We start from the raw sequence: 57,671 nt of genomic DNA on the forward strand, positions 1-57,671 counted from the left end.
AACGCGAGCCCAGGTCTCGCCGCCGTCGGTGGACTTGAACACGCCGCTGCCGGGACCGCCGCCGTTCATGCAGCACTGCGAACGGCGCCGCTGATACATGGTGGCGAACATGATATTGGGATTGGCATCGGCGATGACCAGGTCGTTGGCGCCGGTGTCGGCATCACCTTTGAGCACGAGCTTCCACGTGGCGCCACCATCGGTGGTCTTGTAGACGCCGCGGTCACCGCCGGGGCCCCAGAGCGAGCCCGTGGCCGCCACGAACACGACGTTGTCGTTGGTGGGGTGCATCACGATGCGGTTGATGTGGTACGAGGTGGGCAGGCCCATGTGCTTCCAGGTCTGGCCACCGTCGATGGACTTGTAGACGCCGTTGCCCCACGACGTGCTCTGGCGGTTGTTCGACTCGCCGGTGCCAATCCAGACCAGATCCGGATTCGACTGCGAAACCGCGACGTCTCCGATGGACATCAGGCCCTGATCCTGGAACTGGGCTTCGTAGGTGGCACCATTGCTGGTGGTTTTCCACACGCCGCCATGGGCCGTGGCGACGTAGTAGATCGCCGGATTCTTTTCGTACACCGCCAGATCCGAAATGCGGCCCGACATGGTGGCCGGTCCAATCGACCTGAAGTGCAGGCTGTCGAGCGGGTCAGCCGGGGCGGACTGCGCCGTCAACTGCCCACCAATGGAACCCGAAAACGCCACGCCGAGAACCAGCGCGGACAACCCAACGAATCGAAGATGCCTCAACATTCAACCTCCAGAACCGGGAGCACGAAAGAGTCAGGATTATAGCCCGGCAGGTATGATCGGGGGACCATGACCACCGCCGCCGTGAAGAGCCGCAATCGGGCCGACATCCCAGTGGAATACACCTGGAACCTGGCCGACATTTACCCCGATTGGCAGGCTTGGGAAGCCGACCGTGGCCAACTTGAGCTCAAGATCGATGAATATGCGGCGCTCAAGGGCACGCTTGGGCAGGGGCCTGAGCAACTGTTGACGGCCTTCAGGCAAAGTGACGCGCTGGGCAAGCTGGCGCACACGGTGTATTACTTTCCATCGCTCAAGTACGACGAGGACCAGCGCGACAACGACATCAACGCCAGGCGCCAGACTATCGAGGCGCTGTTTGCCCGGTGGCAGCAGGTCACGTCGTGGTTCAGCCCCGAACTGCTCACCATCCCCCTCGCCACCGTTCGCGGCTGGATGGAAGCGAATCCGGATCTGGCCCTGTACCGCTTCGCGATAGAAGAGGTGTACCGGCAGCAGGAGCATGTACTGGACGAGGCCGGCGAACGCCTGTTGTCACTGGCCACTCGGGTGAACGCCGCGCCGAATGAGGCATACAGCGCGTTGTCCACAGCGGACGCGAAGTTCCCGGACGTGACCCTGAGCACGGGCGAGACGGTCAAGATGTCGTACGGCCAATACCGTGCGGTGCTGGCGGGCAACCGCAATCAGGCCGACCGGCGCCTGGCGTTTCTCGCGCACTACGGCACCTACGCGGCCAACATCAACACATACGCCTCGCTGTATCACAGCGTCTGCCAGCGCAACTGGTTCCAGGCGCGCGCCCGGGGCTACGCCAGCAGCCTGGACGCCGCACTGCACGGCAATGCCATTCCCGCCGCCGTGGTGGAGAACCTCATCGCGGCCGCACGCGCGGGTGTGGAGCCGATGCGCCGGTATCACCGGCTGCGGCGCGAACGCCTGAAGCTCGAACGTTATTACCCTTACGACTTCTCGATCCCGGTCGTGGAGTGGGATCAGCGCTACGACTACTCCACCGTGGCCTCTCCTATCGTGGAGGCGGTGGCGCCGCTTGGCGCCGACTACCAGGCGCGCATGCGCCGCGGATTCTCAGAACGCTGGATCGACGTCTTCGAAAACGACGGCAAACGCAGCGGCGCCTACTCCGCGAGCGTCTACGGCAAACACCCGTACATGCTGATGAACTGGAACGAAACGCTGGACGACGTGTTCACGATGGCGCATGAGATGGGCCATTCGATGCACACGATGCTTTCGCACGAAACCCAGCCGTTTGTGTATGCCGACTACACCATCTTCGTGGCCGAAGTGGCGTCCACACTGAACGAAGCCTTGCTCCTCGATCACATGCTGGAGCGGACCGGAAGTGACGCCGAGCGGTCGGTGCTGCTCCAGCACGCCATCGACAACATCACGAGCACTTTTTACACCCAGGTCATGTTCGCGGACTTCGAATTGCAGGTCCATCGACGGGTGGAACGCGACGAGCCCGTGACGGCTGACGTGCTCAACGCCGTGTACAAGGAATTGTGCGAGGCCTACTACGGCGATGCCGTGAGCCTTGAGGAACTGACCCCGATCACCTGGGCCCGGATTCCGCACTTTTACAACTCGCCCTTTTACGTCTACCAATACGCCACGTGTTTCGCCTCGGCGGCGAAGTTGTCCAAAACGCTGATGGCCGGCGCCCCTGGTGACCGGGAGGCGGCGCGGACGAGATACATCGAATTGCTCTCTTCTGGGGGTAATGACCATCCGATGAAGCAGCTCGCCAAGGCCGGAATCGACCTGTCGGAACCGGACACCGTGGCCGCCGTTGTTGAGCAACTCGACCGATTGGTGACCCAACTCGAGGGCATCTGATCCAAGCCAGCTGCCCTGAGCCTGTCGGAGGTCCACTCTGTTGGATCGCCGGATTCAGGCACCCGGATTAACGGGTCGTAGGCCGTTTGCGATGTCCCCCCGAGTACCTGCCGTAACTGGTTGAATCGAAACGGACACGGCGCCTGTACGGGATCGACCGAGTGAGCGGCCCCAGTACGGCACGGCCTTTCCTTATAGGGAAGGCGTGGGCATCCTCGATAAACTCAAGCCGCAACCCCGTTGGAAACACGCTGACCCCGCCATCAGGCTCGAGGCGCTTCGCGAACTGACCGACGCCGTTGAGTTGGCGGCCATCGCGGAAGGCGACCCGGACGCCAAAGTCCGGCGCGCGGCCATTGACCTCGTGACCGACCCGGCTGTTCTTGGGCGTGTGACCACAACTGATGCAGACCAGGCCATCAAGGATGCCGCAGCGGATCGCCTGCTGGGAATTGCTACCGACCCTGCTGATCCCACCATTTCGACGGCAGCAGCCCGTCTGCTGACCGACAACAGGCGCCTGTCAACGTTGGCCAAGAGCGCGGCGGCCGACGCCGTTCGCGAAGTGGCCCTGAGCCGGCTGTCCGACGAACGATCGCTCGGCGGCGTGGCCCGCCAGGCCAAGGTTGAAAGCACGGCCCTTGCGGCCTGCGCGCGGCTGACCTCGACCGACGAATTGCTCGACACCACGCTCAACAGTGCCCACAAGGATGTGGCGCTGGCGGCATTTGATCGCCTGGCCGCCACGGCCTCCACACCACTGGCCGAAGACGCGGCCCTGCTCAAGACGATTGAATCCCGGTCGCAGCAGAAAGCCGTGGCGCGTCGCGCAAAGACGATGCTGCAGGCGATTGAAGAGGCAGAAAACGCACGCCGGGCGGCCGAAGAAGAGCTGCGGCGCCAGGAGGCGCTGCTCTGCGACACCGTCGAAAGCCTGACAGACATTTCAGATCCCGACCGCGCGGACGCCGACCTGACGCGTATCAGCGCAGCGTGGCAGGCCCTGTCGGGGCCCGATGCGGCCGCAGCGCGGCGATTCACGGCCGGCGAAGAAGCCGCACGCGCGCGCATCACGCAGCGCCGCAATGAAATTGAAGCCGCGGAAGAGAAGGCCCGCCGGCGCGGTGAGGCGCTCGCCAGCCGCGAAGCGCTCTGCCAGCGTGTGGAAACGATCGAAGGCGACGACATCATCGAACAGCTCGTCCCGATCGAAGAAGAGTGGGCGCAGCTCACGCCGCTGGTGGGGAATGGCCGCGAGGCGGATCAGCTGGCCTCACGATTTGCGCAGGCCGTCGGCGCCTGCCGCAAGCGGCACGCCCTCGGCGCCGCCCTGCAAGAGACCCGTGCCTCGCTCGAGACGCTCGTAGTTGAGGCTGAAGCCCTGCCCGCACAGGGAGATGAGGCAGCTGACGGCCGTTGGCAGGCCCTGTCGCGCGACGCTCGCGCGATGGTGGCCACACTTGCCGACGCGTCGCGCCCTGCCACTGACCTGGCGGATCGCCTGGCCGTCGTCTCACGCGCGTTCGAAGCGCGTGAGGCGGCGGTACGCGAAGCGGCGGAGAAGTCGAAGCTCGATCTGGCCGTGAAGCTCCAGCGCCTGGCCGAACGCGCGAAGCGCACAGCCGAATCCGAAACGATCACGTTGCGCGAGGGTGAACGCGTATTGCGCGATGTGATGACCGCGCTTGAAGAAGCGGGTTCGGGCGATCACACGAAGGAAGTGACCGAGGCCATTGCCGCGCTGCGCGTGCAACAGGAAACGGTTGCGCCGCGCGTGAAGCATCTGCGCGACATGGACGACTGGCGCCGCTTCGCCAACGCGCAGCAGCAGGAGCAGCTCATCGCGATGGCCGAAGCCATCGTGGCGTCGCTCAAGGCCGAAGAAGAGGCCGGCAAAACTGCGGAGCTGGCCGCCACGGCGAAAGCACTGCGCGAGTTCCACCTGCGCTGGCAGGAAGTGGCCGACGCGCCGCGCCACTCGGCGCAGCGGCTGTGGGATCGCTTCAAGACCGCCACCGACTTCATTCGCAGCCGGTGCGAAATCTACTTCGCCAAGTTGCGCGAGGAACGCGGGGCCAATGTGGCGGCCAAGGCCGCGCTTGTGGAGCAGGCCGAGGCACTCGCCACATCAACCGACTGGGCCAAGACCGCCGCGAAGTTCCAGGAACTTCAGAAGGCGTGGCAGGATACGGGCCCCGTTCCGCGCGATGCCGCCCGCGATCTGGCGCAGCGATTCCGTGCCGCGTGCAACACGTTCTTCACGCAACGGCGCGACGACCTGATGTCCAAGAAGAAGGAGTGGGCCGAAAACCTCGCGCGCAAAGAGGCGCTGTGCGTACGCGCAGAGGAATTGGCTGAGTCCACCGAGTGGGATGCCGCGTCTTCCGAGATGAAGAAGCTGCAGGCCGACTGGAAGACCATCGGCCCCGTGCGCCACAACAAGAGCGAAGTGATCTGGACCCGTTTCCGGTCTGCGGCCGACAAGTTCTTTGAGCGGTACCACAACCGGCACCAGATCGCCGCGGCGGAGAAGATCGCCGAACACGTGGCGCTCGTCGTGGCGCTCGAGACGTTGGCGGCCGTCGAAGAGGCGCCTGAAGACCTGGCAGCCCAGGTGCAGACACTGCGCACCACCATTTCGAAGGCGCCAGTTGTGGTCAGCCCCGAGATGAAGGATCTGCACGGACGCTGGAAGGCAGCACTGGCCACACTCGTCGCCAAGTGGCCGGCCGCGTTTGCGGGCACCGATCTTGACCCGGCGGCCATCCATGAACGCATGGAGAAACTCATCGCCAAGGTTGAGGCGCTCATCAAGGAAGAGAAGCCGGCCGTGGCATCCAACAAGTCGGCCACGGAACTGCTGGCCGAGCGGTTGCGCTCAGCGCTGGCCAGTAACGCCATGGGCCACCGCGCCGACGATTCGAAGTGGCGCGCCGCGGGCGAAACGGTTGAGGAAGCTCAGGATGCGTGGCAGCGGATTGCTCCGGTGCCAAGCGAAGACACACACGCGCTCGAAGCCAGGTTCAAGGCAGCCTGCAAGCGCGTCATGGAACAGGTGAAGCTGCACGTCAGCGCGCCTGTGGGTGGCCCCGGCGGCGGTTTCGGAGGAGGCCGCCCCGGAGGCCGGCCCGGTTCTTCAGGCGTCCAGGGTCCAGGGTCCAGGGGGTCCCGGGGTCGTGATGGCGGTCGGGGTCCAGGGGTCCAGGCGCGGGTCCGGCCCGAACGCCCGGAAGAACGACGCGCAACCCGTCGGAGCCTGAAGAGACTGACTGAACTGGCGGAACTGAGGAAATGGCGGAACTGACTCCGCAGTTCCGTCACTTCCGCCAGTTCCGCCAGTTCCGCCAGTTCCGCCAGTTCCGCCAGTTCCGCCAGTTCCTAACTATCTGTATACGACTCTGCCTCCCACGATCGTATACACGACTTTCGCTTGGCGGATTTCGTCGTCTGGAACAGTAGTGATGTCTTTCGAGAGCACCACGATGTCCGCGAGTTTGCCTGGCGTCAGTGACCCCTTGGTGTTTTCTTCGAACGCGCCGTAGGCGGCCCAGAGTGTGTAGGACTTGAGTCCTTCAATACGCGACATCCGCTGATCGGGGAAGAACACCGAACCATCCGCCACCTTGCGGGTGACCGTGGCGTAATAACTCGCGATCGGATCCACGTCCTCCACCGGCGCGTCGGTGCCGTTGATCACCATGCCGCCTGACTTCATCAGCTTCTGCCACACGTAGGCGCCTTCTTCCGCGCGCTCGGCGCCCAGGCGCGCCGTCACGTATGGCGCGTCGGACGTGGCGTGAATGCCCTGCATCGCGGCGATAACGCCGAGTTGGCCGAACCGCGGAATGTCATTGCGATGGATGTGCTGCGCATGCTCCACGCGCCAGCGCAGGTCTTTGCCATTGCGGTTGTTCTTGCGGAACGCCTCTTCATAGATGTTGAGCACTTCGCGATTGGCGCGGTCGCCGATCGCATGCAGGCACAACTGATAGCCGTGGTCGATCGCGAGTTGCGCCGTGGTCCGCACATTCTCGAGGTCGCGGCCGAGGCCGGAACTGGTGACTGAATCCGAATACGGCGCGAGCAGCCAGGCACCGCGCGACCCCAGCGCGCCGTCCACCGAGATCTTGATGGCGCGCACCGTCAGGTGTTTGTTGCCGTAGTCGATCACACGTCCCCGCGATAACTGCTCGGGACTGCCACCGCCGCGAATCATCACCCACAGCCGCGCCTGCAGCCGTCCGGCATCAATCATCCGCTTGAAGCGCTCGACCTCAGTAAAGCTCGAGCCGGCATCCTGGAAACTGGTCACGCCCTTCGACAGAATCTCGCGGTTCGCGAGTTCGATGACCTGTTCGCCTTCCGCTTCGCGCTCCTCGGCCGTGGGCACCGGCTGACCGGCGCCGCGTCGAATCAGGCCCGATGCGGTTTCGCGAAGAAGTCCCGTCGGATTCCCCGCTTTGTCTTTCAGAATTTCGCCGCCGGCCGGATTCGGGGTCTTCGCCGTCAGGTTCGACAGCTCCATGGCCTTGGCATTCGCAAACGACGCGTGACCGCTGGCATGGGTCAGGTACACGGGATTGTTTGGCGAGACCTTGTCGAGCGACTCATGCGTGGGAAACCCTTCCACGCTTGGCTGCGGTACTGACGACCACTTCTCCTGATGCCAGCCGCGCCCGATGATCCATTGTCCGGGCCGAGCCTTGGCGGCCGCATCGCCCACCATCTTGACGATCTCATCCCAGCTCTTGACGTTCATCAGTTCCAGGCCCAGCTTCGCCTGGCCAATGCCGGTGAAGTGGCCGTGCCCTTCGATGAATCCGGGAATCGCCGTCTGTCCCGCCAGATTGATGACCTGCGTTGCCGGCCCGATGTAGCGGCCAATCTCGGCGTTGGTGCCCAGCGCCACAATCGTGTCGCCGTTCACCGCGATGGCCTCAGCCACCGGCCGCGCGTCATCAGCCGTGACGACCCGCCCGTTGTTGAGCACAAGGGTGGCGGGCGCCACTTGTTGCTGGGCAGATGACGTGCTCACCAACAGGATTCCGAGGACTGGCGCGAGAAAACGTGGTTTCAGATTCATGACAATGGACACCTTCAAAAAGACGCGCTCCGATGACCCCGACAGAATAACTGGATCACTTGAATCCGATCCGTTTTTCCGCAAACACGAAATACGGCAGCGACAGGACGGCGAGGGCCGCAGCGATGCCAAACGCGGGGCGGAACCCAAGTTGGTGAATCAGACCGCCCATCACCGTGGACCCGCTGCCGACACCCGTATCAAAGGCCGCGAGCATGGCGCCAAACGCCGCCCCGCGCCGCCACTGCGGAATGCGCTTCATGATGTACGCGGTGTAGGCCGGATACACAAGGCCGAACCCTGCGCCGAACACCAGCGCGGCCAGCAAGAACATCACGATCCCGTTCGCCAAAGCCAGCATCGTCATGCCCAGCGCGGTGGCGGCCAGGCACGGCAACAGCGCGCGCCGGTGGCCGATCTTGTCGAGGAAACGACCCACCGAGATGCGACCGACCAGAATGGCCGAGGCCATCACCGTGAGAAAGAGACTGCGGGGCGAGACACCCAGCTCATCAGCGAACATGGCTGAAAAGCTGGTCAGGCTACCGTATCCGAATGCGATGAGCGCCATGGACACGGACAGCGCGAGCACGCGCCACTCCACGAGATCCTGAAGTGTGCGGGGCCGGGGAGGGAGCGTCGCCGCTTCGTCGCGATCATCGGGCAGATGCCAGGCGATGGCCGCCATGATCAGATTCAGCGCGGCCACCTCAAAACACATCGTGGCCCAGCCGAAGCTGAAGACCCAGAACCCGAATGGCGGCGCGATCGCAAGCGCCGTGACCGACGACAATCCCCAATATCCCAGCCCCTCAGCGCGCCGGGTTTCAGGCAACGTGGCGGTCATATACGCGCCCGAAGCCGCCAGCAGCCCCGACCAGAACAACCCGTGCACAAACACAAAGCCGAGCAACACACGGTAATTCGTGATGAACGCGTAGCTCATCGAAAACACCGCGAGCACAAGGCTGACGACGATCAGGACGCGGCGATGTCCGAGGCGATCCGCGATCTGCCCGGTAATCGGCGCCGAGAGCGCAGACGCGTACGTCAGGAATCCAAGAAACAGCCCCGCCGCAAACGTGGTGCCCCCAAGCGCCAGCACGTGATACGGCGCCGCCGGCAGCAACTGGAACAGCGACACGAACACGGTGAACGTGTACGCGCACATCACGAAAAACCGTGGGGTGAAGAGGCGATCGGACAAGCGACAAGTTTATATGGACCCTGGACCCTGGACCCTGGACCCCGGACAACAAGTACAATCGCTCCATGCGCCCCAGTGCCCTTTGGAAGAACTTGCCTGCGGAGAAGCGGCTGATTGCCGCCACCGCCTTCTGGAACGATGAACACGGCGTTGAGCAGCAGGTGGAGGTCATCGTGACCATCGCCCGCAAACTTAACTTCAGGCCGAAAAGCGTGCCGTCGCTGCCGATCGAGCGCCGCGCGAAGCTCCTGGCGGGCATGGACGACGTCTCGGACGTGGTCGCCTCCCGGGCGCTGATTGCCTACCATCTGGAGGCCGAACGGCCGATGATGGGCGCCTTCCTTGATGCGCTGGGGATCACCCACGACAACGGTTTGATCACCGCCGAAGACGTGGCCGCTCCCGACAAGGCCAGGCTCACCGAGGCCGTGCGAACGCTCAAGACCACATTCCCGGCCGACGCGGTGCAGTTGTATTTGCACACATTGGTGTTGCTCGATGGGGACACATGGGCCAACCTTGACGGGCTCATCAACCCGGCTGCCTAGTATTTGTGGCCACTTCTCAGTGGCACTCGACTTGCTTCGATCAGGCTGTGGGAGGGCGGTGTGCGTCCTAATGACGTGGCAGCACGATCCCTCTTGTGTCCAATCCTCCTCCTCCTCCTGATTGGAGACGGGGGCTGGCTGTCACAGGCGTCGGCGCAAACCGTCCCTCCCACCACCCCTCCCCCAGCCGTCATCCAGGAAGCGCCTCCCGATCTGCCCGTGGACCTCGGGCGCATCAAAACCGCACTCGAACGGCCGATCCGCGTAAAGATCGACGACGGGCGCGTGCGTTTTTACACGGAGACCGTGGCGCCAGGGGGCCCGTCGTTCAAGGAGTTCTCGAAGAACTTCAACCTGCGCTTCGGGCCCGTGCCAGGCGCGGGCATGACGCACCAGGAGTTCCTGGGGATCGTCACACCCAAGCTCCGGTACTACTCAGATGTTGGAGAGGGCCTGAAGGCGCTGGCGTGGGGCCTTGGCGAAACAGCAGGCTGGTGGGCCATTCGCAAGCTCTACAAGGAACTGAGCGAAGCCACCGATGAACGCCGAATCAAGTCCATCCGCGATCAGATCGATCGGGAACTGGCAGCGCTTCGAGGCGGCAAGTAGAATCCTCTCGTGTTGATCCGAGCCACCCTCGTCGCGTTCGCGTTGTGGGTCATGGTGGGCCAGATGGTCCCCACTCCCAGACCGCCCGAAGCTGCAGCGCAAGCCGCGATCGACCTCGCGAAAATTCGGGCCGAGGTGGATGCCCTCATCGCGGCAAGCGGCGCCGAAGTGGCTGTGGCCTGGCGCCCATTAAGCGGCACGAAGGGTGAAGAGATCCTCATTCGCCCCGACCTGAGGTTCCACGCCGCCTCCACCATGAAAGTGCCGGTGATGATCGAGCTATTCCGGCAGGTGGAAAACGGGTTGCGCAAACTCGACGACAAAGTGCTGGTCACCAACCAGTTCACGAGCATCTTTGACGGGAGCCCGTACATCCTCTCAGCCACGGAGGACTCCGACGGCGAAACGTACAAGGCCATGGGTAAGCCGCTGAGTCTTCGCGCGCTTGTGGATGCGTCGATTACCGTCAGCAGCAATCTGGCCACCAACATCCTCATCGAACACCTGCGGGCGACAAACGTGCAGGCCACGGTGGACACGATGGGTGCCGTTGGCATGCAGGTCATGCGCGGCGTCGAAGATCAGAAGGCCTTTGACGCCGGCAAGAACAACACCACGGATGCGCGCGGCCTGTTGGTGCTCTTTGAGGCGATCGGGCGCGGCACTGCCGTGAACCCGAAGGCCAGCGCGGCGATGATCGAAATCCTGAAGCGTCAGAAGTTCAATGACGGCATCCCTGCGGGCCTGCCGGCCGACACGCCCGTGGCGCACAAGACCGGATGGATCACGCGCATCCATCACGACGCGGGCATCGTGTATGCCGCGCGCCCCTATGTGCTGGTGATTCTCACGCGCGGCATTGCTGATCGCGCGGTCAGCGCGAAACTGATGGCCGACATCAGCCGCGTTATTGCTCGCGCAGCAAATTAACCGGATCCACTTTCATCGCGCGACGCGCCGGCCGCCAGCACGCCACGGACGCGGCGACCAGCAGCAGTACAGACACCGCGATCACTGCGATCGGGTCAGACGGCTCCACTTCATAGAGAATCGTCCGCATCACCCGCACAAGGAAATAGGAGGCGACCAGTCCAATCGCCAACCCTGTGACCGTCAGCGTGAGGCCGTTGCGAAGGATGAGCCTGAACACACCTTCGGGACTGGCGCCCAGTGCGAGCCGAATGCCAATCTCGCGCATCCTCTGCGTCACGAGGTACGACAACACTCCATAAATGCCCGCCACGGCCAGGCCTAACCCCATCGCGGCAAACGTCAACAGCAGAACCAACACGAGCCGAGGCCGCGCAATGGCTTCATCGAACAGGTCGTTGACGACGTTGGTTTTCCAGATGACCAGACGACCGTCAATCCGATGCGCCGCCTGACTGAGCGTTGGAATCACCGTCGCCACGTTTTCCGCCCTGACCACAAACGTGCGGTACTCGATGATCGACGGCGGATTCGGTCGCGGCCGCGCCGTCGCGCCCGGGGGCAACCGCATCGGTTGAAACCACTCAAACGCCCCCTCCGCATCGTCCAAATTCAACTGGCGGACTTCGTTCGAGACGCCGACGACGGTGAACGACCGAGCGCTTTCCGCATACCGGAACGTTTTGCCGATGGGCGATTGGCCGGGCCAGAACTTCTTCGCAAAGCTCTGGGAAACAATGGTCGAGGCTGCCGGTTCGTTTTCGGTAAAGGTGCGGCCTTCGATAATCCTCAACCCGATCGTGGAGAAGTAGTCGGGCCAGACTTTGTAGACGGGCACCACCACCTCATCGCTCAACTGCCCGGGTCGATCCAGAAATTCGAGCTGGGCGAACGCGATTCCGTCCGTGTCGGGTGGGACGGAGCCGGCGCTGGCGGCCGCCACATCAGGCAGGCGGCGAAGCTCCGTGAGTACGGCATCAACGAGCCGATCCCGGACGGCCGCGTCTGCGTAGGGTCCCGACGGGAAGCCAACTCTCATCACGACCAGGCCATCCGAATCAAAGCCGCGGTCGGTCGAATGAAGCTTCTGGAAACTTCTGGCCATCAGCGCCGCGCCAACAAGCAGCACGATGGCGATCGTCACCTCAGCCACCACCAGAGAGGAACGAATGCGTCGAGAGGCCACCGAGCCAGCCGAAGAACGAGACTCCTGGCGGAGGACGCCCAGCACGTTGGCGCGGGATCCGATGATGGCCGGCGGCAGACCAAAGAGCAGCGAGGTGAAGAGCCCGGCGATGACGGCAAATGACAACACGCGCCCGTCGAGGTCGATCGTGTTCATGCTCTGAAACACCATCTCTTCGGGGATGAGCGCGCCCGAAAGCGCGAGGGCACCCCACGCCACGGCCAGGCCTGCTGCCGATCCCACCACGCCAATGAGGAGGTTTTCGACGACCGTCTCTCGGATGAGATCGCGGCGGCTGGCGCCGAGGGCCGACCGCATGGCGAAGTCGCGGCTGCGGGCGAGCGTCCGTGCGAGCGAGAGGTTCGCGATGTTGGCGCAAACAATGAGCAGCAGGAATCCCACAGCGCCGCCAAGGACGACGAGTGATTGGCGGGTGCGTGCGTCGCCGATCTTCTGCCGCGAGCGCAACGTGGCGGTCATCCCGTCATCTCCGCCCGACGCTTTGACCAGACGACCGCCGCGCTCCTTGACGCGTGCGTCGGCTTGTTCAAACGCCACGCCCGGCTGGAGGCGCGCGAACGGCACGACCTCGGCGCCGGCGCTGCGCCACGCCGGCGGCTCCTGCATATCGAGCGGGAGCCACAAGTCCTGCGCCTTGTTTGGAAAGTGGAACGTTGAGGGAAGCACGCCGATCACGATGTGGGGGCGCGCGTTGAGAACCAGGGTGGAGTTGATCACGCCGCTCATCGAGCCAAGGGATTCGCGCCAGAAGCGTTCACTGATCACCACCTGCCCGTCCGTGCCCTGGCGACCGTCGCCTGCGCTGAACAACCGGCCTTGTGCGGGCGCCACACCCAACATCGCAAGGAGTCCGGGCGATACGAGAGCGGCATTCACAGAGCGCGCCCCTTCGGAGGCCTGATGAATCACCGAGTCGGTGTCGTACGCCTCGAAGCGATCGAACAGGTCGCGCTGGCCTTGCCACTCGCGGAAGAGTTCGCGTGTGAAACCTGGAAACGAGACTTTGGACTTCTCTGCGAAGTTGTGGAGCTCGACAAGCCGATCGGCCTGCGCGAAGGGCATCGGACGAATCAGCAACGAGTCGATCACGCTGAAGATGGCGGTGTTGGCGCCGATGCCAAGGGCGAGCGTCAGGACGGCGATTCCCGACTGCACGCGGCTGGCGAGCAGGCTGCGAACAGCGAGGCGGATGTCGTGCGACAGGGTCTGCATGAAGGGCCGGCCTTTGTGATGAGGAACGTTCGGTGTGTGGCCGCCGGTAATTGGCGTGGGGATGCCGGCGCGAGCTTTGACCGATGCGCGTGCGAGGTCGGTGATTTCGGCGCAGACGGTGTGTGCGAAACCCCACCAGCCGCGGGTGGCGCGGGCATCACGACACACCTCCATCAGCGTCTCTTCGGCATCGGCGCTCCACATGCGTTGTTGCGCCGCAGGCGCAAGGCGCATCACCCATCGGGCGGCGCCGGCGACGGCACGCGGAACGTGAGCCGGGCGGGTCACCGTTACACTCCGCCCGCGTCGCTGAGAACGTGTTTGCGCCGAGCGTCGCCGATGAGCCCTTCCAGCCGTTGGGCCTCGGCGCGGAGCACCGCGTCGCCCAGGGTGGTCAGCTGGTAGTAACGGCGGCGGGAGTCGGCGCGGGCGGCGGGGCCGTCGGCGCCGCCGGCGGTGCCGCTGATCGGGGTCCGGAGGTCGCTGATCGGAGTCCCAGGGTCCTGGGGTCCTGGGGTCGATACCTGCCCCCTGGCCTGGCCCGGTTCGGCGATGAGTTCCTGCTCCATCAGCCGTTGCAAAAGTGTGTACAGCGTTCCCGTCCGGAGCCTGACCGCTCCCCCTGACCGCTCTTCGACCTCTTTGATGATGGCGTAGCCGTGCCTGGCGCCATCTGCCAAAGCGAGCAATACCTGGAAGGCGAACGGTGTAAGTGGTAGAAAAGAAAGGTGGTTCTTGTTGTCGACGGGCATATTAACTAGCTTCTCATATGGATAAGTAGATAATCAATCTACTTTCTTTCTGTGCATTGGACGATTGAATGGGGCGAAAGGTTTGCCAGGGTCCGGCGCGCTTGAAGTTCAGCGCGCCCTACGAAGACACGGATTTCGAGGCGCGGCCTCGTCCGGAATTTCGTAGCGCGGCCTGGGTCTCAAGGCCGCGGAGGTCGGCGCGCTTGAGACCCAGCGCGCCCTACGAGGACACGCATTTCGTAGCGCGGCCTGGACCTCAAGGCCGCGGAACTTGCACTTTACTCCGTCCGACGGTATAACGTTGGCCGGAGGCAACGTGACACCCCAGGTCTTCCAGATTTTGCTATCCCTCGCCGACGGCCCTCTGCATGGCTACGCCGTCATCGCCGAGATTCGAGAGCGCACCGGCGGTGAGATGCGGCTCACCGCGAGCACCTTGTATGACGCCCTAGCCCGGCTGGTGGACCAGAAACTGATCGAGCAAGCACCGGCCGTTCCGGACGCGGCGCCCGGAGACGCGCGACGCCGCTACTACCAGCTCACGGCAGCCGGCCGCACGGCGGCCGAGCAGGAGTCTGCGCGTCTGGCCCGGCTTCTTCAAATGGCAAGAGAGAAACGGTTCCTCGCGTAACGCGCTCATAGGAATCGCGCATGTATCGCCTGTTGCTTCTCCTCCTGCCCCCCCAACGCCGCGCGATGTACGGCGCGGAGATGAACGACGTGTTCGTAACGCTGTGTGCGCACGCTCGACAAGAGCGCGGATGGGTCGGCGTCATCGCCACCTGGATGAAGGAGGCGCTGGGCATGACGAAGTTTGCGTGGCGCGAACGCGGCGGCGGCAGCCCTGATGTGCGCCTCCACGAAACGCGCGGGCCCAGGCCTTTCAACCACGACGAGTGGCGCTGGGCGTGGCGCGGCGTCCGCGCGCGAGGATGGCGCACCGTGTTTGTGGTGCTGCTCTTCGGCCTCGCATTGGGTGCGAACGCCGTCGTCTTTGCCGCAGCCGATGCATTTGTATTCCGCACGCTGCCCTACGATCGCCCGGATGGACTCGTGGTGATGCAACGGTCCTCCCGGGGGCTTCTTGGTGTCAGCGACTACACGTATCGCGACGCGATCTTTGAGTGGCGCAAGCACACCGACCTGTTTGCGGGTGTCCACGCGCACGATCGAGGCGCGTCTGCGTACCTGACCGCGGATGGTTCTACCGAGGTGGTTCGCGCGCAGCGTGTCACGCCGGGGATGTTTGAGCTGCTCGGAGTGTTGCCCGCGATCGGCAGACCGTTTTTGCCGGCGGACGCTGTGAAAGGCGCCCCTCCGGTCGTTGTGATCAGCGACGCACTTGCGCGCCGGTTATTCGGGGGGGCCGATCTGGCAGTCGGCCAGACCTTCTTCACCGGCACCGACACGCCCGAAGTGATTGGCGTCATGGCGCCGGCGTTCCGGTTCCCTACCGCGGCCGAGCAGATCTGGCGGCCACTCGATCTGGAAACGCAGCCCTACAATTCGGGTGTCGCCCATATCGCGCGTCTCGCACCGGGCGTGACGTTGGACGAGGCTGCGGCGGCCGTGACGAATCGCCTGCCCGCTGTCGCCGCAGTTGTGCCTGAAGATTCGCGACGGCTCCTGAACCGCGCGATCCGGGATAAGGAGCTCTCCCTGAATTCACTCGCCGGCTTCCGGCGGCAGGCAGATGTATCCCTGATTTTTTCTGTGCTTGTTGGCGCGGCGGTCAGCCTGCTGCTCATTGCGTGCGCAAATGTCGTCAGCCTGGAGCTCGCGTCGGCGTCTTCGAGGCTTCGCACGCTATCGGTGCAATCGGCTCTGGGCGCCACGCGGGCGTCGCTGGTCCGCGTATGTCTGCTCGAAGGCGGACTGCTCATGGTGTTGAGCGCGGCGACCGCGACCGGCATCGCACTGTGGGGCACCGGTGTGCTCTCTGATCAACTCACCGTCAGCATGCGTGAGGCGCTGGCGAACCCTGTGGATGTGGACCTGCGTGCACTGGCGCTCATGGTGGGTCTTGCAGCAATGGCGTGGGTGATGACCGTCACGCCGACCCTCGTGCGCGTGTCCAGTCTCTCGGTCGTCTCGGGCCTGCGCCACGATCCCAGAACCATGCCTGTCTCACGCGCGGGGGCGCGAACGCGCCAGTGGCTCATGACGTCGCAGGTGGCCCTCACGGTGCTGCTCCTGGTCGGCGCGCTCCTGTACATCCGCACGTACGAAGCCCGCGTGGGGCTCGACAAGGGCCTGGATGCCAGCGCGGTGGCGACGCTTCAGGTGTACCAGGCGCCGGACGGCAAACGCGAGCCCGCCGAACTGGAAGCGGAGTTGCTGGCCCGGCTCCGTGGCCTGCCCGGAGTGCTGGCCGTGGCGCGCACCTGGAACCTGCCGCCGTCAACACAGTCTGGCGCAAGCGGTCCGATCCGCATCAACGGCGACGTGGTCGACACAGGTAACAAGTGGACGATGGTGTCGCACTACAGCGTGGACCCTGATTACTTTCGGGTGATGTCGATCACGCTGCTATCCGGACAGTTCTTTGATGCGACCTCGCGGCCTGAACACGTCGTGATCGACGAGCGGTTTGCGCGCACGTTCTGGCCCAACAGTTCTCCGCTCGGCTCCAGGTTTCGCATCGGTTCGACGGGTATTGCCGGTGTCAGTGAATATGAAGTCATTGGCGTCAGCCGGCAAATGCGCGCGGACCGGCTCGAGACTCCGGAAGGCGGGAACGTCTTTGTGTCGTACATTCGGCTGTCTAAGGATTCCGCGCCACTGACTTTTGTCGCGAAGCTCGACGATGAGCGCCGGCTGCCTATGATCGGAGAGGCTGCGAGTTCGGTGGCGCCGCGACTTGTGGTGCGCACAGACACCATCGAGGCGCGCTATCGCAGGCTTGAAGGCAACACCCGCCTGGCCGCAGCCATCACCGGCGCGTTTGGTGCCGTCGCGTGGATCGTGGCAACGGCGGGTATCTTTGCCGTCATGGCGTTCCTCGTCTCGGGTCGCACGCGCGAGATCGGCATCCGGATGGCGCTTGGCGCGGATCGCGGCAACGTGTTGCGGATGGTCTTCGGGTCGTCGCTCCGGTTTGTTGTGATTGGCACGGCCCTGGGCTTGACGGCCGCAGCTATCGCCAGCCAGTACATCTCGACGCAACTGTTTGGCGTCACGCCCACCGACCCATTGACCTACGCCGGAGTCGCCGCGCTTGTCATCACCACCGCCGCGCTTGCGACGTGGTGGCCGGCGCGACAAGCCGCGCGCGTCGATCCGGCGATTACATTGCGCGCGGAGTAGCGGCGCGGGCTTCGGCGCCCTTGAGAACCAGGGCGCCCTACGAGGACACGCATTTCGTAGCGCGGCCTGAACTTCAAGGCCGCGGACCTCTGATCGCCGCCATCGCGGCCGCGTCCACCGCCTGCGCGGCGCCGATGCTGCCGTTGGTCATGATCACCACGCCGCGATCGGCCGCGGCATCGAAGGCGACGATGGCGTACCAGAAGGTATTGGAGCCGTTGTGCCAGATGACGCGCCGGTCGGGCGTCGCCTGCGAGACCCAGCCCATCGCGTAGGTGGCACCGGCGTCGGGCTGATGCAGCCGCTTGAACGTGTCCACCTTGACGATGCCGTCCTGACCCCGCTCACCGCGAAGATGCGCCTGTCCCCATCGCGCAAGATCGCCCACCGTCATGTGCAACCTGCCCGCAGGACCGAGGTAGGGCGGGTTGTCAGCACCGACGCCGGGCTCGACCGGCGTCAGTGTGCCGCTCGTGGCACGACGATGGCCTCGGGGCTGGGTGAGCAGATTGGGCACGCCGGGAGGGCCATGGCCTGCACTGGCGAGACCGAGGGGTGACAGCACTTCGTCGCGCACAAGGTCCTCCCAAGCCCTCTTCGACTTCGCTTCCAGGATCGCGCCCGCAATGATGTAGCCGAGATTCGAGTAAAGGTACGCGGCGCCGGGCGCGGCGGTCGGATCTGTCGCGAGCGCGGCGTCGATCACGCGTTGCCGCTGCACATCCACCGTTGGCGCACCTTGTGCGACCGACGCCATCATGCCAGGCAACACGTTCGCGGGCAGACCGGCGCGATGACTCAGCAACTGCGCCAGCGTCACCGGCGCGAACTTGCCGGCGCGCGGGCCGAGCAGGTCGCCCAGCGTGGATGTCCACGACATCTCACCGCGTTCCACGAACTTGGCCGTCAGCAGTGACGTGAACGACTTGGTGATCGACCCGATGTGCCAGAGGTCGTCCGGAGTCACCGGTGTCGTGTCGCCCATCTTCCGCACGCCGATGGCGCTGACCGCCGACACCTCCGCGGACGAAAACGTCGCGCCCGCCACGGCGGGCAGATTGGACTGTGTGCGCAGGGTTTCCAGGCGCGCCGCAAATGTCGGCTCCTGCGACGCGAGAGGCCGAAGGCCACACACCAGACCGACACACGCCACAACAACGACAGCTCTTACGCGCATTACATCTCCTCTTCGAGGTTCTTCATCAACGCCACCAACTGCGCTCGATGCGGCAACAGGGTGTTTTTGACCGCCCGGTCGTTGAGTCGCCACACAAACCAGAATGCGGCTCCCACAACGGGGATCACCAATGCAAAGACTCCGACGAATCCAACCCACGTGCGCGCCCAGACCTCGGGGCCGATGTCGGCTTTCATCCCAAGGAGTGCGCCGGCGCAAATCAGGAGCGCCACGACAAACAGCGGCGCGAGGTACCACCAGCCGACCGACCCCAGCATCCGTACCTGATGGTCGATCTCCTCAAGCGCCTGCTGCAACCCCTGGCGCACAGTGGAGCCGACCGGGGGCGCAGACGGCTTGCGCAGGCGTTCGCGCACAAACGCGGCGCCAACGCCCAGAGTCACCAGCGCCGCCATCACCCACGGCCACACCACGGGTGCGAGCGTGGCAATCCAGACAAACGCGCCGCTCATCCCAACGGTGGTCCCAAGTTCGACATAGTCGCGCGTGGCGACCCGACGGTTCAGCACTCGCGCCTGCTTCAGCGCCTGTTGAATCCGGGCCTGATCTCCGCCGGGCGCTGGTGCCGGCTGTTGTGCCCAACTCTGCTGGATGTGTGCGAAGTCCATCTCAAGCCTCCAGGAGTTCCATAAGGCGGCGACGAGCCCGATGGAGCTTGACGCCGGCGTTACCGGTCGTAATCCCAAGGATCTCTGCGGTGTCCTGCTGCGACGCGCCTTCGAGCGCAAGAATCAGGATGGCGCGATCGATGGGGGCCATGTGACGCAGAGCGCGCAGAACCGCGGTCCACTCCATCCGTTGCATCGCGGCGCCCTCACCATCGGCCGCCGGTTCATGGCTCTCGTCGAGCGGGTCGTGCGCGGGGCGGCGACCGGCGGCACGGCGGCGCGTCAAGGCCACGTTGAGCGCCACCTGGAAGATCCAGGTGGACGGCTTGGCATCTGCGCGAAACGAGGGCAGCGACCGCCACAACGCGAGCAGGATGTCCTGTTGCAGGTCTTCTTCGTCGGCAGCATCGACGGCATAGGCGCGGCTGATGCGAACCAGGATGCCGCGATGCTCTGTAAGCCAGCGGGTGAGCGTGGCGTCGTGGTCACTCATCGGTCTGATCGATGAGTCTCCGGGGAGCGCAGGACATTACAGGCATATAATCCGCCAAACCGTGCAGGATTCCCCGCTCCCTACGCCGGGAGGGTTAGGATTTACCTCGTGAGCCTTCTCGGCGGATTTTCTGGTGTGCGTGGCACGATTCCCAATTCCGAGGACCTCGCTCCGACGCGCAGGCAACTTGGATGGCTGACTGCAATTGTGGCGTGCGGCATCAGCCTCCGCCTCGCGGCACTTTATTGGCAGATGAGTCTGCCGACGTTCGGCTGGAGTAACCCGGACCAATACCTCTCGGACGCAGCAAGCCTGACTCAGTCCGGCTCCTGGGTATGGACCGTGAGCGCCATCCAGTACAACTGGGGCGGCGTGACGTGGTTGCTTCCGCCAGGCTACCCGGTCTTCCTGTCGCTTTTCTATCGAGCCGACTCTGCGAGTCCATTTGCTGCCGCAATCGCTCAGTGCTTGGTTGGTGGAGCCACCACGATTCCAATGTTCTTTCTTGCTCGGGCCCTGCACAACGTTCGTGCAGGTTTGGTGGCTGCCTTCATCTGGGCGATCTGGTTTTCGGGTATGTCCGGCGTCAACCTGTTCGTCCAGGAGCAGCTGTACATTCCGCTGTTGGTATTGGCCCTGGCCGTACTGGCGGTCTGTCTGCGGAGACAAGGCGGACTGGGTCAATTCGTCTTGGCGGGCGTCTGTCTGGGCCTGGCATCGCTGACTCGAGCCATGCCCCTGTTTTTTATGGTTGGGCTCGTGCCCCTTGTCTGGCTGTTCGGGCCGACTCGGAAGGCAGGTCTTCATCGATCGTTGGCGTTGTTGGCGGGATTCCTCTTGCTCGTCGCGCCCTACATATCCTGGGTCAGCCTCACGCATGGGGAGCTTGTCTTGATCGACAACCACATGTCGATCCTGCATGCGAAACCGGGCGGCACCAATCCCACTGGCCTCTGGACAACCGCCACCGCATTCGCGCGAGAAATCATTGCGCAGCCCGGCGAAAAACTCGACATGGCACGCGGGATGTTTAATGTCTACGGTCCAAGCTGGCTGTACCACCATGGGGCCGCCAGCACGGCTTTCGAAAGAGCCATGACCGGCGTGATGGTGCACGTCGTTCTCGACACGCTCTTCGTCTTCGTTTGTGTGCTGGCGCCAATCGGTTTCGCCGTGGCCAGACAAAGGCAGGTCGGATTCGTCTTGATCAGCTGGTCCGCATTCGTCGTGGCAGCGTCCGTGGCGGCTGGTTTTTCTGGCCCCAGGTATCGTGCCCCACTCGAGGTGGCGCTGGTCTGTGGCGCATCAGTTCTGCTTGGCGGTCGTTGGAGAATCCCCGGGCGTTGGATTGGACTTCTCGGCGTCGGTTCAGCCCTCGGCTTTGTCCTGCTGCTGGGATCGCCATACATCAAGTCCTGGGACGCCCGCGTGCCGTACGGGTTCGACGAGTGGATCAGACTCAACGATGATCGCTTCAAGGCGCGAGCGCAGGGCAACGCGGGGTTTTATCTCCCCTCAATCGGCGGCGCCTTTGTCTTCGATGTCGAGCCGGTTGCCGGAGCTGCCGAGATCTATCTGACCGTGAAACAAGAGGGAGTTCCGGTCAGGACCGTTCACGCCACAAGGGGCCAGCCCACCCAGGTGCGTCTGCCGATGGTCGATCGAAATGTCACGTTTATCGAGACCATTCCCATAACGAGCACAGGGGCGAGCGTTCCGGACGCGGCCTACCGGCTCCGGGCGGCTCGCTAGGTAACGTGCGGCGCGGGCTCAAGCCCATTTCACCTCACCGTAACGCCGATCGCGTCGCTGACGGCTCTGGCGCCTGCGGCATCCGACGGTCGATTGACGATCTTGCCGCGCACCACCATCGTGCTGGACCCGCCACCATCGAGGTTCAACGCATCTGTGAGCTCCAGCCGATCCGCCAGGCGCTGCAGCTCGGCGAACGACATCCCCACACTCACCTGCTGCCTTCCGTCCACCACCGCCAGCCAGATGAACCCCATCCGATCCACCCCCACCATCGTCCTCGGGTGACGCGACTGGATGAAGGCCGCGCCGCTGAATTTCTCCACGTCCCAACTTGTCAGCGAGACACCGCTCCGGCGGAGGAGTCCCGCGCCATTGACGACGTGATCGGCGGATTCGAGACGGTCGCTTTCGAGGCCGTGGACAGACGTCCACGTTCGGCGCATCTCGACTGTCACACCAGGCTCAAGCACGCGCAGTTGGTCGGGAAGTTCGAGTCCGCCGTACGACAACACAAGACCATCAGCCGGAATCGGCGTACTCCCCGCGTCGCGCCTCACGGCCGTGACTGTGAGTGGCTTTCCGCTGAGCACCCACTCCACGCCGTTGCCCGCGGTGTCGGTGTGTTCGTGATACTTCGGCGAATAGAGCATCAGCTTGCCGCGCGCACGCGTGGTATCAACGCCGTCGATCGGTACGACAACGGAGCGGCCGGCGCTGAGGGCGTGGAGTTCCACTCGAGCGCTCACCTGATCGAAGGCAAGCGAGGTGCGCCCGTCGGCTGGCGACCAGATCGCGATGGCGCCTTTGGGGATTGGTGTATCGCTGACGAGTTCGCCGGCCACCTTCAGCAGACCGATGGGTTCACCGTTGTTGATGTTGAAGAACCCGGCGTTAACTGCGGCCAGTGACTTGGCGCGGGTGGCCATTTCCAGCACGGGCTCGGCGTACATGACCTGATCGTTCGACAGCAGGCTGCTGAGCCGCGCGTGGGCGGGATCGAGCCGCAGGAGCGACACAGAAATCGGCCCTGCGGGGTCAACCAGCGTTGAATCGGTGGATGTGAAGAACTCCACGCCGCGGGCCACCTGATCGGGTGCGCTGAGCCAGGCGCCGGGGGCCTGGGGGCCCTGAGCCGCGCCGCAGGCCAGCGTCAACAGCGCGAACAACATCGAAGCTCGACGTGTCATGGGCTATTCTTTCACGCGTCATGAACCGGCGCACATTTCTCCTCGGTTCCGCGGCTCCATTGCTTGCGGCTGGCTCGTTCAGGCGCACCCCGCAGCCGACTGGCACGATCAGGCCGGTCCGATTGCGACCGGGTGACACTGTTGGGCTGGTGGCGCCTGCCTCGGCCACATTTCAGCAGGTGGAACTCGACATCGCGCGTGAGTCGCTTGAGGCGCTGGGTCTCAAGGTCAAAGTGGGCCGGCACATCATGGACCGGCACGGGTCGCTCGGAGGCCAGGACAAGGACCGCGCGGCTGACATCAATCGGTTTTTTGACGACTCAAGCGTGAAGGCCGTGCTTCCCACGCGAGGCGGCTGGGGCACGTCGCGGCTGCTGCCGCTACTTGACTACGACACCATCCGGCGCAATCCGAAGGTGTTGATGGGTTTCAGTGACATCACGGCGCTGCTCAACGGCATCCACGCGCGCACCGGCCTTGTGACCTTTCACGGTCCGAATGCGGGCGGGCGGTGGGACGAATACTCGGTGGGGTTGGTCAAGCGCGTGCTCTTCGACGGCGAGGCGGTGACGTTTGATAACCCGAAGGAAACAAGCGACCGCAACGTGCTCACCCAGACAGAGAATCGCATTCGCACCATCACGCCTGGCCGAGCCACCGGTCGGCTGCTCGGCGGGAATCTGACTGTGCTGACGGCAATTCTTGGGTCGCCCTACGTGCCGAACTTTGATCAGGCGATTCTGTTCCTCGAGGATGTGGGCGAAGACTGGTATCGCGTGGACCGGATGATGACGTCACTCAAACTCGCCGGCATCCTGAGCAAGGTGCGCGGCGTCATTTTCGGCACCTGCAGCGAGTGCGGCCCGGGCGAAGGCTTCGCGTCGTTTACGCCCGAAGAGATCTTCGCCGACCACCTGGCGCCGCTCGGTGTGCCGGCCTGGCACGGTGCGATGATCGGCCACGCACAACCTCAGTGGACCCTGCCCGTCGGCGCGATGGTCACCATCGATGCGAGTCTTGGGACGGTGGCAATGACGGAGAGCGGGGTCACATAGGGGGACGGGTGTGTTTTCCACAGAAACGTGCGAAATGGGGACAGGTCTCGTGGTGAATTACGACGAGACCTGTCCCCATTTCGCGCGTTTCTGTGGAAAACACACCCGTCCCCCTATTGGCCCCGCTACTTCAATGCCACCATCGGATCCACGCGTGCCGCGCGGCGCGAAGGGATCCAGGCCGCGAGGAGGCCGATCGCGACGAGCAGAGCGGCCGTCGATCCGTACACAACCGGGTCGGCCGGCTCCACACTGAACAGAAACGAGCGGACGGCACCTGACAGCGCGTACGCGCCGGCCATGCCGATCACGAGGCCGGTGGCCACAAACACCATCGCGCGCCCCAGCACCATCGCCTGCACGCGCCCGGGCTGAGCGCCCAAGGCCATGCGCACGCCGATTTCCTGCGTGCGCTGGTCCACCACATAGGCCATCACGCCGAAGATCCCGACGCCGGTGATCACAATGGCGAGCGCGCCGAAGATGGACAGCAACAGCATGTTGAACTTCCGCTGCGCGATCAGGCGTTCGAACAGCAACTCGAACGTCTGCACGTCTCCAAGTGTCAGATCCGGCGCGATGCCCCAGATCGCCGTTCGCACCGCGGGCGCAATCGCCTCTGCGGGACCTCCAGTCTTGATCACCAGATCCGCGCCGAACGCCGACTTGGGCGTGATCGGCATGTACGCCTCGGGCCGAAGCTCTGACTCCGGCCCTCCCAGGCGCACGCTGTTGACGACGCCAACGACGGTGCGATCGCCATTAATTCCGATCGTCGCGCCAATCGGATCACGGTCGGGCAGATAGCGGCGGACAGCCTCTTCGCTGAGCACTACCACGGGAGCCCCGGTCACATCGGCATCACTCAGCGCGCGCCCGCGCAACACGCGGATCCCAACTACGTCGAAATAGTCGCCAGTCACATTCCGTATATCCGCCGAATCCTCATCGTCGTACTCGGCCACGCGACCGGCGACCTTCACGCTGGTACGGCTCCAGTTGCCCGACAGCGGCAAGCCGTTGGCAATCCCGCCCACCTTGAGCACACCCGGCAATTGCCTGACACGTTCGATCGTCTGCGGCACCAACACCGACGCACGCGCCATGCCGGCTTCGCGCTGCGCGCTATCGCTGAAGACGAACGGCGGATACACCGGCACCGTGAGCACATTGTGGTGGTCGAGACCGATGTCGACGCTGGTCAAGCGGACAAAGCTCGAGAGGAAGAGACCCGAGCCGACGAGCAACACCACGGCCAGCGCCACTTCGGCCACGACCAGCGCGCTTCGCACGCGTTGACGGACGACACCCGCCGTGTTCGCGCGGCCGTTGTCGCGGAGCACCCCATTGAGGTCGGGGCGCGATAGCTGAATGGCCGGCGCCAGGCCAAACGCGATTCCAGTGGCGCATGCGGCAGTGGCGGCTGCGGCCAACACGCGCAGGTCGATCCCGATATCGGTGGCCCTGGGCAGCGACGCGGGCAGCGCGGCCTTGAGGATCTCAACGCCCCAGAACGCGACCAGTACGCCGAGCGCCGTTCCGGCCACAGACAAGACCAGGCTCTCGACAAGCACACCCCGAATCAGTTGCCAGCGCGATGCGCCGAGTGCCGCGCGGATGCCAACCTCGCGGCTCCGGGTGGTGGCACGAGCCAACATCAGGTTGGCCACGTTGACGCAGGCGATCAGCATCACAAACGCGACCGACGCCAGCAGCATGAGCATCCATGGCCGCACCTTGCCCACGAGAGATTCGTGCAGGGTGCGGACGTGCACCTCACGTGCGGGAGCCCACTTGGGATGCGCAGCCTTGATGCCGGCGCTGATCGCGTCCATTCGCTGCTGGGCCTGCGCTATCGACGCGTCTTCCTTGAGCCTGCCCACGACCTGCAACCCGTAATTCCGACTGTTACCGCGCTGCTTCTGGCTTTCGGGAATGACGTAGGGCACCCACATCTCGCTGGGCTTGGCAGCACCCACCGGATACTCAAAGCCTTCAGGCATCACGCCGATGACTTCCCACACGCCGCTGTCAAACGTCATGGTTTTGCCCAGCACGTCTGGCGTGCCGCCGAAGCGGCGCTTCCACAACGCGTGGCTGATGACAGCAACCTTGTGGTTGCCATCGATTTCCTGGTCGGCTGTGTAAGCGCGGCCGATTCGAGGAGAGACCCGCAAGAGGCCGAACAGGTTTGCCGTGGTGCGCGACACACGGAGCACTTCCGGGTGGCCGCCCTCGCGAAGTGTGAACCCCCCGCCGCCAGTGACTGCGGCGAGTCCTTCGAACGCACCTTGCGCGCCCGTTGCACCAAGCCAGTCCAGATAATCCTGCGCGGTGGTGTAACCGCCCTGGAACCCGTCTGGTCGCGTGTCGATATCGGCCACTGACATCAGCCGATTGGGTTCGGCAAACGGGACGTTCCTGAGCACCGTGGCATCCACTACCGAGAAGATCGCGGTGGTGGCCCCGATGCCGAGTGTGAGAACGGTCAACGCAACTGCGGTGAAGGCAGGCGCGGCACGCAAGGCGCGCAACGCATTGATCAGGTCTCGACGCATGGCTATTGGACGACTGGGGAACTGGGGAGGTTGGGAAATGGGGAGCTGGGGAACTTAGGAAATGGGGAAATGGGGAACTGGTGGCAAAGAAAAGACGTCGGGTGTCTTTTTGGTGGCGGCAGGCAAAAAAAGACACCCGACGTCTTTTCTACCGCTGATTTGACAACACCCGTGGAAGGGTCTAGCGTGGCGGGTTAGACGCCTAAGACACTGTGAAGTGTCGCGGGGGACCCACCGGTGCGATTGGCGCACCACGGGGCGTATTCGCATCGCGCGATAGAGGACTCCAATCCTCGAGCCCGTCAGCTAACCCCGTCGGCCAGTTGGAGTCTGTTGTGTCCTTCCTCACGAGGAACGCCGTACTGGCGTTCGCCTTCGCTGCTGCCTGTGTTGTTCTTGGCTCGCTCATCTGGTTGATGGGCGCGTCCAATCCGTCCACGCCCGCCGGCTACGTCGGGTACCTCACCAAAGGTGCGGTCTTCGGCAAGACCCGCTTCATCGGCGTTCAGCGCGGACCGGTGTCTGCTGGTCGCACCTGGATGCTGCACGCCACAAACATCAGCGTCACTCCCTACACCTACAGCGAAGACTTTTCAGGCGACGACGCGGTGCTCAGCCGCGACAACCTGAAGATCGCGTTTCGCGTGCACACGGTGTGGCGCATCGACGAACATCGCGTGCCCTTGTTCATGGATCGCTTCAGCACCACGGTGACCGATGACTCAGTCGAACGTGACCCGGACGCCATCGTCAAAGTGGCCTATGCGAATTTCATTCGCGAGCCCCTTCGCACGTTCGCGCGGGATGAAGTGCAGCGCCGAAATGGACTGGACGTCAAAGAGGCATTGATACCTATCGGCGACGCCGTGCTCTCTCGCATCCGGCAGTATGCAACGGAGTCCCCCTTCGTCCTGACAAGCGTCGTCGTGGGCAACGTCCAGTATCCTGCCGCAGTGTCCGACGCGGTGTCGCTGAAGTTGGCGGCCACGCAGGAGCTGCAGCGCAAGGACACGGAGATCGAAATCGAACGCAAGGAGCGCACCAAGCGCGAAGTGCAGGCGCAAGGTATCGCGAATGCGATGCAGATCATCCGCGGCCAGCTCAGCTCGATGTACATCCAACACGAGGCGATCGAAGCGCAGAAGCTGATGGTGGGCTCCCCGAACCACACGGTGGTGTACATACCCGTGGGCCCGATGGGCGTGCCCATCACGGGCACGTTCCCAACAACGGCTCCGGCAGGCCCTCAAGGGGGCTCAGCGAATCCGGTGGTTCGCAAGTAGAAACCGGGTATCGTGTGCCGATGCGGCTGACCCTGTTCGCGTTATGTCTCACGCTGGCGGCCTGTTCCGGTTCACCGAAGCCCGATCCTGCGCCTGAGGCGGCACCACCCGCCTCGGGCGCCGGCACACCAGACGACATCGGCTTCGCGCCCGTCTTGCCGATCCGTATCGATGAGGTGAAGCACACCGACGCGCATGTGGACGGCCTCATCGCCACCTTGAAGACGCTCGTCTCAAAACAGACCGATGCATCCAAGTGGCAGAAGGACGCTGGGATTCACTTCTGGCGCCTGCAGAATCGACTCGAACGTGGCCGGCTTTCCGCAGACCAGGAAGCGCGGGTCGTCGCCGCCATTGACCAGATGGCCGCGGCGCATCCGGACGCCAAGGCCTACCTCGACCACCGAAAATGGATGGTGCAGCATCTCGCTGTGGGCAAAGCCGCGCCTGAGATCGTGGGCAAGGACTTCGACGATGCCGAGTTCACACTCAGCGAGACACGCGGCAAGGTGACCCTTGTAGTGTTTACCGGCGAATGGTGCGGACCGTGCCGGAGCGAGTACCCCTATCAGCGGCTGATGCTTGAACTGTACAAAGACAAGCCGTTCGCGATCGTCGGCATCAACAGCGACGCAAAACTCGACGTCGCGCGGAAGGGAAAGATCGATAGCCGCCTTCCTTACAGGTCATGGTGGGACGGCTATGCCGCCAAGAACACCGAGGGTCCGATCGCGACAGCGTGGGGTGTGACCGGGTGGCCGACGATGTATCTGCTGGATAAGGAGGGCGTGATTCGATTCGCGGGCCTCCGCCAGGAAGACCTGCTGAAAGCCGTGTCGCAATTGATGGCCGAAAAAGCCACTGAGTAGGTCCCCTGGAGACCCGCTGTGCAAACGGGTACAGGCGCCAGGAGGCAGTGGTGCGTACAGTCGAACCATGTCAGACAAAAACATCGCCGTATTCGGCATCTACTCGACGCGCATCGATGTGGAACGCGCTTCGGACGCACTCAACACCGCTGGCTTTCCGGCAGCCGACATCTCGGTGCTGATGCCAAGCAGCCTCAACGGCGCGGTCGACATGGGCATTGAAGCCAACACCAAGGCGCCTGAAGGCACCGTGGGCGGCTTCGCAGCGGGTGGGGCCATCGGCAGCGCTGTCGGAGTGCTCGCCGGACTGGGTTTGATCATGATTCCCGGCGTGGGGCCGTTGCTCGCGGCCGGCCCACTCGTTGCGGGGTTGGCTGGTCTCGGCGTGGGCAGTGCGGTTGGCGGCATCGCCGGCGCACTCATCGGCATGGGCCTGCCTGAATACGAAGCCAAGCGCTACGCGGAACACGTGCAGGATGGCGCCATTCTCCTGTCAGTGCACTGCGACACGCCGGGCGAGGTCCTGCGCGCCAAGGAGGTCGTGCTGGCCTCAGGGGCTGAGCACGTGAAGTCCTCGGGCGAATCGATGGTCGAGACGATGTCGATGCCTACGGGCCAGAGCCAGGGTCAGGGCCCGGGTCAGGCTTACAAGTAAGGCGCAACGAGGGCTTCGATACGTGCCGTCAGGGCCGGCGACACCGGCACGGTCACCAGACGCGTGACACTTCGAACAGCCTCAGCCGACCACTTGCGCCATGCGGCAAGGGCGGCGGCGTGATCCGTCAACCGTGATCCGTCCCGAAGCTCAACCGCCAGACGCGCGCGGCCAGCCGACGCCACAAGCTCGGCCACCTGCAGTGACATGGCCTCATCAGCGGACGCAAGTACCCAGGCCGACGAGGCCATCGCGACACCGACATTCCGCATTTCTTCGGGGCTGGTTTTGTCCGGTGTATCCAGGCTCGAGTGGTAATACCGGTCGGTGAAGTGCCAGTTCAAGAGTGACGGCACCCCGGCGGAGCCAAACACCGTGTGGTCGCTTCCACCTTCGTACGGATTCGTCTTCACCACCCAGGTCGTTTTCTTCGCCACCAGCTCGCACACGGCGAGGTGCAGGTCGTTGATCAGGTCACCCTTCAGCGTGTTGGCCCTGACGTTGCCGGCGCCCCACTCAGAGTGCGGGTCCCACGGCCGGGCCCACACGGCGCCTGGGTCGGGCCACCGCTCCACGAGGAAACTGCCGCCGGTTTTGGCCACGTCCTCACCAGTCATGTCCATGGAGAACATGTAGCGCACGCCCGCCATCAGATCGGGGTGTCTGGCGATCCAGGCACGGCTGCCGCTGATTTCGTTGAGCCACAGGAACGTGATGGTGCGGGCTGGAGGGGGAATGCGACCCGACGCCACGCCCACGCCGAGTGACCGCGCCAGTTCCATGAGCGTCGCCACGCCACTCGCATTGTCATTGGCGCCGGGTTCCTGAATGTGTGCCGCGAGCACGACGCGTTCGTTGGGCAACGTGCGGCCTGGAATTTCATACACGAGCGTTCGCTCGGGTTTGTTGGCGAACGTGCTGGCCACTTCCACACGCACCCGTTGGGGGCCGGCTTTGAGCGCTTCTCGCAGTGTGGTTGCCGCGCGCCGCGACGCCTTGAAGCCGAAGGCCTTCCGTGTGGCGTCAAGCGGGATGCTGCCCCACTGCAACACGTCCGGGTCGTCGGCGATGTACTTGGCGATGGATGTGGAAATGGCGCCGAGCGCGCCGCGCTGGGTCACCGCCTGCCGGAAGAGGGTGCCCAGATCAGCGTCACCAATCACCACGGCGCCTTTCAGATCCTTGCCTTCAAAATCCCCGGCCTGCCCGCGCCCGACGTCGACCAGCGGCGCATCAATCTTGCCGTCAGTGGAGATCGAGTTGATGGCCAGCGCGACGCGTTCGCGCTCTTTCGACAGCACCACCAGGTCTGGCTGGTTGGGCCGGATGAGGGCCAGCGTGCCAACGGTGTAGTCCCACCCGGGGCTGGGTGTCGCTGCCGTTTCGACCTCGATGTTCTTCAGGCCCGCGGCCTGCAAGCGATCGCGCACGCGATCGAGGGTCGCGTCGTACCCTTCGTTCCCCGCGAGGCGCCAGTACCGCGACGCGAACTCCACCTGCGCCATCGCCGCCGCCGGATCAAACCCGGCCCACGCCTGATCGATCACGGGTTGGACGCGCGCGGCCATCGCCGCAGGCATCTGCCGCGCCGCCGCCAGTTCGGCGCGCACACGGGGTTCAGGATCCTGCTCGCCCACGACGAGCAACGCGAACGCGAATACGAGCAGCTTCTTCATCGTTCACTCCATCCCAACATCTGTGTTTCCAGGCTCAGGGGATACGAGATCGCCACATCAGCAATCTCGCCTGCAGCATTCCGCACCGGCGTCAGGTCGGGCTGCACGAAGCCGGTATACGACGGCAGCTTCAGGCGATCCACCCGCGCCACCACTTCATCGCGCAGGTTCGGATCGAAGTGAATGCCGTGTGTTTCAAACAGCGCTTTCGCGGCCGCGTAGTCTCCGGTGGACTTGATACGTTGCACTTCGGCCAGCAACCGGCCAACGCCGTCGTGGAACGCTTTGCCGTCCACCATCACGTAGTAGGTTTTACCGTCGCGCTTGCGCACCTCGATGGACGAAGTGTGCGCCATCAACCAGTGCACAATTGCCTGGCGGTTGCGCATGTGGTCTTCCTCGATCTGCGAGCCCTCACGGATGCGTCGCAACTGGACCAGGGCATTGCGCGCATACGCTTCGTACTCGGCCAGCACAATCTCGGCCTGGTGCTCACCGGGCAACATTCCGAGTTCCGCAATTTTTGGCTCGCTCACGAAATACAGGCCCACCAGATCGGCGCGTGTCTCCTCGAGCGCCGCGTACTGCTCCTTGATCGCCAGTTCCGGCCGTCCCTCAAGATGCGCCTCGACCACGCCGCTTCCATGCCCCAACACTTCATGAATGCCCGTCGTGACTTCGCTGGCCAGCGAGCCCCAGCGTTCCGCCCTCGCCACTTCCTCCGGCGACCAGCAGAACTCTTCGCGATAGGCCCTGGGCTGTGACTTGTCGTAGGCCTCAGACACGTTGGCGATCGTGACGGACTTGCTGCCGTGCTGCTCGCGGATCAACTGGTCGTTCGGCAGGTTAATCCCGATGGGCGTCACCGGGCCTGAGTCGCCGGTTTCCATCACCACGTCAATCGCGCGCGCTGTCACACCCTTCACACTGGTGCGCCGCCACTTCGCGTCCCACGGCATCCGGTCCTCAAACCACTGCGCTGATTCGGCCAACCGCTGGATGCCGGCGGTCTTCCCGGGATTGACGTAGAACACCAGGGCTTCCCACGCGCCCTTCACGCCGCGCGCATCCATGTAGTTCTCGATGAAGCCGTTGATGGTGTCGACGGGCGAGTCTTTGTCTTCCACCCACGCGATGTCGTAGGCCACGCGGTCCGAGTCTTCACCCGAGTCATAGAACTTGATCAGCGCTTCCAGGGCCCTGCGCATGGCAGGGGTCGCGTAAGGCAGCGCGGCCGTCAGATGCCGGCAGATGGCTTCGATTTGCGGCCCATATTTACCGCCGACGCGATAGATCTCCTCTGCAAGGCGCCCGTCTCCGGTCTTCACCAGCCGCGAGTTCAAACCATACCGTTCGTCCAGCCCCGTCAGGTCGGCCATGGTGACGCCGCGGTACAAATTGTTCGCACTGTCTTCCAGAATGTCGCGGCTCTCGCCAGGCGTCTTGTTCGTCACCAGTGGCTCGTGCGTGGCGTCGAAAAATGCTGAACGGAGTCGTTCGAGCGTGTCGACCAGAGCTTGATCGTCGAGCGCGATCGTGCCCGCTTTCTTCGCCTCGGCCGCTACGGCCAACAGGTCATCAAACGAGCACTTCAGCACGAACTTGCGCGCCGTCAGGTTGTTGTAAGGACCGCTGTTGATCCAGAAGAGCTTGGTGTAGCGACGGATCTCGTCAATGACATCGCGCGGAGCCTTCGCCAGCGCCTCTCTGTTGGCGGCCCGCACAATGCCCTCGAGAATGGCGCGCATCTCCAGGTTGTGGCGATACCGCTGGTCGTAATAGATGTCTCGGCCGGCCAGCGCCGCCTGCGACAGGTGCCAGATCAGGATCTTCTGGTCGGTCGGCAGTGCCTCAAAGCCATCGGCATACAACTGCACAACGGCGGCTTCGTCGATTTGTTCAAGCAGGTAAATTCGGTCCATCAGATGTCGATCTTCTCTCGGTGTGCTGGCGTCCTGACGTTCCACTTCAGCTCGCGTTCCACGCGCGCCTTCAGCGTGTCCATCGGCCCGGGTTCGCCATGCACCAGGCACAGCGTGGACGGTGGGCGTTTGAAGCTCCTGAGCCAGCGCATCACTTCGTTGCTGTCGGCATGCGCAGACACGGAGTCGAGCGATTCGATCTGCGCCTGCACGGCAATCTCCTCACCATGGATGCGCGTCGTCTGGGCGCCGTCCTTGAGTTGCCGGCCGCGCGTGCCCTCGGCCTGATATCCGGCAAACAACACGGTGTTGCGCGCATCTGGCAGCACGCGCTTCAGGTGGTGCAGGACCCTGCCGCCCGTGGCCATACCGCTCGACGAGATGACGATACTCGGGTGATCGTCGTCCTGGACTTTTCGCGACTCCGGGATCGACGCAATCACATGCAGTCGTGCGGTCAGGAAGTTGCGGAGTCCCTCATCGAGTTCGTGCATGCGATCGCGGTACTCCGCCAGCACCTCGACGGCCATTGGGCTGTCCACGTACACCGGCAGCTCGGGAATGGCCTTGCGCTCTTCGAGGTGCCGCACCCAGTACAGCAATTCCTCGACCCGTCCGAGTGCAAACGCCGGAATCACGATCTTCCCTCGGCGCTTCACGGTCTCATTCACAATCCTCGCCAAATGCGCCCCATCGTCATCCGCTTCGTGCACCTTGTTGCCGTAGGTGGACTCAACAAGGACGACATCGGCATCTGGCGGCGCAGCGGGGTCCGGCAACACCGGTCGACCGTAGCGGCCAAGGTCGCCGCCAAAGAGAATGGTCTTGCCTTCAGAGGCAACCGTGATGCGGGCGTACGCCGAGCCGAGCAGGTGTCCGGCGTTCATGAACTCCAACTCGATCCCCGGAGCGATGGGCACGGGCCTGTCGTAACCGACAGGCTGCAATTGCAGCACCGCTCGCGCAGCATCGTTTTCCGTGAACAGCGCCAGCGCCGGCTTGTGTTTGGTGTAGCCCTTGCGGTTGGCCCGTTCCGCGTCTTCTTCCTGCAGATGGGCGGCGTCCGACATCACGATCTTCGCGAGCTCGGCGGTACCACCAGTGCAGAACACCCGTCCGGTAAACCCCTGCGCCACCAGTCGTGGCAGAAGTCCGCAGTGGTCGAGATGTGCGTGGGTCAACACCACCACGTGGATTGACGATGGGGGCACGGGAAACGGCTCCCAATTGCGCTCGCGCAGGACCTTGAGGCCCTGAAACATCCCGCAGTCCACCAGGACTCGCGTGCCGCCCACCTCCAACAGGTGCTTGGAGCCTGTGACCGTTCGAGCTGCGCCGAGAAATGTCAGTGTCATGCAAATAACCCCACCTGGCCGCCGGTGTGCCAGAACAATATGGTTTCGCCGGCCGAGAAGCTGTCTCGTCGGATACGTTCGATCAGCCCGGCCATTGCTTTTGCGGTGTACACGGGATCGAGGACGATCCCTTCGTGCCTCGCCACCAGCGTCAGCGCTTCGCGAGAGCCTTCCGTTGGAATGCCGTACCCGTCGCCCACAAAACGATCGTCCACCACCACGTCACGATCCGCACCAAGCGCCGCATGTGATCCGCCAAGGCGGGCGGCCATACCTTCGACGAGGCTGCGAACTACAGCTACCAGAGCCGTAGACGACTCATCGGCGCTGATGCCGATGATGCGCGCCTTCAAGCCGAACAACGCGCATCCTGCAATGAGTCCCGCCTGCGTCCCGCCTGACGACGTGGAATGGATGATGACGTCGGGTCGAAGGCCGGCGACGAGCACTTCCTGAATCCCGAGGGCGAAGCCCGCCGCGCCGATCGGCGTGGACGCGCCCAGCGGAATGACGCAGGGTCGCCGACCCGCTGCTTTCTCCTCTTCGGCAACACTTTCCATCATCGAGGCCCGTTCGTCCCGAGACGACGCGTAGCGGACGTCGGCTCCGAAGAGTTGATCGAGCAGTGCGTTGCCGGTGGGCCGTTCCTGTTGAACACCGTTGACCACCAGGATCACGCGCATCCCCAACGCCGCGCCGGCGGCCGCTGTGGCGCGACAGTGATTGGACTGAAGACCCCCGCAGGTGATGAGCGTGTCGGCGCCGGCGGATGCGGCTTCGGCGAGCACAGTCTGGAGCTTGCGAACCTTGTTGCCGCCCATTCCAAACGAGAGCAGGTCGTCGCGCTTCATGTAGAGCGATGGACACGCGGGTCCGAGCGCCGCGCGCAGTCTCGTGAGCGAGTCGATCGGCGTGGGATGAGGCGCCAGGATGACGCGGGGCAATGACGTCAGTGACGCGAGTGCGGTAGCCACCACTGCAAGTCTATACTTACTGGTCGTGACCAATCCGCTCGTTGAAGCACTGGAGAAGACGCCGAATGTGCTGTCGGTTGAACTCCGTCCGCCCCGGGCTGAACTGGATTCAGCAGCCGGCATGGATGCGTGGATCGATACCTATCACGCGGTCCGCGGACTTGTGCGCGACGGGATGTTCGTCTTCCTGACCGACAGCGCCGTTGGTGCGAAGGAAGAGAACAACCTTCGGCATCTGGTCATCAATCTGGGCACCGACGTGCCGCGCAGCCACGTCATTCCGTTCCTGACCACCAAGCACACGCGCGAATATTGCATCTCGTATGCCGAGAGCGCACTGCACCAAGGGTTTTCGACGATGGTGGTGCTGGGTGGGGATAAGTCGGTCGGGCCGCCCAGATGTGTGGAGCACGCGTGGCAGTTGCGCGAAGACATTCGCCGGCACGTGCCCGACCTGGGCCTGGGAGGCTGGGCCAACCCGCATCAGAACCCAGAGTCGCAGGTGGGCTACCTCCGCGATGCCCGCTTCTCGGCGGAGTTCTTCCTGACGCAAGTGGTCTCGCACCACGACCTGCCGAAGGTGGAGAGTTTCCTGACCGCGCGGCAGAAGGCGGGCGTCACGACGCCTGGAATCTTCGGGGTGTTCTATTACCGCAGCGCGAACCCGAAGACGCTGGCGACGCTCAAGCAATTCCTGTCCGTGCCGGCCGAGGCACTGACGGCCGAGTTCGGCGCGGGCGAGAGTCCGGAAAGCATTTGCGCCCGATCAATTCGAGAATTGAGGCGCGCCGGCGTGCGCCACTTGTATCTGTCGAACCTGCCGACGCAGGGCACCCGGCAGACGCTGGAGCGCATCCTGGCGCTGGTCTGACGTCACGACGGATTAGATCACGACGGATCACAGGAGGCTCAGAGACGCTGAGGATTCTTGGACAAGACCTTTGGCTATAGGCCTTTCCCTAAGAACCTCCGTGACTCTGCGTCTCCTGTAAATCCGGCGTGGGCTTCTGGTTAAGGCAGCGGCGATTGGCCCTTTCCGAAAGATCTCCCTGTCTCAGGGTCTCCTGTGATCCGACGTGGGCGATCGAAGGCGGCGTGATCAGAGGGTCTTCCCCCAGGCGCCATCGAAGACGAAGTCGGCGGCGCGGCGGCGACGGCGTGGCGTGACCTCGGCCGCGCGGTGCTTTTCACTCGCCAGAGCCTCTGGTAGCCCGGGGTAGCCGACGGCCATCACCACCGCGGGTTCGAAGGCGTCGGGCACCTGACACACTTCGCGCGCGATGGCGTGGCTGAAGCCTTCCATCTGCCGGATGGCCAGCCCCTGTGACTGGGCCTGCAGCGTCAGGAAGGCGACGGCCTGGCCGGTGTCGTAGTACGCGTGGCGGTTGGCTTCGCCGGTGAGCTCCACGGTGAGCTGGACCGCGGCGAGAATCAGCACGGGTGCCGTGCCGGCCCACGCTTGATTGCTGGCGCCCAATGCGGCGAAGAGCGCCTGGTACGTCTCCGGCGACTGCTGCCGGTGCGCTACGACAAAACGCCAGGGCTGTTCGTTGCGCGAGGAGGGCGCCCAGCGCGCTGCCTCGAACAGGCGCCACAGATCGTCCATCGTCACCTCACGAGTGGCGTCAAACGCCCGCGGGCTCCACCGTTCGCGGATGAGGTCGAGCACTTTGTGGTCTGCGTCGGCGTGCTTGGGATGTGTCATTGATGTGCTCGGGGGCGCGCTTTCAGTATCATCTCAGGAATGGCTCAGTTCCTCGACTCCGTGCCCTTCTCTGGAATTATCCGCATCCGCGACATGATGTATTCGGTCGATCGGCCGTTTCGCCTCGATCAGGGCGACGTCAGTTTCGACGCGCCTGAATCGGTCAAAGAAGCGCTTCGCAAGGGCATCGCCGAGAATCGCACGCACTACGTGCAGACCACGGGCATTCCGCCGCTGCTGGACCTGCTGGTGGAAAAGATGCGCACCCAAAACGGCATTCCCATCGGCGGCGCGGACGAGGTCATGGTCACCAACGGCGGCATCCACGGCCAGTACATCGCGTGTCTGGCGTTGCTTGAGCCGGGTGACGAGGTACTGGTGCCCGATCCCTGCTGGCCGCCGACCGTGAGCAACATCCTGGCCGCGCAGGCCGTGCCGGTGCCGTTTCCTGTCTATGAATCGCTCGGCTGGCGTCCCGACATGGACGAACTGGCGCGCCTCATCACGCCCAAGACCAAGGCCATCCTGATCAACACGCCGAGCAACCCGACCGGCGGCGTGATGACGCGTGAAGACGTGGACCAACTCGCCGCGCTCGTCATGGAGCGCAACCTCTGGGTGTTCGCAGACGAGGCGTATGAGGACTTTGTGTTCGACGGACACGAACATTTCAGCATCGCGTCGTGGCCGGGCCTCTACGAGCGCACGATCCCGCTCTACACGCTCAGCAAGACGTACGCGATGACCGGCCTTCGCCTCGGTTATCTCGCCATCAAGGACAAGAAGATCAACGAACGCGCGCGGAAGATCGTGTCGTTGACGACGTCGAATGTGTCATCGCTGATTCAGTACGGCGCGGTGGGGGCGTTGCAGGGGCCGCGGCAGGTGGTGGACGATTTCCGCATCGAACTGGGCGCGCGGCGCGACCTGTTCTACGAGAAGTTGCCCAAGGCGTCCAAAGGTATCCTCAGCGGCGCTCCACCTGTGGGCGCGTTCTACGCCTTCGTGAAGATCGACCCTGCCTGGAAGTCGCCGCTGCCGAATGCGCCGGAGTCCTTGTCGTGGGCGATGACCGAGTTCCTGATCAAGAAGGCGCGGATCGGGTGTGTGCCCGGCGTGGACTTCGGCTCACGCGGCGAAGGCCACATCCGGCTGTGCTTCGCGCGCGACCGCAAGGAACTGGACGGCGCGCTCGAGTCGATGGAAGCGCACCTGTAGAACGGTTTCAGCGTGTACGCAGCCGGGTCTGAAGACCCGGCCTCCTTCCGAATGGAGGCCGGACCTTCAGGTCCGGCTACATCCTCACTTCGCGACGAGCACCGCTTTGACGAAGCCTTCGCCCATCGAACCCAGGACCTTGATGTAACCGCCGGCTGCGGAACCCATCACGACAAGTTCGTCAGACTTCTTCAGCGCAGCGATCACCTTGGAGGTGTCGCTCGCCGTGGCCATGAGTTTCACGCCGTCGATCTTCGCGTGAACGACGTCGCCTTCGTTGAAGCCCGAACCGGCCGCGGGTGATTCACCGCCACCGAGCGCGGCCACCCGGTCGGCCGCCATCGGCTTGAGCGAAGACGCCTGGACCTTGGCGACAACGGCGTTGAAGTTGTCGAGCAGACTCGCGGCAATCACCTTGCCCTCGGCCGTGCTTGAGTACGCACCGGCGCCGCCAAGGAGTCCGCCCGCGATTCCCAAACCGCCCAGGCTGAAATCACGCTGCCGCGCTTTGCCTTGAGCCGACGCCACCTGCACACCCGTGCGCGTGGACGACAATGTGATGCTCGACTCGGCTTCCTTGAACTTCAGGCTGCCGCCAACCCCGATGCCAACCCGGCGGCCGAGGGCGCCACCGACCGCGCCGCCGACACCACCGGCGTTGTTGTCTGCGAACTGGACGTAGGGCGTCAACACAAAGTCGGCCGCCACCATCTGACCCTTGCCCATGTTTGAGCCCGACTGCAGTTCGCCAGACGCACCCAGCGCGCGCTCCTGCTGGAGGTTCTGCATGCCCCTGCCCCGCTCAACCACCACAAAGCAGTTGGATTCCTGGGCGTAGATTCGGATGAGTGCCGAGGGCGACTCGAGCGAATAGCGGCGCAGCCATCCGAGCACTTCATCGGTGGGCTCATTGACCGCGAGCGTGCCGTACGGCGTGGGGCACTTTTCGATCTTGTTCTTGTCCTTGTCGTCCTGAGCGGACACAGGGACAGCCATGGTCAGTGCGGCAAAACAGATCAGGGCGGACACAGCGAAGCGAGGTGTGGTTGGCATGGGTGGGAACTCCTGTCTCGGCGATTGGCCAGATTTTATTGTAAGTGCCGGCCGCCATCCACGCGAATCGTCTCGCCGGTGATGAAGTCTGAGTCGACCAGGGCCAGGACGGTCTTCGCAATTTCTTCGGCCCCTCCCCACCGGCCCAGCGGCGTGGCTGCCTCAACGCCGGCGCGTTGGTCTGCGGAAAAATCTTCTGGCGGCAGCACGGGCCCTGGCGCGATGGCATTGACCAGGATCTGGTCCTTCGCCAGCTCCAGCGCGAAGGCTTCTGTCAGCGCTTTTACGCCGGCTTTGGCCACGTAATAACCCGTGTACCCCATGTAACGGGGGCGTCCGCTGGCCGCGGTCCAGTCGCTGAAGTTGATGATGCGGCCGCCGCCGGCGCGTCGCATGTGCGGAATGGCTGCGCGCATACAGACGAAGGTCCCGCGCATATCGACGCCGAGCGTGCGCTCAACTTCCCAGGTATCCAGTTCGTCGAACGGCGCCGCCACATACCGCGACGCCATCATCACCAGCACATCGAGGCGGCCCAGTTCATCCGCCACCTGCTGGAATGTGGATTCAACGACCGGCGTTTCGTCGGTCACGTCACACCGCACCACCATGGCCTTGCGCCCAAGCGCGCGGACTGCGGCGGCGGCCTCTTCGGCGGCGTCAGGGGATGTGCGATACGTGAGGGCGACATCGGCCCCGCGCGACGCGAGGGCGGTGGCGAGCGCCAAACCCATTCGGCGGGCGCCAACGATCAAGCAGACCTTGTCAGTAAGGTTCATGGTGCGACGGTTAGTGCTGGGTGCTCAGTGCTCGGTGCTGGGGTGCTGGGGTGCTGGGTGCTGTGCGGCGCTGAGTAGCACGTCAGCACAAGAGCACGTCAGCACCAAGCACGGCTCCTACAGCTTTCCCCGGAGTCTCGCCCGTCCCGCCTGTCGCGAGGCGCGCGAGGCTTCGCGCTGACCGTCCAGGGACCACTCGCCGCCGCCGGTAAAGGTCAAACAAAGCAAGGCGCCAAGCAGGATGAGGCTGAACTCAAATCCCTGGCCGCGGTCGGGCACGCCCGTCCAGTTGAGGAAAAACCCGTTGACCCACTGGCCCTTCCACATGGCCACGGCGGTCACGACGGCCATCGCCGGCGCGGCAACCCGGGTAAACCACCCGATCACCAGCAGGACTCCGCCCAGGGTTTCAACGACACCAACCAGCACTGCGAGGGGAAACGAGGGGTTCAGGCCGAGACCCGCGAACAGCTGGGCCGTCATGTCGAGACCGCCGACACCGATGGCCGGGCCGGCCCACAAGCCAAACAGCTTATGTGCGCCGTGTGCGACGAATACGACGGCCAGTGCGAGCCGCAGCACCACCAGACCAAGTCCGTTCACGCCTTGCCCCCCTGCTGTCCGCGGTTATTGTGCCACCATCCGCGCTATGATTCGCAGGAAATCCGATGTAACAACGGAGGAGGATCAGCGATGTGGACCCGACGGCAATTCCTGAACCGCACCAGTGCCGCTGCTGGCGCCGCCTTCGCCACCTACAACCCCGAAGCGCTCAACCGCCTGCTTGAAGCTGGAGAAGCCCAGAGCGGGCGAAGCCTGGCTGACGTGGCCCGCGACGAAGACTTCTGGCGTGTGGTCCAGGAAGGCTTCACACTCGACCGCACCATCGTCAACCTGAACAACGGCGGTGTCTGCCCCAGCCCGCGTGTGGTGCACGAGGCGCTCAAGCGTTACCTCGATATTTCGAACCAGTTGCCCGCGTATCACATGTGGCGGATTCTTGAGCCCAACATCGAGAGCGTGCGGCGCGACCTCGCTCATGACATTGGCGCCGACCCCGAGACGATCGCCATTACGCGTAACGCCAGTGAGTCTCTCCAGATCGCGCAGCTCGGCATCAACTTGAAACCCGGAGACGAGATCCTGACCACCAACCAGGACTATGGCCGAATGATGAACACGTGGGAGCAGCGTGTGCTCAGGGACGAGGTCAAGCTGACGAAGATCCGGTTTCCGGTGCCGCCCGTGCAGTCCGACCTGGTGCAACGCTTCGAGGCCGCGATCACGCCCGCCACGAAGGTGATCCACTTCATGCACATTTCGAATCTGTCAGGACACATCTTCCCCGCGAAGGAGATCTGTGACCTCGCCAGAAAGCGCGGCATCATCACCATTGTTGACGGCGCCCACGCGTACGGGCACTTCCCGTTCAAGATCACGGACTTTGACTGCGACTACTACGGCTCAAGCCTCCACAAATGGCTGCTGGCTCCGGTCGGCACGGGGTTGCTCTACGTTCGGCCGGATCGCATCGAGAAGACCTGGGCTCTGCAGCCCGCGGCGGCCGCTCAGTCAAAGAACATCCGCAAGTTCGAAGAGATCGGAACGCACCCCGCGGCCAATCACAACGCGATCGCCGAAGCGCTCATGTTCCACCGAGGCATCGGGGGCGAACGGAAAGCCGCGCGCCTGCGTTACCTCAAGGCCCGATGGGCCAATGAACTCACCAAGCTTGACCGCATCGAGTTGCACACGGGAATGGATCCGGCCCACTCATGCGCCATCGGCACGGTCGGCATCAAGGGAATCCCGCCAAACGACATCGCCGCGAAGCTGTGGGACAACCAGAAGATCCTCGTGACGGGCATCGCAGTGGGTGAACCCCAGGCCCTGGAATACCAAGGCATCCGCGTCACGCCCAACGTCTACACCACGGTGGACGAGGTGGATGTGTTCATCGAGGCGATGACCAAGCTGGCAAAAAGCTGATCACGCAGGATCACAGGAGGCGCCGAGACACGGAGTAGGGCTTCAAAGAGCTTTCTGTCGATCTGCACCGAACTTTCTTGACTGTCTATTGCCTAAAACCTCTGTGCCTCTGTGTCTCCGTGTGATCCGTCGTACTTCGGGGTAGGATCGTTCGCATGCCTACGCAGGCGCCGGTGCACGTCGCCACTCGTATCTCGGGCTTCACGTATGCCATCCGCAACGTCGTGGCCGAAGCCCGGAAAGTGGAGGCCGCGGGCCGCACCGTCCGGTATCTGAACATCGGGGATCCGATTCCGTTCGGGTTCCACACGCCGCCTCATCTCATTGAAGCCGTCGAGCGCGCGATGCGTGACGGCCACAACGGCTACACGGCATCCGTCGGTATTGCCTCGGCGCGAGAAGCGGTTGCCCGGGAGTACGAATCGCGCGGCATGCCGGTGGGTGTTGACCGGGTCATCCTGACGGCCGGCACCTCCGAGGGCATCGAACTCGCGCTGGGCGCCATGGCCGACGCGGGCGACGAAGTGCTGGTGCCCACGCCGACGTATCCGCTCTACACAGCCGTGCTCGCCAAACTGGGCGCGAAGGCGGTGTTTTATCGCACCGACCCCGAGAATCACTGGCTGCCGGATGTGGCCGATATCGCGGGCAAGATCACGCCGGCCACACGAGCGATCGTGGTGATCGATCCGAACAACCCGACCGGAGCGGTCTATCCCGAGGCCACTCGCCGGGCCCTTATCGCCCTGGCCCACTCGTCGGGTGTGCCGATCCTGGCCGACGAGGTGTATGGCGACCTCGGATTTGACGGTCCGTCACCCCTGCTCGGCAGCCTCGACCCTGACGCCCCAATTCTGTCGTTCTCGTCACTGTCCAAGGCCTACGTGGCGCCGGGTTGGCGCGCGGGGTGGCTCTCGGTGGGGCGTTCGCCGCGCCTGAACGACGTCCTGGCCGCGATCAAGAAACTGGCCGATGGCCGCCTGTGCAGCACCGGGCCGATGCAATACGCCATTGAAGCGGCGCTCAACGGCGACCGCAGCCATCAACGCGAGTTCGTGCGCCAGCTCACCATCCGCGCCGACCTCACGGTGGCGCGGCTGAATGCGATCCCCGGCATCACCTGCGTCGCCCCGCGTGCAGCGTTTTACGCCATGCCGAAAGTGGCGTTGCCCCCCGGCAAGACCGACGAGGACTTCGTGCTCGCACTGCTCCGCCAGACGGGAATTCTCTGCGTCTACGGGTCGGGCTTCGGTCTTCCGGCGGCCGACGGATTCTTCCGCGTGGTGTTTCTCGCGCCACCGGATCTGCTCAGCGCAATCTACGACGACATCGCAACATTTTCCGCAGAGTGGACGCGCTCGTGAAACTCTCGATCATCATGCCCGCGTTCAACGAAAAGCGGACCATCCGCGAAATCGTTGCCCGCGTCCTCGCCGTGGACCTTCCGGACATCGAAAAAGAACTCGTCATTGTGGACGATGGGTCGAGCGATGGGACGAGAGACATCCTGGCCGAGCTCGACGGCAACAATGGCATTCGCGTGTTTTACCAGACGTCCAACCAGGGCAAGGGCGCTGCGGTGGCGCGCGGGATGCGCGAATCCACGGGCGACATCCTGCTCGTGCAGGACGCCGACCTTGAGTACAACCCCGACGAATATCCCATGCTGCTCCGGCCGATCCTGCGTGGCGACGCCGACGTCGTGTATGGATCGCGCTTCCTGGGATCGCCCAACGGTCATCGCGTGTTGTATTTCTGGCACTCGGTGGGCAACAAGATGCTCACGCTGCTGTCGAACGCGGTTAGCGGCCTGAACCTGACCGACATGGAGACGTGTTACAAGGCGTTGACGCGCGACGTCGCCGACCGGCTTGATCTGCGCTCCAAGCGTTTTGGGGTGGAACCGGAAATTACGTGCAAGGTTGCGCGGTTGCGTGCGCGTGTGTACGAAGTGCCGATCTCCTACAACGGCCGCACGTATGCGGAAGGCAAGAAGATCGGGTTCAAGGACGCCATCCAGGCCGCGTGGACCATCCTGCGGTTCTCGCGGTGGGAAGCCCCCGAAAGCGACGTCGGCGCCATGACGCTGCGGCGCATGTCGCGACTGGGCGTCTACAACAGGTGGCTGCACGATCAGTTCGACTCGTTTCTCGGTCGCCGCGTGCTCGAAGTCGGGTCTGGCGTCGGTAACCAGACGCGGTACTTCGTCGAGCGCGAACGTGTGATTGCGTCGGATATTGAACCGCACTACGTCAAGGAACTGCGGTCCACGGTCGGGCAGCGATCCAACGTTCGTGTTGCGTCGTTCGAATTCCCGCTCACGCAGGCCGCGCGCGAAGACCTGGCCGGCGAACGCATCGACTCCATCGTGTGCATGAACGTGCTGGAGCACATCGAGCGTGATCGCGACACCTTGCTCGACTTCGCCAAGGTGCTGCCCGTCGGCGGGCATCTGGTGTTGCTTGTGCCGGCCATGCCGTCGATTTACGGAACGCTCGACAAACACCTGAATCACTTCCGCCGATACGACCGCGAGCCTCTGCGCGCGCTGCTGACCGAGACCGGCTTCGAGGTGGAAACTCTTCGCTATCTGAACCAGCCCGGTGTCTTTGGCTGGTGGCTGAACTCTCGTGTGTTGAAGCGGCGAGTCATTCCCCGCGGGCAGGCGGGCGCGGTCAAGTGGATCATGCCGTGGCTGCGCGCTGAGAATCGCCGGTCACCCAGTTTCGGCATGTCGCTGCTGGCGCTTGCCCGACGAAAGTGAAACGGGCCGCCCTCCTCTACCTCGTCATCACGTGCGCCCTGACCTGGCCGCTGGCCACGGTCATGCATAAAGAAATTGCCGCCGACATGGGGGACCCGGTGTTTGTGTCGTGGGTCCTGCTCTGGACCGGTGGGCAGGTGCTCGCGTTCCTCTCGGGCGACTTCAGCGCGTTGGGCCGATACTGGCACGGCAATATTTTTTATCCGGAGCCGCTCACGCTGGCGTACTCCGAGCACTTCACCGCACAAATGCTGCAGGCCTTGCCGGTGCTCGCCGCCACCGACAACGTCGTGCTGTCGTATAACCTCCTCTTTCTCTCGACGTTTGTGCTGTCGGGACTTGGCATGTTCCTGCTGGTGCGAGACATCACAGGCCGGCCGATTGCGGCATTCGTCGCAGGCCTCGCGTTTGCGTTCGCACCATACCGCATCGATCAGTGGTCACACCTGCAGGTGCTCTCGTCGCAGTGGATGCCGTTCGTGCTGTACGCGTTCCGCCGATATTTCGAAACCGGCCGCCGGCGGGCGCTGGTGGGCGGCTCGGCGGCGCTGATCGCGCAGAACCTGTCGTGCGGCTACTACGTGATGTTCTTCTCGCCGTTTGTCGCCGCATACGTGTTGTATGAAATGGCGACTCGCCGACGCCTGGGGGACTGGGCGGCCTGGCGCGCGTTTGGTATCGCAGGCATTGTGGTGGCGCTCGTCACGCTGCCGTTCCTGACGCCCTACCTTGAAGTACGAAACAGCGGAGTGGGCGTCCGCTCCATCGAAGAGATGACGTCTTTTTCGGCTGACGTGCATGGGTTTGCCACCGCTTCAGAGCGGCTGAAGTTGTGGGGCACTCGTCTTGTCGCGTTTCCCAAACCCGAAGGCCAGGGGTTTCCCGGCATCGCCATTCTGACGCTGGCAATCGTGGGCATCGCCGCCGGCGTGGCACGCCGACGGAAGCGCGATGACGCATCAACTGGACAGCGTCTCTCGCCACGGCGGCAGATGCTGACCGGCGCATTGTTCATCCTCCTGGCAGTGCACCTGATCGCGACGGCGCGGGTGCTCGTCACGGGGAGTTTCCTGATCCCGATCGACGGTGCATGGGTGGAGTCGCACAACGCCGGTGGCCTGCTGCTGGGAACGGCGGTTCTTGTGGTGGCGTGGATCCTGGTTCGCAGGCAGCGGGGTCAGTCGGCTGATGAAGCCAGATCGCCGTGGGTGTTTTATGCGGTGTCGGCTCTGGCCGCGGCGGCGTTCGCGCTGGGTCCGGAGATTGCCGTGAAAGGACTGGTGATCAGCCCCGGACCGTACGCGTGGCTCATGCAGTACGTGCCGGGGTTCGACGGACTGCGCGTGCCTGCACGCTACCTCATGTTGATGGCGTTGTTCCTGTCTGTGCTTGTGGGGCTCGGCGCTTCTGCCATCATCGGCCGCTCACGGCGGTTCGGCTCGGCCTTACTGCTGGCCGCCAGCGTGATGATGCTGGCCGAAGCGTGGCCCGCGGAGTTTCCCACTAATGTCAGGCTCGCGGCCGGGCGCCTCGACATCACGCCGCGACACCTGGGCGTGGGCCAGGACATTCCACCTGTGTACCGAGCCATTCGCGATTCGGCGTTGCCGATCGTCCTGCTCGAGTTTCCTTTTGGCACTGCGGCGTGGGATCTCCACGCGGTGTATTACGCGGGGTATCACCGGCAGCGGTTGGTGAATGGGTACTCGGGATTTTTCCCGGAAAGTCAGCTGTTCCTCGTGCGCATGTTCAACGCGCGACGGGACGCTCCAGATGCCACCTGGCGCGCACTTCTTGCGACCAGAGCGACGCACGTGCTGCTTCATGAGGCGGCGTTTCCTGAAAGCGAAAGGCAGGAACTCTCCGACTGGCTCAAGGCATCGGGCGCCCGCGAAATTTTTGCCGACGGAACCGACCATCTGTTCATCGTCCGCTGATGGACGAGGAATGAGTTCTATACTGGGCCCATGCGCGTAGACCCTCTGGCGTTTCTCACCACCGAGCTCGATACCCTCCGCGAACAAGGCCTGCACCGCTCGTTGCGAATTCTTGAAGGGCGCCAGCAGGCGTCCTCGCGATTTGACGGACGAACGGTCGTCAACCTGTCGTCGAACAACTATCTTGGTCTCACCACACACCCAAGGTTGATTGAAGCCGCGATTCAGGCCATTCGCGATTTCGGCGTCGGCTCCGGATCCGTCCGCACGATCGCCGGCACCATGGAAATCCACATGGAGCTGGAGCGACGCCTGGCCGCATTCAAGAACACCGAAGCCGTGGTGGTCTTCCAGTCCGGGTTCGCAGCGAATGCAGGCACCGTCTCTGCGATTCTCACCAAGGAAGATGTCGTTATCTCTGACTCGCTCAATCACGCGAGCATCATTGACGGCTGCCGGCTGAGCCGCGCCGGGATCAAAGTGTTTCCGCACAAGGACGTGGCAGCCGCGCGCACGATTCTGCAGGAACTGCCGGCGTCGCAGCGCAAGCTCCTGATCACCGATGGTGTGTTCAGCATGGAAGGTGACCTCGGTCCCCTGCCGGAGCTCTGCGACCTCGCCGAAGAATTCGGCTGCATCATGATGGTGGATGATGCGCATGCGAGTGGGGTGTTTGGTCGGAACGGTAGAGGGACGATCGATCACTTCAACATGCACGGGCGAGTGGACATCCAGGTAGGCACGCTCTCAAAGGCCATCGGTGCTTTGGGCGGATACGTGGCCGGGTCGAAAGACTTCATCGACTTCCTGTATCACCGCGCGCGTCCGTTCCTGTTCTCTACGTCGCACCCGCCATCAGTAGCCGCGTCATGTCTGGCTGCGCTTGATGTGCTGGAACAGGAGCCGGAGATTATCGAACGGCTGTGGGACAACACGCGCTTCTTCAAGGCGGGTCTGGTCTCCATGGGCTTTGATACGGGCCTCAGTGAGAGCCCCATCACGCCGGTCATCGCCGGTGACGGGGCTCGAGCCATGAAGCTGTCGGATCGGTTGTTCCAGGAAGGCGTGTTTGCGCAAGGCATCGCGTTCCCGACTGTGGCGCGAGACAAGGCGCGGGTGCGCACCATTGTGACCGCCACGCACACCAAGGACGAGTTGCAGTTTGCGCTGGACGCCTTCAAGCGGGTGGGCACGGAACTGGGCCTGATCTGAACCCTTCGGGCCTGATCCCGCGTATGTAAGGGGTGTCATGACTGCGCCGCGGGAGCCCTCTCGGAACTTTTTCGACGAATACACCCGAGGATTCGACCGGACGGAGTTTCAGCGGCTGTTCACGCGCGACACCGCCGACGCGTATCACTATTTTTCCCGCGGGTTGGACCTGCGGGCGCTGGCACAAGCCCCGTGGTACAAGCGCTGGCCCACACATATTCGGCTGTTTTTTGTGGCCTTCGCCATGCGGCTGTCGCCAGGGCGCCGCGTGTTGTACGCCTTTGCGGTAGTGGCGGCGGTGTTCGGCCTGCTTGATCTCTTCGATGGGTTCGGCACGGTCACCGTGTTCCTGTTCCCGATCAGCCTGGATCTCTACCTGCCGCAGTGGGTGGAAGGCACGTCGTGGATGGTGCTGGCCTTCCTGGCGATTCAGTTGCTGGTGTTGATGGAGGTGGCCGACCGGCTGTCGCTCAAGAGCGACCTGGAGATTGCGCGCGACATCCAGATTGCGATGTTGCCGCGAGGATCAAAAGAAGCGGGCGATGCGCGCGTGTTCGGTTTCACGCGGCCGGCAAACACGGTAGGCGGAGATTTTTACGACATCCTGCCACTGGCGGACGGACGCCTGATGGTGGCGGTGGGTGATGTGGCCGGCAAAGGTAGTCCCGCAGCGTTGTTGATGGCGCTGTTGCTGGCGATGCTGCGTACGCTTGTGGACGAGGGGCTGGAATCGGTGCGGCTTATCTCGCGGCTTAATGTCCAGATCTGCCGGCACAGCCCGGGGTCGCGGTTCATCACGTTCTTCTTTGGGGTTTACAACCCGGCCGACGGCTCGCTTGAGTACGTGAATGCCGGGCATCTGCCGCCCATGGTGAAACGCGCGTCGGGCACCATCGAGCGGCTTGAGCGCGGTGGCATGGCGCTGGGCATGTTTGAACACGCGACGTACGACGCGGGACATGTCACTATCGGCCCGGGAGAAATGCTGGTGCTGTACACGGACGGCATTACCGAGGCCGAAGACCGGTCTGGGCAGGCCTTTGAGGACTCGGGCCTCGAGGCTGTGCTTGCGCGCAGCACTGTGCAGAACGACCCGGAAGCCCTGGCCGGCGCGATCATCGCCGCCGTCGAAGCCCACGCCGGCGACGTGCGCCTCGCTGATGATCTGACAGTCGCAATTCTCGGAAGGTAGGGGGACGGGTGTGTTTTCCACAGAAATGGGCAAAACGGGGACAGGTCTCCAAAGACCTCTGAGGTCTGACCTCAGAGGTCGTCGTGACAAGACCTGTCCCCGTTTTGCCCATTTCTGTGGAAAACACACCCGTCCCCTTATCTTCTGGATCCTCGCAGTGACTTCGATGTCCGGACAGGTCCGGCCGATGCAGGCGGATGGGGTCGTGCGGTTGCTGACCGATCTGGAAAGTGCGCTCGGCAGTAACAGCGTTGATGAGTTCGCGCGTCTGGCCGCGAGCACGTTGCCTGCGGCAGAAGCGTCCGCGTTTGTCAGTTCGGCGTTTCGCGAGGGGCAGGGGTTCGCCGCAGTGCGCGAACGGGACCGGCGACCCGAAGGACCCGGATTCAAGGTGTTGGTGGAGATGCTCCTTGGCCGAGGCGGCGCGGGCCGCATCGCCACGTGGCAGCTACTCGTCAGGCCCAAGGCCGACGACCCGGATCGTTTCGAGGTGGCGGGCGCCACGCCGGTGGCCTCGGTGGACGGCCTGGTGAAACTCGAGCTCGACACCACGCGCCAGTACGCCGCGCGCGATCTGGTGTTTTCGTCGCAGGGACTGACCCTGCACCTGTCGTCGGGCGCGGTGTTCCTGGCGCAGGTGGAAGGCGGAAGCACCGCGTTGCTCTTCCGGGGACGAGGCACTATGCGATTCGCCCCCGAAGATCCGGCCGAGCAGGTGCAGGTGCGCGCGTTCAGCGGCCGGCCGGCGCTTGAAACGCCTGTCGAGTCGTTGCTGATCCGAATCAGCCCACTGGACTTCGACAATCACTTCAGTGCCGCAAAGCTGGTGCCGGTCGTCGTGAATCCTGGCGACGTGGCGCGCGCGCGATCGCTCTTCGACGAGCTCAGCACGAAAAGTTACACGCTCAGCCTGGGTGACCTGACCACCGAACGGTGGTCGCTGCTGCCGCCGCAGGGTGACGTGCTGGCCGAACTGCGCACCAAACGATTCGGCACACTCACGTACGTCCTGGCTCGCGGCGATGCCGAAGATGTCTCGCTCTTCGACCGAGCGCGGGGCCGCAATATTTCCGTGTACGCATCGCCCGATCGGCTCGCATCGCGCGGGAGGTATTACAGCGAAGACGAGACCGCCGCCTACGACGTGCAGCACTACGACGTGGACGTGCGTTTTGATCCCGAACGCGAGTGGATCAGCGGCAAAGGCTCGGTGCGTCTTAAAACCCGGAGAGATGGCCTCGCGACAATCTCACTCAAGCTGGCCGAGCCACTGGCGATCTCATCGATCTCGTCCCCGGTGTTTGGACGAGTGCTTGGTTTGCGCGTCTCGGGCCAGAGCAACGTGCTCATCAGCCTCCCGCAGGCCTTACCAAGAGACACCGAAGTGGTCCTTGAGATTACCTACAGCGGCAAACTTCCCGCGCAGTCCATCGACCGGGAAGCGCTGGAAGTAACGGCCGATCCACAACAGGCCACGGACCCGCTGGGCTCGCTGTCACAAGATCGTCCCATCCTGCCGGAAGCCCGGTATCTCTACAGCAATCGCGTCTACTGGTATCCGCAGGCCTCGGTCACCGACTTTGCCACCGCCTCATTGCGACTCACGATGCCCGCGCAATTCCAGGCGGTGGCGTCGGGCAGCCTCGTCAGTTCGACTGTGGCCCCGATGGCCGACCCCACCGGGCGAAGCGGCGACGAGCGCTCGGAACGCACGGTTCGTTTCATGGCCGACCGCCCCGTGCGGTACCTCTCATGCCTCATCTCGCGATTTGTATCGGTCGGGCGCACCCAGGCGCCCGTGCCGGCACTGGCGCCCTCGATGGTCGCCGCCACACCCGGGGCCCCGCCGTCGTCTACGACGAGCGTCAACGTGGACGTGGTGGCCACGCCGCGCCTGCTCAGAGCCAATCGCGCTCTGCCGGAGCGAACCGCGCAGATGGTGCAGTTTTTTGGCTCGGTCATTGGCGAGGCGCCATACCCTGACTTCTCGCTGGCGGCGCTCGACGCCGAACTGCCCAGCGGTCACAGCCCGGCGTATTTTGCCGTGTGGAACCAGCCGACCATCCCCACCACCCTGTCGTGGCGCGGGGACCCGGTCTCACTCAACGGCTACCCCCTGTTCTTCCTCGCGCACGAGGTGGCCCACCAATGGTGGGGGCAGGCCATCGGCTGGAACAACTATCACGAGCAGTGGCTGAGCGAGGGACTGGCGCAGTACTTCGCCGCCGTCTATGCGGGCCACGACCGCGGCCCCGACACCGAGCGGGCGCTGTTCATGCAGATGCGCGAGTCGGCGATGAACCTGTCGCGCCACGGCCCCGTGCACATGGGCTACCGGCTCGGGCACGTCCAGGGCGACAGCCGCATCTTTCGCGGATTGGTCTACAACAAGTCGGCCGTCGTGATGCTCATGCTCCGGGGTCTCGTTGGCCCGGAGGCCTTCAACCGCGGCATTCAACGCTTCTACCGCACCCATCGGTTTCAGAAGGCCGGGACCGACGATGTGCGGAATGCGTTTGAGGCGGAAACGAGCCGTCCCCTCGGCCGTTTTTTTGACCAGTGGATCCACGGGTTCCTGCTTCCCGAGGTGCGACTCACCTGGCGGATGGCCGACAGCACCCATCTGGCCGTCAAGGTGGAGCAGTTGGGCGAGACGTTCGACTTCCCGTTGACCCTGACCATTCAGCATGCGGACGGGCGCATCGAACTGGTCCCGATGGCGGTGACCGAGCCGGTTGTGGAGGTCGTGGTGCCCGTCCCCGCCCCCGTCCGCCGGGTGGACACCCGCAACGACACGAGCCTGGTGGTGGTGAAGTAGAATTTATGGGTTATGGAAACGGTCACGCTGACGATTGACGGGTCTCCGGTTACGGTGGAAAAGGGCAAGACGGTGCTGCAGGCCGTGATGCAGAGCGGCGGTCACGTGCCGTACTACTGCTACCACCCCGGGCTTGGCGTTGACGGCTCCTGCCGCGTCTGTATCGTCAAGATCGAGAAGATGCCGAAGCTGCAGACCTCATGCTCGATGGTGTGCACGGACGGCATGGTCGTGAGCACGAATGCGCCAGATGTGGAAGCCGCGCGCGCCAGCGTGTTTGAGTTCCTGCTGGTCAATCATCCGCTCGACTGCCCGGTCTGTGACAAGGGCGGCGAATGCCCGCTGCAGGACTATTCCTATTCGTACGGCCCCGAGCGGAGCCGCATGGACTTTCCGCGCCGCGTGTTTGACGGCGAAGGTGTGAAGGCCGACGTGGACTTCGGTCCCACGCTCATGCTGAACCGCAACCGGTGCATCATGTGCACGCGGTGTCAGCGCTTCATGGCCGAGGTTGACGGCGATGCGCAGATCGGCGTGTTCCAGCGCGGCGTGCACAGCGAGATTGCGACGTTCGAAGAACAAGGCGTGGTGTCGCTGCTCTCGGGCAACCTCATGGATGTGTGCCCGGTGGGCGCCATCACCACACGCGACTACCGTTTCAAATCGCGACCGTGGGACAACCCGTCTGCAGTCGACACCATCTGCACGGGTTGCGCAAAGGGATGCAACACCACTGCGTGGATCAAGGCGAAACCCGAGTGGGCGAAAGGCGCGCAGCTGGTGCGCATGACGCCGCGGGACAACGCCGAGATCAACAGCTACTGGATGTGTGACATCGGCCGCTTCGACTACCACTGGGTGGAAAGCGATCGGCGACTGTTGCAGCCGCACGTGCGCACCAGTCGCGGCTCTGATGCCACGCCGTGGGCCGACGCGCTGATTGCGGTCAAAGCTGCTGTGGACGACGCCGGCGGCGGCGCTCAGGCGCGCGTGCTGGTATCGGGTCACGCCTCGCTTGAAGAACTCTACGCGCTCAAGCAGTTCGAGTCGCTCACTGGAGGCGTGACGTTCGGCTGGCGCTATCGCGAGAAGCCGCAGCCGGCCAACACGAAGTTCCGGATTCCTGCGGTGGATGCGCCCAACCTGCGGGGAGCCCAGGATCTGGGTTTCAAGATGGCCGCCGTTGACGGCCCGGCAGACGTCAGCGAGTTGCGCGCGGCGGTGGATGCAGGCCGCGTGAAGGTGCTGTATGTCATGGACACCGGCCCCGAAGGCTCGCTCGGCGACGCTGACTGGATCGTGGCCGCCCGCGCGGCAGGCAAAATTTCCACCCTGATCGTGCATGGCGTGCTGAAGACGGCCCTGTCGGAAAGCGCCGACATCGTGTTGCCGGGCTGCGCGTTCGTGGAGAAGGACGCCACGTTCACGAACATGACCGGGCACGTGCAGACAGCGTCGCGCGTGATTACGCCGCCGGGAGACGCCGCGGAAGACTGGCAGATTCTGTCGAAGGTGGCGGCGGCGTTCGGCGCCGATATGGCGGAAGCCTCGGCAGGCGCCGTGCGTCAGGCCATCGCCTCGGCGCTGTCCGCAGTGCCGGGCTACGCGAAACTCGCGGAGGTCGCGTTCGCGCGGCCCGTCTCGGCGCGGCAATACCTGCAGGCGTCAAACCCGTCGGAGCGCGGCAAGTGGGACTCGATGTTCCAGGACCTGCCCCCCGTGAAGTTTGGCGAAGACTTCGGTCCGCTCCCGCGCGCCGACGTTATTCCGCTGCGCCTCGTCGAGTAGTCCGCACGCGAAGCGCGCCGGGGCGCACGCCAATCTCCAGCGAACCAGACGCTTCGAATACCTCGCCGTCCACGTGGCACACGAGTGCGGTGCCGTGCACAGTGGCCCGGGTGGCACGTGAGCGCTCGAGACCCCGGGCAGGGCTGCCACTCCTCCAGAAAAGCCGCCGGCCCCGCCAGAATTGCTGCAGCGGTGTGCCCGCCTCCACCAGCACCACATCGAGCACGCCATCCTGGAGGCTGGCAGCGGGCGCCAGCACCGCGCCATTCCCGTAGGTTGACGCATTGGCGAACGCCACCAGAAACTTGCGGCCCTGACGCGCCTCTTCCCCATCGTCGGTGTGCCACGTCACTGCGTAGTCGGCCGCCGCGTACGTCCACGCAAGGGACACGCCGCTCTTCACGTATCCCACGGCGCCGCGTGTCGATCGGCCGGCAAACACCCGCGCCACGGCCGCGTCGAATCCGATGCCGGCGATGTTGAGAAAGATCCGGTCGCCGGCCGTTCCAACATCGATGGCCGTGAACGACGACGATAGGGCGATCTCCATTGCGCGTTCCGGACTCGAGGGCAGCCGCAGGCCGCGTGCAAGCCCATCCCCCGACCCACTCGGCACGATCCCCAGCGTCGTCGGCGTTCCCACCAGCGCCTGCGCTACTTCATTGACGGTGCCGTCGCCGCCCATGGCAATGACGGTGTCATAGCCCTGGTCCACAAACGTCTGCGACAGAATGCGAGCGTGGCCCGGCCCTTCAGTCATGACGACGGTGGCGTTGATGCCCGCTGCTGCAGCGCGGGTTTCCGTGAATGCGCGGCGACGCGCGGGTTCACCTGGCCGGCTTCCGAGGCGGCCGGAAATCGGATTGATCACGATGCCAACACGCATGGGGGCGGTGCTATAGTAGCGCTCAATGTCAAACGGAGTGCCCAACAAAGGCCGTATCCTTGTGCTGCTGGTACTCGCTCTGGTGGTCGCGGTCGGCGCCGGCATCCAAACCTTTCGATTCGACCAGCAAGCCGCCGCCGGTCGCATTCTGGAAGACTCCATCACTCAACAACTGAACGCCACGGACCTCGCACTGGGCGAGTTACGACATGCCCAGTCCGCCTACGTCGCGGCCGGCCAGGGGTCAAAGTTCTGGATGGACCAGTTCGACAGCGTGGCGGCGCGGGTGGAAGACACATTGCGCGATCGTCAGCAGACCACGCGGTCCGCCGGGGCGCTCGCGCACTACGACGCGGCGATCGAACAACTCGGCACGTTGCGCACCTCGAACGCGCGCGCCAGGAACTACGTGGACGGCCAGCAGTTCATCCTGGCCTCGGACGTCATTTTTGTGGAGAGCCTCGAGATCATTGGCCGCATCTCTGCCAATGTGTCGGCCGCACGCGACACCGAGATCTACTCAGCCCGTCAGGCGCTGGCCACCACCACGCAATATCGCCAGGGCCTTCTGGGGGGGAGCCTGCTCTTCACCCTGCTCGTCGGCCTGATCGCTTACGGTCGAATCGGCAAAGTGGCGCCGGTGGAGATTGCCCAGGCTGAGGCTCCGGTAGCTATTGCACCGCTGCCCGAACCCCAGCCAGTGGTGAAGCCCGCAGCCCAGGTGTTCCACGCTCCGTATATGGCCGATGCGGCCGATGTCTGCGTGGACCTGGCGCGGTTGCTCGATGGCCGCGACCTCCCCGCCCTGCTGAGCCGCGCGTCGGCCGCCATTGGCGCCGACGGCCTGGTGCTCTGGGTCCTCGACGAGTCCGGCCAGACGCTGCGGGCCTCGCTCGGCCACGGCTACTCGGACCGCATGCTGAAACGGCTTGGCCACCTGCCCGTCTCAGCCGACAACGTAACATCACTCGCCTGCCGCACCCTTCAGCCGCAGGTGGTGCCCAGCACGTCGGCCGGCGTCCCGGGCGCCCTCGCGGTGCCGCTCATCAGTTCCACCGGCTGCGTGGGGGTGCTGTCGGCCGAAGTCTCAGACACGATGTCCGAGGGTCATCAGCTGCCGGTCGCCCGACTCATCGCGGCGCAACTCTCCGCCGTCATTCGCCCCGACACCGCATCTTCAGCCGCTGCCGCGCACTAAGGGTCTCCACATAGGGGGACGGGTGTCGATCTGTGGAAATCTCCTGCCCAGGGAAAAGACGTCGGGTGTCTTTTTCTAGATCATTGGCGCTGAAAAAGACACCCGACGTCTTTTCCCTCGTGGAGATTTCCACAGATCGACACCCGTCCCCCTCGGGTCACACGCGCACCCTCAACCGTCATCGGTTGCGTACAGTGAAATGCGCGGACTCTCGCGGTTTTCCGAGGGTTTCCGTACGGCACACGTCTTGATTATCGAAGCGTATTGAAGCCGCTCGACGTCACGCGGGATGTGTCTTTCTCACGACAGGCAGGCGCTGGCATCGCAGCATTCCGCGGCACGTTGTCTGACGCTCGGGCGGCTTCATTAAACTGGCGGAACTGACGGAACTGCCCGAACTGACGGAGACTGGGGAGCTCGCAGTTCCTCAGTTCCGCCACTTCCGCCAGTTCCTAATTACAACGTGATCTTCAGCGCCACCACTGTGGTGTCGTCGTTGGGGGGGAACCCGGCGCGGTGCGCTTCGACGGCTTCGACGATGGAGTAGACGATTTCCTTGGCGGTGAGGTGTTTGGTCTTCGAGACCACGTCGATAAGGCGTCCGCTTCCGAACTCCTCGCTCTTCCGATTCATCGCCTCTGACACGCCGTCCGAGCAGAACACAAACACATCACCCGAGGTGAGCGGCAGCGTCACTTCGTCGTACGTCATCCCGGGGAATGAACCAAGCGGCACGCCCGGCGCTTCAATCAGGCCGCAGGTGTCGCCCGACGCCCGCACCGGATACGGCACGCCGGAGTTGGCCAGCGTCACGCTCCTCCGCTTGAGATCGAAGATCGCGTAACACAGGGTGCAGTAGTACTCCTCGAGCTGGCGCTCGTGGAGGATGGTGTTGATCGACATCAGCACCGCCGCAGGCGACGATCGCTCGGGCACATACCGCCGGCGGAACGTGCGGCCGCGCACGAGTTCTCCGGCAAACACGCTGTAGAGCGCCGCCGGCACGCCCTTGCCTGACACGTCGCCCAACGCCATGATGAGCGTCTGCGACTCGGGCACCAGATAGTCGTAGAAGTCGCCGCCCAACTCCAGCGCAGCCGAGAATGACGCGTCCACGTCCACGCCCTTCATCTTCTTGGGCAGCTTGGTGGGCAGCAAAGCCGCCTGCACGCGACGGGCAAACCGCAGTTCCTTTTCGAGACGCGCCTCGGTCTGCGACGCTTCTTCGTAGAGACGCGCGTTTTCGATCGCGACCGCCGCCTGGCTCGCCAGCAGTGTCAGGATCTCCACGTCACGCTTGGTGAAGGCGTCGAGCTCAGGGCTCTCGAGGTCGAAGACGCCGATGCAACGGTCCTTGAGCAGCATCGGCACCACCAGCTCCGACCGCACATCGTCAACCACCTTGATGTAGCGCGGGTCCTTCGACACGTCGGGCACCATCACCGGCTCGCGATGCAACGCCGAGTAGCCGACCAGTCCCTCGCCCAGAGGCACCTTGGGCAGCGCCACGCGATCGCCAAACTGCACGGCGACCTTCATTTCCAGTTCCTTGGTCGCCTCGTGGAGCAGCAGGATGCCGAACGTGCGGTAGTCCACCACGCGCCTGGCCAACTGCGCGATCCGCGAGAGCAGCTCGTCCAGGTCCATGAGCGCGGCCACGTCGCGGCCAATCTCGGCGAGCGTTTCAAACGCTTCGGCGTCGAGCCGCTGCTGTTCAAACAAGCGCGCGTTGACCAGCGCCAGCGCCACGTGCGCGGCAAACTGCCGCAGGATGGCCGCATCGCGCTCCGAATACATGTCGCGCGATCGGCTCAACACGTTGAGCGCGCCGATGGGCTTGTTCTTGTGCACCAGCGGCACGGCCAGCGTCGAGGCCATGCCCGGCACCACTTCCACGTAGGCCGGCTCGAGCGTAATGTCGCCCACCACCATGGTTTCCTGGGTGCTGACCACGTGCCCCACGATGCCGTCGGTGATGCGGGGACGATAGTGCGTGGTATCCGGGTATCCCACGCCGTAGGCGATCCGCAGCTCGCTGTGTCTATCGTCC

42 protein-coding genes and 1 pseudogene (2 of these 43 cut by a window edge) are annotated in these 57,671 nt (G+C 63.9%); 23 read left to right on the forward strand and 20 right to left on the reverse strand.

Annotated features, from left to right (window positions below):
- Positions 1 to 756 carry the beginning of a hypothetical protein gene (locus IPL75_22805; protein ID MBK9243025.1) on the reverse strand. The gene continues 2,670 nt to the left of window position 1, outside the view, so only the first 756 of its 3,426 coding nucleotides appear in the window; it begins with the start codon at positions 754 to 756; its stop codon lies beyond the left edge, outside the window.
- Positions 757 to 822: 66 nt separating this feature from the next.
- On the opposite strand from IPL75_22805, the gene pepF reads away from it, so the two are divergent.
- Together pepF and IPL75_22815 are read left to right on the forward strand one after the other, a co-directional pair.
- Positions 823 to 2,640: an oligoendopeptidase F gene (pepF, locus tag IPL75_22810; GenBank protein ID MBK9243026.1), complete on the forward strand. Its 1,818-nt coding sequence runs from the start codon at positions 823 to 825 to the stop codon at positions 2,638 to 2,640.
- Between the two features lie 205 nt (positions 2,641 to 2,845).
- Positions 2,846 to 5,944, forward strand: coding sequence for a DUF349 domain-containing protein (locus tag IPL75_22815; GenBank protein ID MBK9243027.1), 3,099 nt, complete (start codon positions 2,846 to 2,848; stop codon positions 5,942 to 5,944).
- Positions 5,945 to 6,022: 78 nt separating this feature from the next.
- Here the strand turns inward: IPL75_22815 and IPL75_22820 are convergent, their stop codons facing one another.
- On the reverse strand, positions 6,023 to 7,723 hold the full coding sequence (locus IPL75_22820) for an amidohydrolase (protein ID MBK9243028.1): 1,701 nt from the start codon (positions 7,721 to 7,723) through the stop codon (positions 6,023 to 6,025).
- A gap of 55 nt (positions 7,724 to 7,778) precedes the next feature.
- Positions 7,779 to 8,930, reverse strand: coding sequence for an MFS transporter (locus tag IPL75_22825; protein MBK9243029.1), 1,152 nt, complete (start codon positions 8,928 to 8,930; stop codon positions 7,779 to 7,781).
- A gap of 65 nt (positions 8,931 to 8,995) precedes the next feature.
- On the opposite strand from IPL75_22825, the gene IPL75_22830 reads away from it, so the two are divergent.
- From IPL75_22830 to IPL75_22840, 3 genes are all read left to right on the forward strand, one after another.
- Positions 8,996 to 9,478, forward strand: coding sequence for a hypothetical protein (locus tag IPL75_22830; protein MBK9243030.1), 483 nt, complete (start codon positions 8,996 to 8,998; stop codon positions 9,476 to 9,478).
- A 75-nt stretch (positions 9,479 to 9,553) separates the two neighbouring features.
- Positions 9,554 to 10,087: a hypothetical protein gene (locus IPL75_22835; protein MBK9243031.1), complete on the forward strand. Its 534-nt coding sequence runs from the start codon at positions 9,554 to 9,556 to the stop codon at positions 10,085 to 10,087.
- A 168-nt stretch (positions 10,088 to 10,255) separates the two neighbouring features.
- The gene (locus IPL75_22840) at positions 10,256 to 11,017 is read left to right on the forward strand and encodes a serine hydrolase (GenBank protein MBK9243032.1); all 762 of its coding nucleotides are present in this window, start codon (positions 10,256 to 10,258) and stop codon (positions 11,015 to 11,017) included.
- Here IPL75_22840 and IPL75_22845 read toward each other — a convergent pair.
- Both IPL75_22845 and IPL75_22850 read right to left on the reverse strand, forming a co-directional pair.
- Positions 10,995 to 13,724 carry an ABC transporter permease gene (locus tag IPL75_22845; GenBank protein ID MBK9243033.1) on the reverse strand — a complete coding sequence of 910 codons (2,730 nt, stop codon included), beginning with the start codon at positions 13,722 to 13,724 and terminating at the stop codon, positions 10,995 to 10,997. The genes IPL75_22840 and IPL75_22845 overlap by 23 nt on opposite strands.
- Positions 13,725 to 13,726: 2 nt before the next feature.
- Positions 13,727 to 14,188 (reverse strand): helix-turn-helix transcriptional regulator, encoded by a 462-nt coding sequence (locus IPL75_22850; GenBank protein ID MBK9243034.1) that lies wholly within the window; start codon positions 14,186 to 14,188, stop codon positions 13,727 to 13,729.
- A gap of 316 nt (positions 14,189 to 14,504) precedes the next feature.
- On the opposite strand from IPL75_22850, the gene IPL75_22855 reads away from it, so the two are divergent.
- Complete coding sequence (locus IPL75_22855) at positions 14,505 to 14,819, forward strand: helix-turn-helix transcriptional regulator (GenBank protein ID MBK9243035.1); 315 nt, start codon at positions 14,505 to 14,507, stop codon at positions 14,817 to 14,819.
- 20 nt (positions 14,820 to 14,839) lie between these two features.
- Positions 14,840 to 17,494, forward strand: coding sequence for an ABC transporter permease (locus tag IPL75_22860; protein MBK9243036.1), 2,655 nt, complete (start codon positions 14,840 to 14,842; stop codon positions 17,492 to 17,494).
- Between the two features lie 73 nt (positions 17,495 to 17,567).
- On the opposite strand, the gene IPL75_22865 is transcribed toward IPL75_22860, so the two are convergent.
- Genes IPL75_22865 through IPL75_22875 form a run of 3 tightly spaced genes read right to left on the reverse strand, consistent with a single transcriptional unit; the run spans position 17,568 to position 19,793 of the window.
- Positions 17,568 to 18,671 carry a beta-lactamase family protein gene (locus IPL75_22865; GenBank protein MBK9243037.1) on the reverse strand — a complete coding sequence of 368 codons (1,104 nt, stop codon included), beginning with the start codon at positions 18,669 to 18,671 and terminating at the stop codon, positions 17,568 to 17,570.
- The gene (locus IPL75_22870) at positions 18,671 to 19,300 is read right to left on the reverse strand and encodes a hypothetical protein (protein ID MBK9243038.1); all 630 of its coding nucleotides are present in this window, start codon (positions 19,298 to 19,300) and stop codon (positions 18,671 to 18,673) included. Before IPL75_22870 ends, IPL75_22865 begins: the two co-directional genes overlap by 1 nt.
- Before the next feature lies 1 nt (position 19,301).
- Positions 19,302 to 19,793 carry an RNA polymerase sigma factor gene (locus IPL75_22875; protein MBK9243039.1) on the reverse strand — a complete coding sequence of 164 codons (492 nt, stop codon included), beginning with the start codon at positions 19,791 to 19,793 and terminating at the stop codon, positions 19,302 to 19,304.
- A 108-nt stretch (positions 19,794 to 19,901) separates the two neighbouring features.
- Between IPL75_22875 and IPL75_22880 the strand changes: the two genes are divergently transcribed.
- On the forward strand, positions 19,902 to 21,545 hold the full coding sequence (locus tag IPL75_22880) for a glycosyltransferase family 39 protein (protein MBK9243040.1): 1,644 nt from the start codon (positions 19,902 to 19,904) through the stop codon (positions 21,543 to 21,545).
- Between the two features lie 29 nt (positions 21,546 to 21,574).
- On the opposite strand, the gene IPL75_22885 is transcribed toward IPL75_22880, so the two are convergent.
- Positions 21,575 to 22,735 (reverse strand): phosphodiester glycosidase family protein, encoded by a 1,161-nt coding sequence (locus IPL75_22885; protein MBK9243041.1) that lies wholly within the window; start codon positions 22,733 to 22,735, stop codon positions 21,575 to 21,577.
- A 20-nt stretch (positions 22,736 to 22,755) separates the two neighbouring features.
- Between IPL75_22885 and IPL75_22890 the strand changes: the two genes are divergently transcribed.
- Entirely contained in the window at positions 22,756 to 23,790 is a 1,035-nt protein-coding gene (locus IPL75_22890; protein MBK9243042.1) for an LD-carboxypeptidase, read from the forward strand.
- 125 nt (positions 23,791 to 23,915) lie between these two features.
- Here IPL75_22890 and IPL75_22895 read toward each other — a convergent pair whose 3' ends face one another.
- Positions 23,916 to 26,348, reverse strand: coding sequence for an ABC transporter permease (locus tag IPL75_22895; protein MBK9243043.1), 2,433 nt, complete (start codon positions 26,346 to 26,348; stop codon positions 23,916 to 23,918).
- A 335-nt stretch (positions 26,349 to 26,683) separates the two neighbouring features.
- Between IPL75_22895 and IPL75_22900 the strand changes: the two genes are divergently transcribed.
- The 3 genes and pseudogenes from IPL75_22900 (at position 26,684) to IPL75_22910 (ending at position 29,086) form a co-directional block, all read left to right on the forward strand.
- Positions 26,684 to 27,631, forward strand: coding sequence for a hypothetical protein (locus tag IPL75_22900; protein MBK9243044.1), 948 nt, complete (start codon positions 26,684 to 26,686; stop codon positions 27,629 to 27,631).
- 20 nt (positions 27,632 to 27,651) lie between these two features.
- Positions 27,652 to 28,500 (forward strand): TlpA family protein disulfide reductase, encoded by an 849-nt coding sequence (locus IPL75_22905; GenBank protein ID MBK9243045.1) that lies wholly within the window; start codon positions 27,652 to 27,654, stop codon positions 28,498 to 28,500.
- A 67-nt stretch (positions 28,501 to 28,567) separates the two neighbouring features.
- Positions 28,568 to 29,086, forward strand: a pseudogene (locus tag IPL75_22910) (DUF3341 domain-containing protein).
- Positions 29,087 to 29,145: 59 nt separating this feature from the next.
- Here IPL75_22910 and IPL75_22915 read toward each other — a convergent pair.
- The 4 genes from IPL75_22915 to IPL75_22930 are packed head-to-tail and all read right to left on the reverse strand — an operon-like array spanning position 29,146 to position 35,082.
- A complete protein-coding gene (locus IPL75_22915; protein MBK9243046.1) occupies positions 29,146 to 30,831 on the reverse strand; it encodes a DUF4910 domain-containing protein in 1,686 nt (561 codons plus the stop codon).
- Positions 30,828 to 32,753 carry a peptidase M49 gene (locus IPL75_22920; protein ID MBK9243047.1) on the reverse strand — a complete coding sequence of 642 codons (1,926 nt, stop codon included), beginning with the start codon at positions 32,751 to 32,753 and terminating at the stop codon, positions 30,828 to 30,830. The genes IPL75_22915 and IPL75_22920 overlap by 4 nt, the downstream gene beginning before the upstream one ends.
- Entirely contained in the window at positions 32,753 to 34,108 is a 1,356-nt protein-coding gene (locus IPL75_22925) for an MBL fold metallo-hydrolase (protein MBK9243048.1), read from the reverse strand. Before IPL75_22925 ends, IPL75_22920 begins: the two co-directional genes overlap by 1 nt.
- The gene (locus tag IPL75_22930; protein ID MBK9243049.1) at positions 34,105 to 35,082 is read right to left on the reverse strand and encodes a D-cysteine desulfhydrase family protein; all 978 of its coding nucleotides are present in this window, start codon (positions 35,080 to 35,082) and stop codon (positions 34,105 to 34,107) included. The genes IPL75_22925 and IPL75_22930 overlap by 4 nt, the downstream gene beginning before the upstream one ends.
- 25 nt (positions 35,083 to 35,107) lie before the next feature.
- On the opposite strand from IPL75_22930, the gene IPL75_22935 reads away from it, so the two are divergent.
- Entirely contained in the window at positions 35,108 to 35,953 is an 846-nt protein-coding gene (locus tag IPL75_22935; GenBank protein ID MBK9243050.1) for a hypothetical protein, read from the forward strand.
- 228 nt (positions 35,954 to 36,181) lie between these two features.
- Here the strand turns inward: IPL75_22935 and IPL75_22940 are convergent, their stop codons facing one another.
- Complete coding sequence (locus IPL75_22940; protein ID MBK9243051.1) at positions 36,182 to 36,787, reverse strand: nitroreductase family protein; 606 nt, start codon at positions 36,785 to 36,787, stop codon at positions 36,182 to 36,184.
- Positions 36,788 to 36,826: 39 nt separating this feature from the next.
- Between IPL75_22940 and IPL75_22945 the strand changes: the two genes are divergently transcribed.
- Positions 36,827 to 38,005 carry a pyridoxal phosphate-dependent aminotransferase gene (locus IPL75_22945; GenBank protein MBK9243052.1) on the forward strand — a complete coding sequence of 393 codons (1,179 nt, stop codon included), beginning with the start codon at positions 36,827 to 36,829 and terminating at the stop codon, positions 38,003 to 38,005.
- Positions 38,006 to 38,089: 84 nt separating this feature from the next.
- Here IPL75_22945 and IPL75_22950 read toward each other — a convergent pair whose 3' ends face one another.
- The 3 genes from IPL75_22950 to IPL75_22960 form a co-directional block, all read right to left on the reverse strand.
- Positions 38,090 to 39,058: a peptidoglycan-binding protein gene (locus IPL75_22950; GenBank protein ID MBK9243053.1), complete on the reverse strand. Its 969-nt coding sequence runs from the start codon at positions 39,056 to 39,058 to the stop codon at positions 38,090 to 38,092.
- A 35-nt stretch (positions 39,059 to 39,093) separates the two neighbouring features.
- Positions 39,094 to 39,837, reverse strand: coding sequence for an SDR family oxidoreductase (locus tag IPL75_22955; GenBank protein MBK9243054.1), 744 nt, complete (start codon positions 39,835 to 39,837; stop codon positions 39,094 to 39,096).
- 117 nt (positions 39,838 to 39,954) lie between these two features.
- The gene (locus IPL75_22960) at positions 39,955 to 40,440 is read right to left on the reverse strand and encodes a DoxX family protein (protein MBK9243055.1); all 486 of its coding nucleotides are present in this window, start codon (positions 40,438 to 40,440) and stop codon (positions 39,955 to 39,957) included.
- 222 nt (positions 40,441 to 40,662) lie between these two features.
- Here IPL75_22960 and IPL75_22965 point away from each other — a divergent pair, with 222 nt between their 5' ends.
- From IPL75_22965 to IPL75_23000, 8 genes are all read left to right on the forward strand, one after another.
- Positions 40,663 to 41,826, forward strand: coding sequence for an aminotransferase class V-fold PLP-dependent enzyme (locus IPL75_22965; GenBank protein ID MBK9243056.1), 1,164 nt, complete (start codon positions 40,663 to 40,665; stop codon positions 41,824 to 41,826).
- A gap of 155 nt (positions 41,827 to 41,981) precedes the next feature.
- A complete protein-coding gene (locus tag IPL75_22970) occupies positions 41,982 to 43,190 on the forward strand; it encodes an aminotransferase class I/II-fold pyridoxal phosphate-dependent enzyme (GenBank protein ID MBK9243057.1) in 1,209 nt (402 codons plus the stop codon).
- Positions 43,175 to 44,590, forward strand: a complete 1,416-nt coding sequence (locus IPL75_22975) for a glycosyltransferase (GenBank protein MBK9243058.1) — start codon at positions 43,175 to 43,177, stop codon at positions 44,588 to 44,590. Before IPL75_22970 ends, IPL75_22975 begins: the two co-directional genes overlap by 16 nt.
- Complete coding sequence (locus tag IPL75_22980; protein MBK9243059.1) at positions 44,587 to 46,527, forward strand: hypothetical protein; 1,941 nt, start codon at positions 44,587 to 44,589, stop codon at positions 46,525 to 46,527. The genes IPL75_22975 and IPL75_22980 overlap by 4 nt, the downstream gene beginning before the upstream one ends.
- Before the next feature lie 30 nt (positions 46,528 to 46,557).
- Positions 46,558 to 47,739: a glycine C-acetyltransferase gene (locus IPL75_22985; protein MBK9243060.1), complete on the forward strand. Its 1,182-nt coding sequence runs from the start codon at positions 46,558 to 46,560 to the stop codon at positions 47,737 to 47,739.
- 37 nt (positions 47,740 to 47,776) lie between these two features.
- Positions 47,777 to 48,931 (forward strand): PP2C family protein-serine/threonine phosphatase, encoded by a 1,155-nt coding sequence (locus IPL75_22990; protein MBK9243061.1) that lies wholly within the window; start codon positions 47,777 to 47,779, stop codon positions 48,929 to 48,931.
- A 166-nt stretch (positions 48,932 to 49,097) separates the two neighbouring features.
- Positions 49,098 to 51,749, forward strand: coding sequence for a hypothetical protein (locus IPL75_22995; GenBank protein ID MBK9243062.1), 2,652 nt, complete (start codon positions 49,098 to 49,100; stop codon positions 51,747 to 51,749).
- 12 nt (positions 51,750 to 51,761) lie between these two features.
- Positions 51,762 to 53,537, forward strand: a complete 1,776-nt coding sequence (locus tag IPL75_23000; GenBank protein ID MBK9243063.1) for a (2Fe-2S)-binding protein — start codon at positions 51,762 to 51,764, stop codon at positions 53,535 to 53,537.
- On the opposite strand, the gene IPL75_23005 is transcribed toward IPL75_23000, so the two are convergent.
- Positions 53,512 to 54,423, reverse strand: a complete 912-nt coding sequence (locus tag IPL75_23005) for a diacylglycerol kinase family lipid kinase (GenBank protein MBK9243064.1) — start codon at positions 54,421 to 54,423, stop codon at positions 53,512 to 53,514. The genes IPL75_23000 and IPL75_23005 overlap by 26 nt on opposite strands.
- Positions 54,424 to 54,448: 25 nt before the next feature.
- On the opposite strand from IPL75_23005, the gene IPL75_23010 reads away from it, so the two are divergent.
- On the forward strand, positions 54,449 to 55,621 hold the full coding sequence (locus IPL75_23010) for a hypothetical protein (GenBank protein MBK9243065.1): 1,173 nt from the start codon (positions 54,449 to 54,451) through the stop codon (positions 55,619 to 55,621).
- Positions 55,622 to 56,077: 456 nt separating this feature from the next.
- On the opposite strand, the gene IPL75_23015 is transcribed toward IPL75_23010, so the two are convergent.
- Positions 56,078 to 57,671: the 3' portion of a GAF domain-containing protein gene (locus IPL75_23015; protein ID MBK9243066.1), read on the reverse strand. The gene runs 191 nt beyond the window's last position; 1,594 of the gene's 1,785 nt are visible here — the last part of the coding sequence; the start codon falls outside the window, past its right edge; it ends in the stop codon at positions 56,078 to 56,080.

Source organism: Acidobacteriota bacterium, assembly GCA_016716905.1.
In the GTDB taxonomy this organism is placed as follows: domain Bacteria; phylum Acidobacteriota; class Vicinamibacteria; order Vicinamibacterales; family SCN-69-37; genus SYFT01.

Bases quoted from the DNA above. Each gene is read 5' to 3' on its own strand.
- pepF (MBK9243026.1), top strand. From the start codon at position 823: ATGACCACCGCCGCCGTGAAGAGCCGCAATCGGGCCGACATCCCAGTG.
- IPL75_22820 (MBK9243028.1), bottom strand. From the start codon at position 7,723: ATGAATCTGAAACCACGTTTTCTCGCGCCAGTCCTCGGAATCCTGTTG.
- IPL75_22830 (MBK9243030.1), top strand. From the start codon at position 8,996: ATGCGCCCCAGTGCCCTTTGGAAGAACTTGCCTGCGGAGAAGCGGCTG.
- IPL75_22850 (MBK9243034.1), bottom strand. From the start codon at position 14,188: ATGCCCGTCGACAACAAGAACCACCTTTCTTTTCTACCACTTACACCG.
- IPL75_22860 (MBK9243036.1), top strand. From the start codon at position 14,840: ATGTATCGCCTGTTGCTTCTCCTCCTGCCCCCCCAACGCCGCGCGATG.
- IPL75_22865 (MBK9243037.1), bottom strand. From the start codon at position 18,671: ATGCGCGTAAGAGCTGTCGTTGTTGTGGCGTGTGTCGGTCTGGTGTGT.
- IPL75_22870 (MBK9243038.1), bottom strand. From the start codon at position 19,300: ATGGACTTCGCACACATCCAGCAGAGTTGGGCACAACAGCCGGCACCA.
- IPL75_22875 (MBK9243039.1), bottom strand. From the start codon at position 19,793: ATGAGTGACCACGACGCCACGCTCACCCGCTGGCTTACAGAGCATCGC.
- IPL75_22885 (MBK9243041.1), bottom strand. From the start codon at position 22,735: ATGACACGTCGAGCTTCGATGTTGTTCGCGCTGTTGACGCTGGCCTGC.
- IPL75_22890 (MBK9243042.1), top strand. From the start codon at position 22,756: ATGAACCGGCGCACATTTCTCCTCGGTTCCGCGGCTCCATTGCTTGCG.
- IPL75_22895 (MBK9243043.1), bottom strand. From the start codon at position 26,348: ATGCGTCGAGACCTGATCAATGCGTTGCGCGCCTTGCGTGCCGCGCCT.
- IPL75_22905 (MBK9243045.1), top strand. From the start codon at position 27,652: ATGCGGCTGACCCTGTTCGCGTTATGTCTCACGCTGGCGGCCTGTTCC.
- IPL75_22915 (MBK9243046.1), bottom strand. From the start codon at position 30,831: ATGAAGAAGCTGCTCGTATTCGCGTTCGCGTTGCTCGTCGTGGGCGAG.
- IPL75_22920 (MBK9243047.1), bottom strand. From the start codon at position 32,753: ATGGACCGAATTTACCTGCTTGAACAAATCGACGAAGCCGCCGTTGTG.
- IPL75_22925 (MBK9243048.1), bottom strand. From the start codon at position 34,108: ATGACACTGACATTTCTCGGCGCAGCTCGAACGGTCACAGGCTCCAAG.
- IPL75_22940 (MBK9243051.1), bottom strand. From the start codon at position 36,787: ATGACACATCCCAAGCACGCCGACGCAGACCACAAAGTGCTCGACCTC.
- IPL75_22945 (MBK9243052.1), top strand. From the start codon at position 36,827: ATGGCTCAGTTCCTCGACTCCGTGCCCTTCTCTGGAATTATCCGCATC.
- IPL75_22950 (MBK9243053.1), bottom strand. From the start codon at position 39,058: ATGCCAACCACACCTCGCTTCGCTGTGTCCGCCCTGATCTGTTTTGCC.
- IPL75_22955 (MBK9243054.1), bottom strand. From the start codon at position 39,837: ATGAACCTTACTGACAAGGTCTGCTTGATCGTTGGCGCCCGCCGAATG.
- IPL75_22970 (MBK9243057.1), top strand. From the start codon at position 41,982: ATGCCTACGCAGGCGCCGGTGCACGTCGCCACTCGTATCTCGGGCTTC.
- IPL75_22985 (MBK9243060.1), top strand. From the start codon at position 46,558: ATGCGCGTAGACCCTCTGGCGTTTCTCACCACCGAGCTCGATACCCTC.
- IPL75_22990 (MBK9243061.1), top strand. From the start codon at position 47,777: ATGACTGCGCCGCGGGAGCCCTCTCGGAACTTTTTCGACGAATACACC.
- IPL75_22995 (MBK9243062.1), top strand. From the start codon at position 49,098: ATGTCCGGACAGGTCCGGCCGATGCAGGCGGATGGGGTCGTGCGGTTG.
- IPL75_23000 (MBK9243063.1), top strand. From the start codon at position 51,762: ATGGAAACGGTCACGCTGACGATTGACGGGTCTCCGGTTACGGTGGAA.
- IPL75_23005 (MBK9243064.1), bottom strand. From the start codon at position 54,423: ATGCGTGTTGGCATCGTGATCAATCCGATTTCCGGCCGCCTCGGAAGC.
- IPL75_23010 (MBK9243065.1), top strand. From the start codon at position 54,449: ATGTCAAACGGAGTGCCCAACAAAGGCCGTATCCTTGTGCTGCTGGTA.